The organism is Saccharothrix sp. CB00851 (assembly GCF_001905065.1).
Classification (GTDB): Bacteria; Actinomycetota; Actinomycetes; order Mycobacteriales; family Pseudonocardiaceae; genus Actinosynnema.
The window spans coordinates 57,334-113,464 of record NZ_LWLC01000004.1 but is presented as its reverse complement, the minus strand read 5'-3'; the positions used below and the strand labels follow the sequence as shown (position 1 = coordinate 113,464).

General features: G+C 72.2%; 58 protein-coding genes and 1 tRNA gene (1 of these 59 cut by a window edge). 25 read left to right on the top strand and 34 right to left on the bottom strand.

Annotation, left to right across the window (positions count from 1 at the left end; genetic code table 11):
- The first annotated feature begins 28 nt into the window (after positions 1-28).
- The 3 genes from A6A25_RS06850 (at position 29) to A6A25_RS06840 (ending at position 3,316) form a co-directional block, all read left to right on the top strand.
- Positions 29-1,078, top strand: coding sequence for a LacI family DNA-binding transcriptional regulator (locus tag A6A25_RS06850; RefSeq protein WP_073886932.1), 1,050 nt, complete (start codon positions 29-31; stop codon positions 1,076-1,078).
- 107 nt (positions 1,079-1,185) lie between these two features.
- Positions 1,186-2,289 carry a LacI family DNA-binding transcriptional regulator gene (locus A6A25_RS06845; protein ID WP_073886930.1) on the top strand — a complete coding sequence of 368 codons (1,104 nt, stop codon included), beginning with the start codon at positions 1,186-1,188 and terminating at the stop codon, positions 2,287-2,289.
- 151 nt (positions 2,290-2,440) lie between these two features.
- The gene (locus A6A25_RS06840; RefSeq protein ID WP_073886928.1) at positions 2,441-3,316 is read left to right on the top strand and encodes an aminoglycoside phosphotransferase family protein; all 876 of its coding nucleotides are present in this window, start codon (positions 2,441-2,443) and stop codon (positions 3,314-3,316) included.
- Positions 3,317-3,319: 3 nt separating this feature from the next.
- Here the strand turns inward: A6A25_RS06840 and A6A25_RS06835 are convergent, their stop codons facing one another.
- The gene (locus A6A25_RS06835) at positions 3,320-3,982 is read right to left on the bottom strand and encodes a hypothetical protein (protein ID WP_143192995.1); all 663 of its coding nucleotides are present in this window, start codon (positions 3,980-3,982) and stop codon (positions 3,320-3,322) included.
- Positions 3,983-4,122: 140 nt separating this feature from the next.
- Here A6A25_RS06835 and A6A25_RS06830 point away from each other — a divergent pair, with 140 nt between their 5' ends.
- The 3 genes from A6A25_RS06830 to A6A25_RS06820 are packed head-to-tail and all read left to right on the top strand — an operon-like array spanning position 4,123 to position 6,021.
- Positions 4,123-4,614, top strand: a complete 492-nt coding sequence (locus A6A25_RS06830; RefSeq protein WP_073886926.1) for a beta-class carbonic anhydrase — start codon at positions 4,123-4,125, stop codon at positions 4,612-4,614.
- 38 nt (positions 4,615-4,652) lie between these two features.
- The gene (locus A6A25_RS06825; protein ID WP_073886924.1) at positions 4,653-5,522 is read left to right on the top strand and encodes an A/G-specific adenine glycosylase; all 870 of its coding nucleotides are present in this window, start codon (positions 4,653-4,655) and stop codon (positions 5,520-5,522) included.
- 1 nt (position 5,523) lies between these two features.
- The gene (locus A6A25_RS06820; RefSeq protein ID WP_073886923.1) at positions 5,524-6,021 is read left to right on the top strand and encodes a 2'-5' RNA ligase family protein; all 498 of its coding nucleotides are present in this window, start codon (positions 5,524-5,526) and stop codon (positions 6,019-6,021) included.
- Here the strand turns inward: A6A25_RS06820 and A6A25_RS06815 are convergent.
- The gene (locus A6A25_RS06815; RefSeq protein WP_073886922.1) at positions 5,970-6,716 is read right to left on the bottom strand and encodes an alpha/beta fold hydrolase; all 747 of its coding nucleotides are present in this window, start codon (positions 6,714-6,716) and stop codon (positions 5,970-5,972) included. The two genes, A6A25_RS06820 and A6A25_RS06815, sit on opposite strands and share 52 nt — an antisense overlap.
- 17 nt (positions 6,717-6,733) lie before the next feature.
- Between A6A25_RS06815 and A6A25_RS06810 the strand changes: the two genes are divergently transcribed.
- From A6A25_RS06810 to A6A25_RS06795, 4 genes are read left to right on the top strand one after another with little or no spacing between them, the layout of a single operon-like run.
- A complete protein-coding gene (locus tag A6A25_RS06810; protein WP_073886921.1) occupies positions 6,734-8,209 on the top strand; it encodes a M1 family metallopeptidase in 1,476 nt (491 codons plus the stop codon).
- A gap of 39 nt (positions 8,210-8,248) precedes the next feature.
- The gene (locus A6A25_RS06805; protein ID WP_073886920.1) at positions 8,249-8,860 is read left to right on the top strand and encodes a CGNR zinc finger domain-containing protein; all 612 of its coding nucleotides are present in this window, start codon (positions 8,249-8,251) and stop codon (positions 8,858-8,860) included.
- Between the two features lie 10 nt (positions 8,861-8,870).
- Positions 8,871-9,179: an antibiotic biosynthesis monooxygenase family protein gene (locus A6A25_RS06800; RefSeq protein WP_073886919.1), complete on the top strand. Its 309-nt coding sequence runs from the start codon at positions 8,871-8,873 to the stop codon at positions 9,177-9,179.
- 10 nt (positions 9,180-9,189) lie between these two features.
- Positions 9,190-9,987, top strand: coding sequence for an SIR2 family NAD-dependent protein deacylase (locus A6A25_RS06795; protein WP_073886918.1), 798 nt, complete (start codon positions 9,190-9,192; stop codon positions 9,985-9,987).
- Here the strand turns inward: A6A25_RS06795 and A6A25_RS06790 are convergent.
- The gene (locus A6A25_RS06790; RefSeq protein WP_073886917.1) at positions 9,959-10,933 is read right to left on the bottom strand and encodes an endonuclease/exonuclease/phosphatase family protein; all 975 of its coding nucleotides are present in this window, start codon (positions 10,931-10,933) and stop codon (positions 9,959-9,961) included. The two genes, A6A25_RS06795 and A6A25_RS06790, sit on opposite strands and share 29 nt — an antisense overlap.
- Before the next feature lie 18 nt (positions 10,934-10,951).
- Here A6A25_RS06790 and pcp point away from each other — a divergent pair, with 18 nt between their 5' ends.
- Positions 10,952-11,584, top strand: a complete 633-nt coding sequence (gene pcp, locus A6A25_RS06785; protein ID WP_073886916.1) for a pyroglutamyl-peptidase I — start codon at positions 10,952-10,954, stop codon at positions 11,582-11,584.
- A 65-nt stretch (positions 11,585-11,649) separates the two neighbouring features.
- On the opposite strand, the gene A6A25_RS06780 is transcribed toward pcp, so the two are convergent.
- Positions 11,650-14,208 carry an ATP-dependent Clp protease ATP-binding subunit gene (locus A6A25_RS06780; RefSeq protein WP_073886915.1) on the bottom strand — a complete coding sequence of 853 codons (2,559 nt, stop codon included), beginning with the start codon at positions 14,206-14,208 and terminating at the stop codon, positions 11,650-11,652.
- 350 nt (positions 14,209-14,558) lie between these two features.
- Here A6A25_RS06780 and A6A25_RS06775 point away from each other — a divergent pair, with 350 nt between their 5' ends.
- Positions 14,559-15,359: a (2Fe-2S)-binding protein gene (locus tag A6A25_RS06775; protein WP_083668052.1), complete on the top strand. Its 801-nt coding sequence runs from the start codon at positions 14,559-14,561 to the stop codon at positions 15,357-15,359.
- A gap of 120 nt (positions 15,360-15,479) precedes the next feature.
- On the opposite strand, the gene A6A25_RS06770 is transcribed toward A6A25_RS06775, so the two are convergent.
- The 5 genes from A6A25_RS06770 to lysS form a co-directional block, all read right to left on the bottom strand.
- Entirely contained in the window at positions 15,480-16,286 is an 807-nt protein-coding gene (locus tag A6A25_RS06770; RefSeq protein ID WP_073886914.1) for an ABC transporter ATP-binding protein, read from the bottom strand.
- On the bottom strand, positions 16,283-17,308 hold the full coding sequence (locus A6A25_RS06765; protein ID WP_241828532.1) for a FecCD family ABC transporter permease: 1,026 nt from the start codon (positions 17,306-17,308) through the stop codon (positions 16,283-16,285). Before A6A25_RS06765 ends, A6A25_RS06770 begins: the two co-directional genes overlap by 4 nt.
- Positions 17,309-17,328: 20 nt before the next feature.
- Positions 17,329-18,336, bottom strand: a complete 1,008-nt coding sequence (locus A6A25_RS06760) for a FecCD family ABC transporter permease (protein ID WP_073886912.1) — start codon at positions 18,334-18,336, stop codon at positions 17,329-17,331.
- Between the two features lie 246 nt (positions 18,337-18,582).
- Positions 18,583-18,930, bottom strand: a complete 348-nt coding sequence (locus tag A6A25_RS06755) for a histone-like nucleoid-structuring protein Lsr2 (protein WP_073886911.1) — start codon at positions 18,928-18,930, stop codon at positions 18,583-18,585.
- A 114-nt stretch (positions 18,931-19,044) separates the two neighbouring features.
- Positions 19,045-20,556, bottom strand: a complete 1,512-nt coding sequence (gene lysS / locus A6A25_RS06750) for a lysine--tRNA ligase (RefSeq protein ID WP_073886910.1) — start codon at positions 20,554-20,556, stop codon at positions 19,045-19,047.
- A 62-nt stretch (positions 20,557-20,618) separates the two neighbouring features.
- Between lysS and A6A25_RS06745 the strand changes: the two genes are divergently transcribed.
- Positions 20,619-21,374, top strand: coding sequence for a class I SAM-dependent methyltransferase (locus A6A25_RS06745; RefSeq protein WP_241828531.1), 756 nt, complete (start codon positions 20,619-20,621; stop codon positions 21,372-21,374).
- 63 nt (positions 21,375-21,437) lie between these two features.
- Here the strand turns inward: A6A25_RS06745 and A6A25_RS06740 are convergent, their stop codons facing one another.
- The 5 genes from A6A25_RS06740 to A6A25_RS06720 form a co-directional block, all read right to left on the bottom strand.
- A complete protein-coding gene (locus A6A25_RS06740; RefSeq protein ID WP_073886908.1) occupies positions 21,438-22,223 on the bottom strand; it encodes a type III pantothenate kinase in 786 nt (261 codons plus the stop codon).
- A gap of 11 nt (positions 22,224-22,234) precedes the next feature.
- A complete protein-coding gene (gene panD, locus A6A25_RS06735) occupies positions 22,235-22,717 on the bottom strand; it encodes an aspartate 1-decarboxylase (protein WP_073886907.1) in 483 nt (160 codons plus the stop codon).
- A gap of 10 nt (positions 22,718-22,727) precedes the next feature.
- Positions 22,728-23,618 carry a pantoate--beta-alanine ligase gene (gene panC, locus A6A25_RS06730; protein ID WP_073886906.1) on the bottom strand — a complete coding sequence of 297 codons (891 nt, stop codon included), beginning with the start codon at positions 23,616-23,618 and terminating at the stop codon, positions 22,728-22,730.
- Positions 23,615-24,505, bottom strand: a complete 891-nt coding sequence (locus A6A25_RS06725; protein WP_073886905.1) for a Rossmann-like and DUF2520 domain-containing protein — start codon at positions 24,503-24,505, stop codon at positions 23,615-23,617. Before A6A25_RS06725 ends, panC begins: the two co-directional genes overlap by 4 nt.
- Positions 24,506-24,596: 91 nt before the next feature.
- The gene (locus A6A25_RS06720; RefSeq protein ID WP_073886904.1) at positions 24,597-25,769 is read right to left on the bottom strand and encodes a PrsW family intramembrane metalloprotease; all 1,173 of its coding nucleotides are present in this window, start codon (positions 25,767-25,769) and stop codon (positions 24,597-24,599) included.
- 30 nt (positions 25,770-25,799) lie between these two features.
- Here A6A25_RS06720 and A6A25_RS06715 point away from each other — a divergent pair, with 30 nt between their 5' ends.
- The 5 genes from A6A25_RS06715 to A6A25_RS06695 all read left to right on the top strand — a co-directional run bounded on the left by A6A25_RS06715 (position 25,800) and on the right by A6A25_RS06695 (position 30,159).
- Positions 25,800-26,816, top strand: coding sequence for an SAM-dependent methyltransferase (locus A6A25_RS06715; RefSeq protein WP_073886903.1), 1,017 nt, complete (start codon positions 25,800-25,802; stop codon positions 26,814-26,816).
- A 158-nt stretch (positions 26,817-26,974) separates the two neighbouring features.
- On the top strand, positions 26,975-27,382 hold the full coding sequence (locus A6A25_RS06710; RefSeq protein ID WP_073886902.1) for a YciI family protein: 408 nt from the start codon (positions 26,975-26,977) through the stop codon (positions 27,380-27,382).
- Positions 27,383-27,390: 8 nt separating this feature from the next.
- Positions 27,391-28,536: an RNA polymerase sigma factor gene (locus A6A25_RS06705; RefSeq protein ID WP_198932596.1), complete on the top strand. Its 1,146-nt coding sequence runs from the start codon at positions 27,391-27,393 to the stop codon at positions 28,534-28,536.
- A 69-nt stretch (positions 28,537-28,605) separates the two neighbouring features.
- Positions 28,606-29,058, top strand: a complete 453-nt coding sequence (locus A6A25_RS06700) for a DUF1203 domain-containing protein (RefSeq protein ID WP_073886899.1) — start codon at positions 28,606-28,608, stop codon at positions 29,056-29,058.
- A gap of 36 nt (positions 29,059-29,094) precedes the next feature.
- Entirely contained in the window at positions 29,095-30,159 is a 1,065-nt protein-coding gene (locus A6A25_RS06695; RefSeq protein WP_073886898.1) for an NADH-quinone oxidoreductase subunit D, read from the top strand.
- A gap of 6 nt (positions 30,160-30,165) precedes the next feature.
- Here A6A25_RS06695 and A6A25_RS06690 read toward each other — a convergent pair whose 3' ends face one another.
- From A6A25_RS06690 to ftsH, 8 genes are read right to left on the bottom strand one after another with little or no spacing between them, the layout of a single operon-like run.
- On the bottom strand, positions 30,166-31,881 hold the full coding sequence (locus A6A25_RS06690; protein WP_143192994.1) for a DUF6779 domain-containing protein: 1,716 nt from the start codon (positions 31,879-31,881) through the stop codon (positions 30,166-30,168).
- A gap of 50 nt (positions 31,882-31,931) precedes the next feature.
- Positions 31,932-32,384 (bottom strand): DUF3180 domain-containing protein, encoded by a 453-nt coding sequence (locus A6A25_RS06685; RefSeq protein ID WP_073886896.1) that lies wholly within the window; start codon positions 32,382-32,384, stop codon positions 31,932-31,934.
- A 17-nt stretch (positions 32,385-32,401) separates the two neighbouring features.
- Positions 32,402-33,058, bottom strand: a complete 657-nt coding sequence (locus A6A25_RS06680) for a maleylpyruvate isomerase family mycothiol-dependent enzyme (protein WP_073886895.1) — start codon at positions 33,056-33,058, stop codon at positions 32,402-32,404.
- Between the two features lie 53 nt (positions 33,059-33,111).
- The gene (gene folK, locus A6A25_RS06675) at positions 33,112-33,594 is read right to left on the bottom strand and encodes a 2-amino-4-hydroxy-6-hydroxymethyldihydropteridine diphosphokinase (RefSeq protein ID WP_073886894.1); all 483 of its coding nucleotides are present in this window, start codon (positions 33,592-33,594) and stop codon (positions 33,112-33,114) included.
- Positions 33,587-33,949: a dihydroneopterin aldolase gene (folB, locus tag A6A25_RS06670; RefSeq protein WP_073887042.1), complete on the bottom strand. Its 363-nt coding sequence runs from the start codon at positions 33,947-33,949 to the stop codon at positions 33,587-33,589. The genes folK and folB overlap by 8 nt, the downstream gene beginning before the upstream one ends.
- Before the next feature lie 25 nt (positions 33,950-33,974).
- On the bottom strand, positions 33,975-34,763 hold the full coding sequence (gene folP, locus A6A25_RS06665; RefSeq protein ID WP_073887040.1) for a dihydropteroate synthase: 789 nt from the start codon (positions 34,761-34,763) through the stop codon (positions 33,975-33,977).
- A gap of 29 nt (positions 34,764-34,792) precedes the next feature.
- A complete protein-coding gene (folE, locus tag A6A25_RS06660; protein ID WP_073887038.1) occupies positions 34,793-35,422 on the bottom strand; it encodes a GTP cyclohydrolase I FolE in 630 nt (209 codons plus the stop codon).
- A gap of 11 nt (positions 35,423-35,433) precedes the next feature.
- Entirely contained in the window at positions 35,434-37,725 is a 2,292-nt protein-coding gene (ftsH, locus tag A6A25_RS06655) for an ATP-dependent zinc metalloprotease FtsH (RefSeq protein ID WP_073886893.1), read from the bottom strand.
- Positions 37,726-38,143: 418 nt separating this feature from the next.
- Between ftsH and A6A25_RS06650 the strand changes: the two genes are divergently transcribed.
- A complete protein-coding gene (locus A6A25_RS06650) occupies positions 38,144-39,844 on the top strand; it encodes a substrate-binding and VWA domain-containing protein (protein ID WP_073886892.1) in 1,701 nt (566 codons plus the stop codon).
- 139 nt (positions 39,845-39,983) lie between these two features.
- Here A6A25_RS06650 and hpt read toward each other — a convergent pair whose 3' ends face one another.
- The 4 genes from hpt to dacB form a co-directional block, all read right to left on the bottom strand.
- Positions 39,984-40,535, bottom strand: coding sequence for a hypoxanthine phosphoribosyltransferase (hpt, locus tag A6A25_RS06645; protein ID WP_073886891.1), 552 nt, complete (start codon positions 40,533-40,535; stop codon positions 39,984-39,986).
- Positions 40,536-40,552: 17 nt separating this feature from the next.
- A complete protein-coding gene (tilS, locus tag A6A25_RS06640) occupies positions 40,553-41,494 on the bottom strand; it encodes a tRNA lysidine(34) synthetase TilS (protein ID WP_073886890.1) in 942 nt (313 codons plus the stop codon).
- Positions 41,491-42,504 carry a zinc-dependent metalloprotease gene (locus tag A6A25_RS06635; protein ID WP_073886889.1) on the bottom strand — a complete coding sequence of 338 codons (1,014 nt, stop codon included), beginning with the start codon at positions 42,502-42,504 and terminating at the stop codon, positions 41,491-41,493. Before A6A25_RS06635 ends, tilS begins: the two co-directional genes overlap by 4 nt.
- 157 nt (positions 42,505-42,661) lie before the next feature.
- Positions 42,662-43,993: a D-alanyl-D-alanine carboxypeptidase/D-alanyl-D-alanine endopeptidase gene (gene dacB / locus A6A25_RS06630; protein WP_241828530.1), complete on the bottom strand. Its 1,332-nt coding sequence runs from the start codon at positions 43,991-43,993 to the stop codon at positions 42,662-42,664.
- A 399-nt stretch (positions 43,994-44,392) separates the two neighbouring features.
- Between dacB and A6A25_RS06625 the strand changes: the two genes are divergently transcribed.
- Positions 44,393-44,896: an inorganic diphosphatase gene (locus A6A25_RS06625; protein ID WP_073886887.1), complete on the top strand. Its 504-nt coding sequence runs from the start codon at positions 44,393-44,395 to the stop codon at positions 44,894-44,896.
- A 66-nt stretch (positions 44,897-44,962) separates the two neighbouring features.
- Here the strand turns inward: A6A25_RS06625 and A6A25_RS06620 are convergent, their stop codons facing one another.
- Positions 44,963-46,636, bottom strand: a complete 1,674-nt coding sequence (locus A6A25_RS06620; protein WP_073886886.1) for an MDR family MFS transporter — start codon at positions 46,634-46,636, stop codon at positions 44,963-44,965.
- Positions 46,636-47,151 carry a MarR family winged helix-turn-helix transcriptional regulator gene (locus tag A6A25_RS06615; protein ID WP_073886885.1) on the bottom strand — a complete coding sequence of 172 codons (516 nt, stop codon included), beginning with the start codon at positions 47,149-47,151 and terminating at the stop codon, positions 46,636-46,638. The genes A6A25_RS06620 and A6A25_RS06615 overlap by 1 nt, the downstream gene beginning before the upstream one ends.
- A gap of 421 nt (positions 47,152-47,572) precedes the next feature.
- Between A6A25_RS06615 and A6A25_RS06605 the strand changes: the two genes are divergently transcribed.
- Together A6A25_RS06605 and A6A25_RS06600 are read left to right on the top strand one after the other, a co-directional pair.
- On the top strand, positions 47,573-48,268 hold the full coding sequence (locus tag A6A25_RS06605; protein ID WP_241828529.1) for an excalibur calcium-binding domain-containing protein: 696 nt from the start codon (positions 47,573-47,575) through the stop codon (positions 48,266-48,268).
- 10 nt (positions 48,269-48,278) lie between these two features.
- Positions 48,279-49,229 (top strand): TIGR03617 family F420-dependent LLM class oxidoreductase, encoded by a 951-nt coding sequence (locus A6A25_RS06600; RefSeq protein WP_143192992.1) that lies wholly within the window; start codon positions 48,279-48,281, stop codon positions 49,227-49,229.
- On the opposite strand, the gene A6A25_RS43850 is transcribed toward A6A25_RS06600, so the two are convergent.
- Complete coding sequence (locus A6A25_RS43850; RefSeq protein WP_158073687.1) at positions 49,216-49,389, bottom strand: hypothetical protein; 174 nt, start codon at positions 49,387-49,389, stop codon at positions 49,216-49,218. The genes A6A25_RS06600 and A6A25_RS43850 overlap by 14 nt on opposite strands.
- Positions 49,390-49,566: 177 nt before the next feature.
- Between A6A25_RS43850 and A6A25_RS06590 the strand changes: the two genes are divergently transcribed.
- Both A6A25_RS06590 and A6A25_RS06585 read left to right on the top strand, forming a co-directional pair.
- The gene (locus A6A25_RS06590) at positions 49,567-49,857 is read left to right on the top strand and encodes a hypothetical protein (RefSeq protein ID WP_073886882.1); all 291 of its coding nucleotides are present in this window, start codon (positions 49,567-49,569) and stop codon (positions 49,855-49,857) included.
- On the top strand, positions 49,854-50,132 hold the full coding sequence (locus A6A25_RS06585) for a type II toxin-antitoxin system RelE family toxin (protein ID WP_073886881.1): 279 nt from the start codon (positions 49,854-49,856) through the stop codon (positions 50,130-50,132). Before A6A25_RS06590 ends, A6A25_RS06585 begins: the two co-directional genes overlap by 4 nt.
- Positions 50,133-50,202: 70 nt before the next feature.
- Here A6A25_RS06585 and A6A25_RS06580 read toward each other — a convergent pair.
- Positions 50,203-50,276, bottom strand: a tRNA-Thr gene (locus A6A25_RS06580).
- A gap of 94 nt (positions 50,277-50,370) precedes the next feature.
- Here A6A25_RS06580 and A6A25_RS06575 point away from each other — a divergent pair.
- Entirely contained in the window at positions 50,371-51,975 is a 1,605-nt protein-coding gene (locus A6A25_RS06575) for a hypothetical protein (protein ID WP_241828528.1), read from the top strand.
- Between the two features lie 4 nt (positions 51,976-51,979).
- Here A6A25_RS06575 and A6A25_RS06570 read toward each other — a convergent pair whose 3' ends face one another.
- The 4 genes from A6A25_RS06570 to topA form a co-directional block, all read right to left on the bottom strand.
- Complete coding sequence (locus A6A25_RS06570; protein WP_073886880.1) at positions 51,980-53,179, bottom strand: DNA polymerase III subunit delta'; 1,200 nt, start codon at positions 53,177-53,179, stop codon at positions 51,980-51,982.
- A 20-nt stretch (positions 53,180-53,199) separates the two neighbouring features.
- The gene (locus A6A25_RS06565) at positions 53,200-55,227 is read right to left on the bottom strand and encodes a bifunctional MFS transporter/dTMP kinase (protein WP_073886879.1); all 2,028 of its coding nucleotides are present in this window, start codon (positions 55,225-55,227) and stop codon (positions 53,200-53,202) included.
- An 84-nt stretch (positions 55,228-55,311) separates the two neighbouring features.
- Positions 55,312-55,746: a hypothetical protein gene (locus A6A25_RS06560; RefSeq protein ID WP_073886878.1), complete on the bottom strand. Its 435-nt coding sequence runs from the start codon at positions 55,744-55,746 to the stop codon at positions 55,312-55,314.
- Positions 55,747-55,759: 13 nt separating this feature from the next.
- A protein-coding gene (gene topA / locus A6A25_RS06555; RefSeq protein WP_073886877.1) for a type I DNA topoisomerase crosses the window boundary here: on the bottom strand, positions 55,760-56,131 show its final stretch. 2,391 nt of this gene lie beyond the right edge of the window; the window shows 372 of its 2,763 coding nt (coding positions 2,392-2,763); its start codon lies off the right edge, out of view; its stop codon occupies positions 55,760-55,762.

The following is a 56,131-nucleotide window of genomic DNA, read 5'->3' as shown; positions in this document are numbered from 1 at the left end:
GTCACCAGCGAGTCAGCGAGGAGGCAGGGTGTCCGGTCTGTCCGAGATCGCCAGGGCAGCCGGGGTGAGCATCTCCACGGTCAGCCGGGTGCTCAACCGCCGGGCGGGCGTGAACGACGAGACGCGCCAGCGCGTGCTCGCGGTGCTTGCGGAAATGCCTTACACCCCGCGGGGGTTGGGCGCGCTGCAGCGGACGGGCGTGATCGGGCTGCTCGTGCCGGAGCTGTCCAACCCCGTGTTCCCGGCGTTCGCCGAGGCGCTGGAGGTGCGCGCCGCGCGGCTGGGGTACTCGTCGCTGCTGTGCAACACGCGGGCCACCGGCGCGGGCGCGATGGGCGAGGAGGAGTACGTGCGGATGCTCCTCGCGCGCGGTGTCGAGGGCATGGTGTTCGTGTCACCGGAGATCACCAACGTCGAGGTGCCGCTCGGCCAGGCGCCGCGGCCGTCGTACTACGCGAAGCTGCTGGCCGACGGCGTGCACATGGTGTTCGTCAACGGGGCGACGCCGTCGCTGGACGTGCCGGACGTGACCGTGGACGAGCAGCACGCCGGGTATGCCGCGACCAGGCACCTGGTGGAGCTGGGGCACCGGCGGATCGGGTTCGTGTCGGGTCCGGCGCGGTCGCTGCCGTCGCGGCTCAAGCGGGCCGGCTGGGCGGCGGCGCTGGAGGAGGACGGGCTGCCCGCGACGTCCGACTTCGTGGCGCACGCGCCGTTCGGGCCGGAGGGCGGGGCGGAGGCGGTGTCGACGTTGCTGGACACCGTGCGGCCGACGGCGGTGATCTGCTCGTCCGACCACATGGCGATCGGCGTGCTGCGGGAGGCGCACCGGCGCGGGTTGGTCGTGCCGCGCGACCTGTCCGTGGTGGGGTTCGACGACATCCCGCTGGCGTCGTACTGCTCGCCGTCGTTGACGACCTTGGCGCAGCCGATCGAGGAGATGGCGGCGGCGGCCGTGGACGAGTTGGTGCACCGGCTCGACCCGGATCGGCGACGGCGTCCGGCGGGCAATTACACGCGCGTTTTCCGGCCTCGGCTGGTGGTGCGCGAGTCGTCCGCCGAAGCCTCATTGGTTTAGACCACTGTACTGTGGGGTAACCCATTCCCAACTGCACTGATGGCAATTTTGAGGGACGCCGGTCACCCCCACTTCTGTAATTGGTTCTGAACCGTTACGGTCACTTCATGGCGCGGTCGATGCATGTGCGACGCCCCGCGACGCTCGCCTCACTGGCGGCGGAGCTGGGTGTTTCCCGGACAACGGTGTCCAACGCGTACAACCGTCCCGACCAGCTCTCGCCAGAGCTGCGACGCCGGGTGTTGGAGACAGCGAGACGACTCGGGTACCCGGGGCCCGACCCGGTGGCCCGTTCCCTGCGGACCAGGAAGGCCGGTGCGGTGGGCCTGCTGCTCACCGAGAACCTGTCCTACGCGTTCCGCGACCCGGCGGCGATCGGGTTCCTGGAGGGGTTGGCGCTCGCGTGCGAGGACGCCGGGACCGGGCTGCTGCTCGTGCCGGCGAACCCCGAGCGCGAGGACGTGGCGGCCGTGCACCGGGCAGGTGTGGACGGTTTCGTGGTGTATTCGGTGCCCGACGACGACCCGCACCTGGCGGCGGTGCTGGAGCGGCCCGTGCCGACCGTCGTGTGCGACCAGCCCGACCTCGGCAACGTCGACCGCGTCGGCATCGACGACCAGGCGGCCATGCACGCGCTGGCGCAGCACCTGATCTCGTTGGGGCACCGGCGGGTCGGCGTGGTGTGCATGCGGCTGGCCCGGGACCGCAACGACGACTTCGTGACGCCGGACCGGCAGCAGGCCGCGCACTTCCACGTGCAGCGGGCCCGGTTGGCTGGGCTGGCGCAGGCGTTCGCGTCGGTCGGCGTGGACTGGGCCACCGTGCCGGTGGCGGAGCGGTTCGACCACACCATGGCCTCGGGCGCGTCGGCGGCGGCGCAGGTGCTGGAGCGCGACCCGCAGATCACCGCGTTGATCTGCACGTCGGACATACTGGCCCTCGGCGCGATGGCCGAACTGCAGCGCCGTGGCCTGCGCGTTCCGGCGGACATCACGGTCACCGGCTTCGACGGCATCCGCGAGGCGGAGCAGGCGGGCCTGACGACGGTCCGCCAGCCGGTCCTGGAGAAGGGCCGCGCGGCGGGCAAGCTGCTCCTCGACTCGGCCGAACGCACCCGCCCCAGGGCCGTCACCCTGTCCACCGAACTGGTCCAGGGCACCACCGCCGCCCCACCGCGCGGCACGACGGAGGAACGCTGGTTCGGCCCGTGACCCCCGACCCGGCCTGACTGCCACCGGCCGGCCACCACCCCACTCGCGAACGCTCCGCAGGGGTCCCCGCCTCAGGGGACCCCTGCTTGTATTTTGCCGGCGATCACCGACAATCCGGGCTTGGTCGCTCCGGACGGACACCGGAGTTCACATGCTGACCGTTCCGCCCGCGTTCGCCGAAGCCACGGTCCGCCGGGAAGGCGAACCGGGCAGGCGGCGGGTCGAGGCGCTGCCCGCGTTGGCCGCCGAGTTCCTCGAACGCTGGTCCTGCACGCCGACCGGGGCGGTGCTGCACGGGTTCGTCGGCGTGGTCGTCCCGGCGGTCCGGGCGGATGGGGCCGAGGTGGTGCTGAAGCTCGCGTTCCCGCTGTCGCACACCGAGGCGGAGCCGGTCGCCCTGGCGGCCTGGAACGGCAACGGGGCGGTTCGGCTGCTCGCCCGCGACGACGGCCGGTCCGCCATGCTGCTGGAGCGGTTGCGGCCCTTGGCGGAGCCCGAACCCGCGCCGTTCACGGCGGTCGGCCGGCTCGTCCGACGGCTGGCCATCCCGGCGCCTCCGGGCGTGCCGGGCCTGGCGGACAAGGCGCTCGGCTGGGCGGCGGACCTGGCCGCGAACGGTGCGCCGCCGCTGACCGCGCGGGTGGTCGACGCGGCTGTGGCCAACGCCCGCGACCTGGCCACCGACCAGCCTGCCGTGCTGCTGCACGGCGACCTGCACTTCGGCAACATCCTGCGTGGCGACGACGGGCCGCGCGCCATCGACCCGACCGCGCTGGTGGGCGATCCGGCCTCCGAACTGCTGCCGTTGCTGCGCGGCGACTGGGCCGCCGTCGCGGCCGAACCGGACGTGCGCCGGGCGGTGGCGCGGCGGATCGCGGAGTTCGCCGAGGCGGCGGAGGTGGAGCGGGAGCGCGTCCGCCGGTGGGCGCAGGCCAGGGCGGCGGAGTCCGCGTTGTGGTCACGCCGGCTGCACGAGCCGGCCGCCGTCACCGCGGTGGTCGATGCCCTGGCGGAGCTCCTGGCGTAGACCTCACGTGACGCGGAAGACCACCGGGTGGCTCGCCTTGCCCGCCACCAGTGCGGTGAGCAGGTAGTCGCCCGCGCCCAGCCGGGACTGCGCCCGGCAGCCCGGTTCGGACGTGGTGCCCGGCCACTGCAGGCCGTAGGTGAACCGCTCGCCCGGCTGCATCACGCGCACCTCCGACCCCTCGGTGACGAAGCAGTCGTTGCTGGACCACAGCCTGGTCACGCCGTCCGCGCTCGTCACGACCAGCTCGCGCACGTGCCGCCCGATCTCCTTCGCGCACGGCAGCGGGCCGGTGTTCGCCACGGCGATGGTGAAGCGGACGGGCCGGCCGGCCGGGGTCTCCGGCTTGTCCACCTCGGCCGCCACGGCCACCTGCGCGTCCTCGCACGGCGGTGGCGGGCCCGGCGGGAGGGTCGGGGAAGGCACCACCGGGGGGACCGGGGACGGGGGTGGGGTGGTCGAGGACGACGAGGCGACCACGGGCGTCGCGGCCGGCTCGGGCGGCTTGGACGACGGCTGCGCGGCCACCAGCGCCGGGTCGCCCCGGCCCACCAGCACGCCGACCAGCCACACCACGAGCACGAGCGCGACCACCGACCCGGCGAGGGCCAGCGCGCGGCGCCGCCAGTACACCGACCGCGGGAGCTGGTCTGTGTGCTCGGTCACGCCGACGAAGGTATCCAAGTCGGCTGGAATTCCCGGGTAGGCATCGGTCCCCCGATGAGGTGAACGTGAGGTTCGCCCGATTCGCTTGCCCGCCATGCGGGAGGCAGGTTCCAATCCCGGGGAACAACGGGAGGTGCGCGATGACCGCGATCGACGAGCTGCTCCGCCGCAACGCCGAACTGGGCAACATCGTTCCCGGCGACCGTTCGTCGCCGAAGCCCTCGATGCAAGTGGCCATCCTGACCTGCATGGACTCCCGTATCCGGGTGTTCGAGATCTTCGGCCTCAAGCAGGGTGAGGCGCACGTCCTGCGCAACGCGGGCGGTGTCGTCACCGACGACATGATCCGTTCCCTGGCCCTGAGCCAGCGCAAGCTCGGCACCCGCGAGGTGCTGCTGGTGCACCACACCAACTGCGGCCTGCAACTGGTCACCGAGGACGACTTCAAGGACGAGCTGGAGCGCGACTCGGGCCTGCGCCCCACGTGGTCGGTGGAGGCGTTCCGCGAGGTGAAGGACAGCGTGCGCGGCTCGATGAACCGGGTCCGGCAGAGCCCCTTCCTGCTGCACCGCGACACCGTTCGCGGCTTCGTCTACGACGTGCACACGGGCGAGCTGACCGAAGTCGTGTGACCGGTCGGCGGACCGGTCGTGGAAGACTGTGCGGCGCTATGAGCCTGGACGCCGACCTCCTCCTCGACTGGTTCGCCGACACCGCCCGCGACCTGCCCTGGCGACGGCCGGAGTGCACGGTCTGGGGCGTGCTGGTCAGCGAGATCATGTTGCAGCAGACCCCCGTGGCGCGGGTCGAGCCGATCTGGCGCGAGTGGCTGGCCCGCTGGCCGACCCCGTCGGCGATGGCGAAGGCGACGCAGGGCGAGGTGCTGCGCGCCTGGGGCAAGCTCGGCTACCCGCGCCGCGCGCTGCGGCTGCACGCCGCCGCGCAGGCCATCGCCGAGCACCACGACGACGCCGTCCCGAGCGACGTGGACACCCTGCTGGCCCTGCCGGGCATCGGCGCGTACACGGCACGGGCGGTCGCGGCGTTCGCGTACGGGCAGCGGTGCCCGGTGGTCGACACGAACGTGCGCCGGGTCGTCGCACGGGCCGTGCACGGCGCGGGTGACGCGGGCCCACCGTCCACCACCAAGGACCTCAACGACGTCGAGGCCCTGCTGCCGGACGAGCGGGCCGCCGTCTACTCGGCCGCGCTGATGGAGCTGGGCGCGCTCGTCTGCACGGCCCGCACCCCGAAGTGCGCCGACTGCCCGGTGTTCGACGCGTGCGCGTGGCAGCTCAACGGCCGTCCCGCTTACGACGGCCCGGCCAAGGCGGTGCAGAAGTTCGCGGGCACCGACCGGCAGGTGCGCGGCCTGCTGCTGGACGTGCTGCGCGGCACCAGCGAGCCCGTGGCGAAGGCGCGGCTGGACGTGGTGTGGTCGGACGCGGGCCAGCGGGACCGGTGCCTGCACTCGCTGCTCGACGACGGCCTGGTCGAGCAGACGGCCGCGGGCCTGTTCGCGCTGCCCGGGGAGCACTGACGTGCACGCCCTGGTCGTGTTCTTCGACGCCGAGGCGGAGAACGCCGTGCGGGCGCTTCGGCGGCGCATCGGCGCGCGGTTCGAGCTGCCACCGCACCTGACCTACGCGGCGGCGGGCACGATCGGGCCGAAGGTGCGCGCCGAGCTGCGCGAGGACCTGTCCCGGCTGTGGCTGCCCGACGTCTGGCTGCACACCCTCAGCGCCACCGGGAACACCCTGCAGCTGGGCGCGGTCGTGGACGCCGAGCTGCTGGCGGTGCACTCGGCCGTGCACGACGTGCTCGCGGGCCGGGTGAAGCACCCCAACGCCCACTACCTGCCGGGCAACTGGGTGCCGCACTGCACCCTGCTCGACGGCGAGGACGCCGACGTGCGCACCGCGTTCGCCGAGCTGCACCCGATCACGCCGATCCGCGCCAAGACCCGCGAGATGGCGATCGTGGACACTCAGACCGGGTCGATCGACCCGCTCAGGAACGCCTCCACCGCGCCCCGGTAGACCTCCGGCGCCTGGTCGTGCACGACGTGCCCGGACTCCGGCACCACCAGGTGCGTCGCACCGGTCCGCCGCGCCACCTCGGCCATCTGCCCGGCGCGCAGCCCGCCCAGCCCTGCCTCGACCACCAGCATCGGGCACCGGATCTCGTCCACGTAGTGCCAGTAGTCCCGCTCGCCCCACTCGGAGGCGATTTCGTAGAGGTCGGGCAGGTGGGCGACGAGGTGCCAGCCGTCCTCGCGCTCCTCGAACAGCTCCTCCACCCGCGGCACGTCCACGACCGTCCGCACGTGCGCCAGGGACTCGAACGCGGGCGGCCACGCGTCGAAGTACCACTTCCACTCCTCGACCGTGCGACCGCGGTTGTCCGGCACCACGTCCTCCGCGACGACCGCGCGCACCAGGTCGGGCCTGGTCGCGGCGAGCGCCCACGCGTGCAGCCCGCCCATCGAGTGCCCGATCACCACGGCGGGCGCGAGGTCGTACTGCTCGATCACCTCGACCGCGTCGGCGACGAAGTCCTCCGTCCGGAACGGTCCCCGCACCGGGTTGCGGCCGTGGCCGCGCGCGTCCGGCGCCACCACCCGCCCGTACCGCTTGAGCCACTGCGCCACCGTCCACCACGTGCTCGCCCGGCTCATCAGGCCGTGGAGCAGCAGGATGCCCTGCCCCGATCCCCCGAACTCCGCAACGCTCATGCGTGCATCATGTCGGCATGGCCATCAGCTCCAAGGCGCGCCCGTACCTGATCGTCATCGTCCTGGTGCTGGTGGTGGCCGGGGTCGTGGTGGCCAGGTTGCCGCGGGACCAGCCGACCGCGGCGCCGGCCACGACCGCCGTGACCACTCCCCCGGTGGTGAACGCCGAGGGTGGCGCCGGCGCGGGCGACGCGTACTACCCGCAGGACGGCAACACCGGCTACGACGTCACCGCCTACGACGTGTCGGTCACCTACGACCCCGCGACGAAGCGGCTGGACGGCGTCGCGCGGATCACCGCCAAGGCGACCGCCGACCTGTCCCGGTTCAACCTCGACCTGTACGCGCTCAAGGTCACCGGCGTGGACGTGGGCGAGCGGCCCGCCGCGACCTACCACCAGGAAGGCGACCACGAACTGGTCATCACGCCCGGGTCACCCCTGGTGAACGGCGAGGAGTTCACCACCACCGTCCGGTACGGCGGCGAGCCGACCCTGTTCGAGGACCGCGCGCTCGGCCGCAGCGGCTGGCAGGTCTCGACGTCCGGCGGTGCGTTCGCGGCGGGCGAGCCGCACTCGGCGACCACCTGGTTCCCGGCCAACGACACCCCGCGCGACAAGGCGTCGTTCGCGTTGACCGCCCGCGTGCCGGAGGGCTGGTCGGTGATCTCCAACGGCGTCGAGCGGGGCTCGCAGACGACCGACGGCTGGACGTCGTTCCGCTGGGTCGCCGAGCAGCCGATGGCCACCTACCTGACCACGATCGCGATCGACCGGTGGACCGTGGAGCGGTCCACGCTGCCCGACGGCACGCCCGTGGTGGACGCCTACGCGCCGGGCGCGGAGAACACCCGGCAGCACCAGCGGCGGCTGCCGGAGGTGCTCGCGTTCCTGGCCGAGAAGTTCGGCCCTTACCCGTTCGAGGCGGCGGGCGGGATCTTCCTGGCCGACAACATCGGCTTCTCGCTGGAGACCCAGACCCGGCCGATCTACGCGTCGTGGGCGGACCTCGACACCGTCGTGCACGAGAACGCGCACCAGTGGTTCGGCAACTCGGTGAGCCTGGAGAACTGGGCCGACATCTGCCTGAACGAGTGCTTCGCCTCCTACGCCCAGTGGCTGTGGGCCGAGGCCAAGGAGGGCGTCGACCTGGACGAGCGGTACCGCGCCGAGGTGGAGCGGGTCGCCGACCGCGAGACGTACTGGAACCGCAAGCTCTACGACATGGGTCGGGGCAACGAGTTCCGCGGCGTCTACGACAAGGGCCAGCTCGCGCTGCACGCGTTGCGCCGCCAGGTCGGCGACCCGGCGTTCGACCGGGTGCTCAAGGACTGGACGGCGGCGAACCGGGACGGCAACGCGTCGTGGCCGGAGTTCGAGGCGCACGTGGAGCGGGTGTCGGGGCAGGACCTGGACGCGTTCTTCGGCGCGTGGTTCCGGGGCACCGAGGTGCCCGCCGACGAGTTCCTGCACCCCGGACCACTGCGCCGGTAACCGTCTCAGCCGGTTAGTGAAACTGGCTACAGTGGTTACATGGCGACGTGGACCAGGACGCTGACCCGCCCGGACGGGCAGAGCTTCCGCTTCGACCCCGGCAGCTTCGCACTCGAACTGCTGGTCAGCGGCGGTCCGGGCGAGCTGCGCGTGTTCGAGGTGCTGCACGCGCCGGACGACCTGGCGGCGTGGCTGGCCGACTCGCGCCTCGCCGCGACCGCGCCGTTCACCGCGGCCGACGTGCGGGTCACCGAAGCCGAGCTGGTCGCGGTGAAGGAGCTGCGCGACGCGTTCTGGCGGGTCGCCCGGTCGATGGTCCGCGGTGGCGAGCTGCCGTCCGCCGACCTGGACGTGCTCAACGCGGCCACCGCCGAGACGCCCCGCCCGGTCGTCGACCCGCACTCGCGCGCGTTGGCGTGGGCGAAGCCCATCACCGGTACGCAGGTGCTCGGCGCGGCGGCCCGGGACGCGGTCGAGCTGGTGGCCCGGGGCGGCGTGCGCGAGTGCTCGGCGGACAACTGCGGCCTGCTGTTCGTGGACACCTCGCGGTCCGGCAACCGCCGCTGGTGCTCGATGGAGCGCTGTGGGAACAGGCACAAGGTCCGCGCCCACCGAGCCCGCCACGAGACGGAAACCGCCGAGGCGCAGTAACGTCGTGGGCATGGCGGTTGTGAAGATCAACGCGATCCACGTGCCCGACGGTTCCGGCCCCGAGCTGGAGAAGCGGTTCGCCGCACGGCTCGGCGCGGTCGACTCCGAACCCGGCTTCCTCGGCTTCCAGCTCCTGCGGCCGGTCAAGGGCGACGACCGGTACTTCGTGGTGACGCAGTGGGAGACCGAAGAGGACTTCCAGAACTGGCTGGGCGGCAAGGCCAAGGAGGCGCACTCCGGCGAGCGCGCCAAGCCCGTCGGCACCGGGTCGGACCTGCTGGAGTTCGAGGTCGTGCTCAGCTCCGAAGCGAAGAAGTGACCTCGCGCGGGTGAACGAGGCGCTCGACCGCGCGGCGGACCTGGTCCAGGCCGCCGACGCGGTGCTGGTGTGCGCGGGTGCCGGGATGGGCGTCGACTCGGGCCTGCCCGACTTCCGCGGTGCCACCGGCTTCTGGCAGGCCTACCCGCCCTACGAGCGGCTGGGCCTGCGGTTCGAGGAACTGGCCGACCCGGTGCACTTCGTGGAGGACCCGGCGCTCGCGTGGGGCTTCTACGGTCACCGGCTCGACCTGTACCGGCGCACGGTGCCGCACGACGGGTTCCGCGTGCTGCGGGAGTGGGGCGCGCGGGTGTTCACGTCCAACGTGGACGGCCAGTTCCAGCGGGCCGGGTTCACCGACGTGGCCGAGGTGCACGGGTCGATCCACCACCTGCAGTGCGTGGAGCCCTGCACGGACGAGGTGTGGCCCGCCGACGACGTCGTGGTGGACGTGGACCCGGAGACGATGCGCGCGACCGGGCCGCTGCCGTCGTGCCGCAACTGCGGTGGGCTGGCGAGGCCGAACATCCTCATGTTCGGCGACTGGTCGTGGATCGGCGCACCGTCGCAGAAGGCGCTGGACGAGTTCGCCCAGTGGCGGCGCGGGCGGCGCGACCTGGTCGTGCTGGAGATCGGCGCCGGTCAGGCGGTGCCGACCGTGCGGCGGCAGGCGGAGCTGGCCAGTGCCGCCTCGGGCGCGCTGATCAGGATCAACCCGCGTGAGCCGGAGGTGCGGCACGGGCGCGGCGTGTCGCTGCCGCTGGGCGCGCTGGAGGCGATCACCGAGCTGGCACGACGAATCGGGTGACGACGGCCCGGTGGTCCGAGCCGGGCACGTCGAGAACCTCGAAGTCCTCCACCGGGCACCGGTCGTCCACCAGCACGTGGTCGATGGCCACCGGCGGCGGCCACAGCGCGCCGCCGGACGGCCAGGTCGGGTTCAGGCCCTCACCGACCTGGTCGGCGGCGTCCACGTAACCGCTGTTGAGCAGCCGGCGCAGGCCCGCGTGGTCCAGGGTGGCGTTGAAGTCGCCGGCGAGCACGCGCACCGGCCCGCCCAGCTCCCGTTCGGGCAGGCCCGCCATGTCCCGCAGCCAGTTGCCCGGCCCGGCGTCGACCACGGGCGGCAGCGGGTGCACCGACAGGACCTCCAGGTCCGCACCGGGCAGGTCGACCAGCGCGCCCGCCTGGCGCAGCGTGCTGGGCGGCGTGAGCGTGCGCGGGGACAGCGGGTAGCGGGACGCGAGGCCGGAGCCGGAGCCGCCCGGCTCGTCCAGGAAGTGCCGGTGCGGCAGCACCTCGTCCAGGCCCGCGCGTTCGAGGTCGAGCACCATCTCGGGGGTCAGCTCCTGCATCGCGAGCACGTCCACGTCGTGCGCCCGCACGGCCGCCACGACGGCTTCCGCCTCCGCCCGGCCGACCAGCAGGTTCGCCGCCATCACGGTCACCGCTCGGCCCACGCCCACCGGCCGTGAGTCGGGGAACGCCCTCGGCGCGACCGCCGCCACCAGCACCACGGCGACCAGCGACGTGACCGTGCCGACCGCCCACCGCCGCAGCAGCAGCGCCAGCCCGCCCAGCACCACACCCGCCGCCGTGAAGTAGGGCGTCAGCGCGGTCGTGGCGGCCAGGTACCGGGTGCCGTCGAGGCCCAGCAGCCGGGTGGCCGCGGCGAGCAGGAACGCGATAGCCGCCAATACCAGCAGGAACGTCGTCCCCTTGCGCCTGGTGCGGCGTTCCTCGATGTCGACCACGCGTTCTAGTCTGCCCGAGTGGAGGTTTTGCTGACGGGCTTCGAACCGTTCGACGGCGAGGACACCAACCCGTCGTGGGACGCGGTCGACGCGGTGCGACCGGACGGCTACCGGCTGACGAAGTTGCGCCTGCCGTGCGTGTTCGGCGACTCGCTCACCGCGCTGCGCGAGGCCCTCGCGGCCCGCCGCTACGACCTGGTGGTGTGCGTCGGCCAGGCGGGCGGACGGGCCGGCATCACGCCGGAGCGCGTCGCGGTGAACCTGGACGACGCCCGGATCCCGGACAACGCGGGCGGCCGGCCCATCGACGAGCCGGTGGTGCCGGGCGGCCCGGCCGCGTACTTCACCGGGCTACCGGTGAAGGCGTGCGTGGCGGCGCTGGAGGCCGAGGGGATCCCGGCGTCGGTGTCGCACACGGCGGGCACGTTCGTGTGCAACCACGTGTTCTACGGCCTCATGCACCTGGTCGCGACCGAGCACCCGGGCGTGCGCGGCGGGTTCGTGCACGTGCCGTTCTCGCCCGAGCAGGCCGAGGGCCGCGGCCTGCCCAGCCTGCCCGTCGCCACCACGGCCAGGGCGCTGGAGCTGATCGTGCGCACCGCGCTGACCACGTCCACCGATCTGCACACCACCGCCGGCACCCTGCACTGACCCTCTGATCAGCCGAAACGCCCCCCGGGGCGGACCCGAGGGGCGTTTCGGTCAGGCGTCGTGCGTCAGGCGGACTCGGAGTCCGAGTCGCCGCCCGAGTCGCCACCGGACGACGCGAGGTCGACCGGCGGGGCGTCGGGCACCCGCAGCGGCTTGGCCTCGCCGCGGAAGGTGAAGTGCGCCTTGTCGTCGGCCTCGGACTCGCCGTCCCAGCCCTCGACGTCGGTGATGATGATCTGGCCGGGCTGGATCTCCCCGAACAGGATCTTCTCCGACAGCTGGTCCTCGATCTCCCGCTGGATCGTGCGGCGCAGCGGCCGGGCACCCAGCACGGGGTCGAACCCGCGCTTGGCCAGCAGCTTCTTCGCCCGATCGGTGAGCTCGATCGCCATGTCCTTGTTCTTCAACTGCGTCTCGACGCGGGCGATCATCAGGTCCACCATCTTGATGATCTCGTCCTGCGTGAGCTGGTGGAAGACGATGATGTCGTCGATGCGGTTGAGGAACTCGGGCCGGAAGTGCTTCTTCAGCTCGTCGTTGACCTTGTTCTTCATGCGCTCGTAGTTGGACGCGGTGTCCTGACCCGAGGTGAAGCCGAGGCCGACGGCCTTGCTGATGTCCGACGTGCCCAGGTTGGACGTGAAGATGATGACGGTGTTCTTGAAGTCCACCGTCCGGCCCTGACCGTCGGTCAGGCGGCCGTCCTCCAGCACCTGGAGCAGCGTGTTGTAGACCTCCTGGTGGGCCTTCTCGATCTCGTCGAACAGCACCACCGAGAACGGCTTGCGGCGCACCTTCTCGGTGAGCTGGCCGCCCTCCTCGTAGCCGACGTAGCCGGGAGGGGCACCGAACAGGCGCGACGCCGTGTAGCGGTCGTGGAACTCGCCCATGTCGATCTGGATCAGGGCGTCGTCCTCGCCGAACAGGAAGTTCGCCAGCGCCTTGGACAGCTCGGTCTTACCCACACCGGACGGGCCGGCGAAGATGAACGAGCCCGACGGGCGCTTCGGGTCCTTCAGACCCGCCCGCGTGCGGCGGATCGCCTGGCTGACCGCCTTGACGGCGTCGACCTGGCCGATGATCCGCTTGTGCAGCTCGTCCTCCATGCGGAGCAGACGCGTGGTCTCCTCCTCGGTGAGCTTGAACACGGGGATGCCGGTCCAGTTCGCCAGCACCTCGGCGATCTGCTCGTCGTCCACCTCGGCGACGACGTCGAGGTCGCCGTCCTTCCACTGCTTCTCCCGCTCGGCCTTCTGGCCGAGCAGCGTCTTCTCCTGGTCGCGGAGCTTCGCGGCGCGCTCGAAGTCCTGCGCGTCGATCGCGGACTCCTTGTCCCGGCGCACGTCGGCGATCTTCTCGTCGAACTCGCGCAGGTCCGGCGGCGCGGTCATCCGGCGGATGCGCATCCGCGCGCCCGCCTCGTCGATCAGGTCGATCGCCTTGTCCGGCAGGAACCGGTCGTTGATGTACCGGTCGGCCAGCGTGGCGGCCGCGACCAGCGCCGAGTCGGTGATCGAGACGCGGTGGTGCGCCTCGTACCGGTCCCGCAGACCCTTCAGGATCTCGATCGTGTGCTCCAGGGACGGCTCGCCGACCTGGATCGGCTGGAACCGGCGCTCCAGGGCGGGGTCCTTCTCGACGTACTTGCGGTACTCGTCGAGCGTGGTCGCGCCGATGGTCTGCAGCTCGCCGCGGGCCAGCATGGGCTTGAGGATCGACGCGGCGTCGATCGCGCCCTCGGCCGCACCGGCGCCCACCAGGGTGTGGATCTCGTCGATGAACAGGATGATGTCGCCGCGGGTGCGGATCTCCTTGAGCACCTTCTTCAGGCGCTCTTCGAAGTCACCGCGGTAGCGCGAGCCCGCCACCAGCGAACCCAGGTCCAGGGTGTAGAGCTGCTTGTCCTTCAGCGTCTCGGGCACCTCGCCCTTGACCACCATCTGGGCCAAGCCCTCGACCACGGCGGTCTTGCCCACGCCGGGCTCGCCGATCAGGACCGGGTTGTTCTTGGTGCGGCGGGACAGCACCTGCATGACCCGCTCGATCTCCTTGGTGCGCCCGATCACCGGGTCGAGCTTGCCCTCCCGCGCGCTGGCGGTCAGGTTGCGCCCGAACTGGTCGAGGACCAGGGACGAGGACGGGGTGCCCTCACCGCGGCCACCGGACTCGGCGGGCTCCTTGCCGCCGGAGTAGCCGGACAGGAGCTGGAGAACCTGCTGGCGCACCCGGTTGAGGTCCGCGCCCAGCTTGACCAGCACCTGCGCGGCGACGCCTTCGCCCTCGCGGATCAGGCCGAGCAGGATGTGCTCCGTGCCGATGTAGTTGTGTCCGAGCTGCAGCGCTTCGCGCAGGGACAGCTCGAGCACCTTCTTGGCGCGCGGGGTGAAGGGGATGTGGCCGGATGGGGCCTGCTGACCCTGGCCGATGATCTCTTCGACCTGCTGGCGGACGCCCTCCAGCGCGATCCCCAACGACTCCAGCGCCTTGGCGGCGACACCTTCACCCTCGTGGATCAACCCCAGGAGGATGTGCTCGGTGCCGATGTAGTTGTGGTTGAGCATCCGGGCCTCTTCTTGGGCCAGGACAACCACCCGCCTCGCGCGGTCGGTGAACCTTTCGAACATTCGCACTCCCTGACTGCTGCGCCGGCGGTCCTCGGGCTCACCACTGGCTGACCGTCTGGCTGACCGTGGAGAGCGCGGCACCGTGGGACCACTGTAGTCGTCAGTGCCGACACTCTCAGTTCCCGATCGCAGGCAGCCGTCTTCGGGGATCTCTGACATCGGTACCAACGCGTGATCTGCCAGCGGGATTCCACGGAACGGCGGTTGTCCGCTGAGCGCGAACATTCAACCGTTCGGCGACATCCGGGGTGACCGGTGTCACCGCCGCCGTGCGAGTTAGGTGAACCTCGGTAAGGTTAGGCAAGCCTCAACCACTCGAACCATCTCGAACCGACGAGGACCTTCTGGCCATGACCGTACCGGTGCGCACGACCGCCTGCGACGTGACGACGCCCGTCGCGCGCTCGTTGGGGCGGGTGTCGCTGTACGAGGGCTTCGAGGCGCGGTTCGGGCTGCCGGCCGCGCGCGGCGACTGGGTGCTGTGCTCGGAGTTCCTGGGCGAGCCGGAGCGGTTCGACGGGTGGCGCAAGGCGCTGGCGGAGTGGCTGCGCGAGCAGTACGGCGAGGCGCCCGACCGCACCACCGCCGGGTACGTCATGAGCTGGTACCTCAACGTCGTGGGCGTGCTGGGCGGGCTGCTGTTCCACACCGAGCGGCGGGTGCCGTCGCTGCGGCCCGCCGACGTGGCCGTGAAGGTGGCGGCGGAGGGCAGGCCGCACGTGGTCGGCGTGGCGTTGCTGGCCGACGACTTCGCGTGCCTGCCGGACGACCCGGAGGCCGGCCACCCGGCGGCGACCGTGGTGGCCGACGAGACGGCGTTGGCGGCGTTGCTGCGGGCCCGGTTCGCGGCGCACAGCGCGCAGTTCGTGGGCGCGTTCGGGCCGACCGTGCGGCTGGGGCGGCGGATGCTGTGGGCGGCGGCCACGGACGCGCTGGACAGCGCGGCGTGGACGGTCGGCCAGCTGTGCGGCGACGAGACGGCCGGTGTGATGGACTCGGCGCTGCTGCTGCCGGCCAAGCTCGACCCGTTCACCTCGGCGTCGACCCTGCGCGCGACCGAGACGGGCTGGACCCGCCGCCGCGAGAGCTGCTGCTTCCACTTCGTCCTGCCGAACGCCGAGGCCTGCACCACCTGCCCCCGCGTCTGCTGACGCGCCCCCGAGCGTTCAACTCGGGGTACCTGAACGTAGGACACGCGCGTTCCGAACGTAGGACACGCGCGAGAGTCCTACGTTCACGCCGCGTGTGTCCTACGTTCGGAACACCCGAGTTCAACGCTCGGGGGTGCGGTGGCGGTGGCCGATGGGGATGACCAGCGGGGTGGACGTGACCGGGTCGGGGACGACGCGGGCGTCCAGGCCGAAGACGGCCAGCAGGTTCTCCTCGGTCAGCACGTCCGAGGGCGGGCCGGCCACCACGATCCGGCCGTCCTTCATCGCGACCAGGCGGTCGGCGTAACGGGCGGCCAGGTTCAGGTCGTGCAGCACCATCACCACGGTCCGGCCGAAGTCGCGGTGCAGCCGCTGCACGAGGTCCAGCACGTCGACCTGGTGCGCCAGGTCCAGGTAGGTCGTCGGCTCGTCCAGCAGCAGCAGGTCCGTGCCCTGCGCCAGCGCCATCGAGATCCACGCCCGCTGCCGCTGCCCGCCGGACAGCTCGTCCACGGTCCGGTCGGCCAGCTCCGCCATCCCGGTCATCTCCAGCGCGGACGCCACCGCAGCCTCGTCCTCCGGCGACCACTGCCGGTACCACGCCTGGTGCGGGTGCCGCCCGCGCGCCACCAGCTCGGCCACGGTCAGCCCTTCGGGCGCCTGCGGCGATTGCGGCAGCATCGCCAGCACCTTCGCCACCTCACGGGTCGGCGTCCGGTTGATCCGCTTGCCGTCCAGCACCACGGCACCCGAACGCGCGGGCAGCAACCGACCCAGGGCGCGCAGCAACGTCGACTTGCCGCACCCGTTGGGCCCGATCACCGCCGTCACCGAACCAGACAGCACGTCCAGATCCAGCCCGGACACCACCAGCCGCTCCCCGTACCCGACGGACAGCGCCTGGGCCTGCAGCCGAACTGCGGTCATACCCGTGCCTCCCGGCGACTGCGGACGAGCAGGTACATCAGATAAGGAGCGCCGAGCACCGCGGTCACCACGCCCACCGGCAGCTCGAACCCACCGAACGCCAACCGCGCCACCAGGTCCGACACCACCACGAGCAGCCCGCCGACCACGGCCGACCCGAGCAGCGGCGGCGTGGCGGTCCCGGCCAGCCGCAGCGCGATCTGCGGTGACGCCAGCGCCACGAACGCCACCGGCCCGGCCGACGCGGTGGCCACGGCCGCCAGCACGACGGCCGGCAGCAGCACCACCGTCCGCGCACCGTTGAGCCGCACGCCCAGCCCGCGCACGGTGTCGTCGTCGAACCGCAGCGCACCCAGCAGCCGGGTGCCGACCAGGGCCGCCGGGATCAGCACCGCCAGCGCCAGCCCGACCGGCACGACGTGCTCCCACCCGCGCCCGTTGAGGCTGCCGGTGATCCACACCAGCACCCGCGCCGCGTCGGTCACGTCGCCGACGGTCAGCAGGTAGTGGGTGAAGTTGCCGGTCACCGCCGTGATGCCGACGCCGACGAGCACCAGCCGGAAACCCTCGATCCCCCGCCGCCACGCCAGCCCGTAGACCAGCAGCCCCGCCACCAGCCCACCGCCCAGCGCCGCCAACGGCACGCCGACCGCCGCCGTCGTCCCGCCGACCACGCCCAGCGACCCGCCGAACGTGATCACGGTGACCGCGCCGGCGCCCGCGCCCCACGTGACCCCGAGGATGTCGGGGCTGGCCAACGGGTTGCGCGCGATCGACTGGAACACCGCACCGGCCACGCCGAGCGCCGCCCCGACGAACACCCCGGTCAACGCCCGCGGCAGGCGCAGGTCGAGCACGATGAACCGCTGCCCGCGCTGCCCACCGCCCAGCAGCACGTCGAACACCTGCCCCAGCGGGATCGGGAAGTCACCGCGGGCCACGCTCACCGCACCGGCGAGCACCACCAGCCCCAGCCCGACCACCACCACGGCGAACGGCCGCCACCGCAGCGGACCGGACACGGGCCCGACGCGAAAGCCCTTCACAGCCGCACCAGCTTCCGCCGCCGCACCAGGGCGATGAAGAACGGCGCGCCGACCAGGGCCAGCACGACCCCGACCCCCAGCTCACCCGGCCTGGCCACCACCCGGCCGACGACGTCCGCGACCAGCAGCACGATCGCCCCGATCACCCCGGCGAACGGCAGCAGCCACCGGTGGTCCGGCCCGGTCAGCGCCCGCGCCGCGTGCGGCACGACCAGCCCGAGGAACCCGATCGGACCGCACACCGCCACCGCGCCGCCCACCAGCAACGTCGTCGCGACCACCCCGACGACCCGGGTCGCCACCACCCGCTGCCCGAGCGAGCGGGCCACGTCGTCACCGAGCGCCAGCGCGTTCAGCCCGGACGCGTTCGCGCCCGCCAGCACCAGCCCGAGCACCAGGAACGGCAGCACCTGCCACAACAGGTCGAGGTCGCGCCCGGCGATCGCGCCGACCTGCCAGAACCGGAACGCGTCGAGGCTCTGCCGGTCGAGCAGCACCAGCGCGGACACCAGGCCGTGCATGAGGGCACTGACCGCCGCGCCCGCCAGCGCCAGCGTGACCGGTGTGGGCCCGGTGCGCCCGGACCCCAGCAGGAACACCACGACGCTGGCCACCAGCGCGCCCGCGAACGCGAACCACACGTACCCGTAGAGGCTGCTCACACCCAACGTGAAGATCGACAGCACGACCGCGAACGCGGCGCCCTGGGTGACGCCGAGGATGCCCGGGTCGGCCAACGGGTTGCGGGTGTGGCCCTGCATCAGCGCGCCGCCGACGCCCAGCGCCACCCCCACCGCGATGCCGAGCACCGTGCGCGGCACCCGCAGCTCGCGGATCACGAGGTCGTTCTCCAGCCCGGTCGGCGCGGTCAGCGCGTGCCAGACGTCGGCGAGCGGGATGTCCTTCGCGCCGATGGCCACGCTGGCGAGCGCGACCAGGCCGAGGAGTCCGACGAGCAGGACCAGGCGGGTGCTGCGGAGGGCCAACGCTCCTGCTCCTCCCACGGCGACCCGACCTTCGGTGAGGTGAGCCTAACCGAACACGGTTCGAGCACCGCCCGGTGCCGCCGAACGGACGAGTCGAAGATCACCTGAGCGCCCGATGGCGCGATCCGCGCGACGGTCGCCGGAATGGATCTTCACAACACCGGACAAGACGGCGGAAAACGAGCGAAGGGGCACCGGAGGAATCCGGTGCCCCTTCGTCGATCGACGTAATTGCCGTGGCCTGCGCCACGTCCACAACTCGTGTCAGCCCTGCTGGTGGTAAGCCTCCAGCACCTCGGCCGGGATGCGGCCGCGATCGGACACCTTCATGCCCTGCTTGCGGGCCCACTCCCGAATCGCCTGGTTCTGCTCGCGATCCGCCGAAGCCGGCCGAGCCGCCTTCACACCGGCCGGACGACCCGGGCCGCGCTTGCGGCCACCCGCCTTGCGGGCGCTGGCGACGAAGTCGGCGAGAGCGTCGCGGAGCCTGGAGGCATTGTCCGCAGAAAGGTCGATCTCGTAGGACACACCGTCCAATCCGAAGCCGACCGTCTCCTCGGCCTTCCCACCGTCCAGGTCATCGACCAGGGTCACGGTGACCTTCTGCGCCATGCGTATCCTCCTGGACTCGAATGCGCGGTGTTCCCCGACCGCGACCTAAAGCATTGGCGAGTGCAGGTTAGCGCACAAGTGCGGGAATGCGCCGCCCGGAGTCCGAGAAGTTACTCATTCCGGGCGCACGAGGGGGAACAGGATCGTCTCCCGGATACCGAGACCGGTGAGCGCCATCAGCAGCCGGTCGATGCCCATTCCCACACCACCGGACGGTGGCATTCCGTACTCCAGTGATCGCAGAAAGTCTTCGTCGACCGGCATGGCCTCGACGTCACCGGTCGCGCCAAGGCGGGCCTGGGCTTCCAACCGCTCCCGCTCGACCACGGGGTCCACCAGTTCGGAGTATCCCGTGGCCAACTCGAAACCGCGCACGTAGAGGTCCCACTTTTCGGCGACGCCCGGCCGGCTGCGGTGCTGGCGGGTGAGCGGCGAGGTCTCCACCGGGAAATCACGCACAAACGTGGGCGCGTGCAAGGAGTCGCCGACCAGGTGCTCCCACAGCTCCTCGACCAGCTTGCCGTGACCGAGCTTCGGGTCGGTCTCCAGGCCGTGCTTGTCGGCGAGCTCGCGCAACCGCTCCGAAGAAGTTTCGGGCGTGACTTCTTCGCCCGCCGCTTCGGACAACGAGTCGTACATGCTCAACGTGGTCCACTCGCCGCCGAGGTCGTACTCCGAACCGTCGGCCAGCGTCACCACGTGCGAACCGGCCACCGCCATCGCGGCTTCCTGCACCAGCTCGCGGGTGAGCACCGCGTTCGTGTCGTAGGTGGCGTACGCCTCGTAGTACTCCAGCATGGAGAACTCGGGCGAATGCGAGGAGTCCATGCCCTCGTTGCGGAAGTTGCGGTTGATCTCGAAGACCTTCTCGATACCGCCGACCACGCACCGCTTCAGGTACAGCTCCGGCGCGATCCGCAGGAACAGGTCGATGTCGAGCGCGTTCGACCGGGTCACGAACGGCCGGGCGCTCGCACCGCCCTGCAACGTCTGCAACATCGGGGTCTCGACTTCGACGAAACCGCGCCGGTGGAACGACTCCCGCAACGACCGCACCACCGCGGCCCGGTTGCGCACCGTGTTGCGGGCCTGCTCGCGCAGGATCAGATCCACGTAGCGCTGGCGAATGCGGGTTTCCTCGGCGAGTTCCTTGTGCGCGACCGGCAACGGGCGCAACGCCTTCGCCGCCATCTGCCAGCGGTCCGCCATCACCGACAGTTCGCCGCGGCGCGACGTGATGACCTCGCCCTGCACGAATACGTGGTCGCCCAAGTCGACATCGGACTTCCATTCGGCGAGCGCCTGCTCGCCGACGCCGTTCAGGCTCAGCATCGCCTGCAGTTCGGTGCCGTCGCCCTCGCGCAGCGTCGCGAAGCACAACTTGCCGGTGTTGCGGATGAACATGACCCGGCCCGTCACACCGACCACATCACCGGTCGACGTGTCCGGTTCCAGGTCCTGATGCGCTTCGCGCACCTCGCGCAACGTGTGGGTGCGTGGTACTTCGACCGGATACGGATCGACACCGCGTTCCAGCAGTCGCGCCCGCTTCTCCCGGCGCACCCTCAGCTGCTCGGGGAGATCGTCGTCGCTGGTCGCGGAACCGGTCGCTGGCTGCTCACTCACAGGACGAAGAGTACGGAAAGACCGCTCGGGAAATCGAACCGGATCTCACTAGGCTCTGGGTGGTGACCGGAGACGACTTGCGGGCCCGGCGGGCGAACTCCTTCGGAGCGCGCGCCGCGGCGTACGCGGAACACCGACCGGACTACCCGGCCGAGGCCATCCGCTGGGTCCTGGAGCCACTGGGCGAAGGACCGCACCGGGTGCTCGACCTCGCCGCGGGGACGGGCCAGCTGACCGGCGGCCTGCTCGCCGAGGGCCACTACGTGACGGCGGTGGAACCGGACGAGGCGATGCTGTCGGAACTCGTGCGCCACCACGGCGCGGTGCGCGCGTTGCCCGGCACCGCGGAGCGGATCCCCCTGCCGGACGGCACGGTGGACGCTGTCGTGGTCGGCCAGGCGTTCCACTGGTTCGACCCGGCGCGCGCGCTGCCCGAGATCGCGCGCGTGCTGCGGCCGGGCGGTGTGCTGGCGGCGTTGTGGAACGACTACGACAACTCGGTGCCGTGGGTGGACGGGTTCGTCCGGGTGGCCCAGTCCAGCGTGAGCAAGCGGGACGACCTCGCGTTCGACCCGCTGACCGAGTACGAGCAGTTCACCGACCCGGTGAAGCGGCTCTTCCCGCACGCGCACCGGCGCACCGCCGAGTCGCTGGTCGCGATGGTCAACACGCACTCGCACGCGCTGGTGATCGAGGAGGAGGAACGGGCCGAGCTGAACGCGCGGATGCTCGCGTTCCTCAAGTCCCGCCCGGAAACCGCCGACGGCGAGTTCGACCTGCCGCTGACCGTGTTCGTGAAGCGCCTGCAGCGCACTTGACCGCGAGGTCGCGTCGGGGCGACCGAGCCCGCCGTCCGCGGAGCAGCGGCCATCCAACACCGCCTACTTCATATTGCGTTCGAAGACCAGCCTCAGCCCCAACAACGTCAGGTCCGGCACGTGCGCCTGGATGGTGGCCGACTCGGTCACCACCAGGGGCGCGAGGCCACCGGTCGCGATGACCGTGACCGGGCCGGGTTCGCTGAGCTGCAGCTCGTCCACGATCCGGCGCACCAGGCCGTCCACCTGGCCGACGAACCCGTAGACGATGCCGGACTGCAGGCACTCCACGGTGTTCTTGCCGATGACCGAACGAGGACGCACCAGCTCGACCTTGCGCAGCTGGGCGGCACGCGCGGCCAACGCGTCCACGGAGATCTCGATGCCCGGCGCCAGCGCACCGCCGAGGAACTCGCCCTTGGCCGAGATGACGTCGAGGTTCGTGGACGTGCCGAAGTCGACCACGACGCACGCCGTGCTGTGCAGGTGGTGCGCGGCCAGCGTGTTGATCACCCGGTCGGAGCCGACCTCCTTGGGGTTGTCCACCAGCAGCGGCACACCGGTCCGCACGCCCGGCTCCACCAGCACCTTGGGCACGCTGGAGTAGTACCGGCCGAGCATCACGCGCAGCTCGCGCAGCACCGCGGGCACGGTGGACAGCGCCGAGATGCCGGTGATCTTGTCCGCGTACTCGCCGAGCAGGCCGCGCATGGTCAGCGCCAGCTCGTCGGCGGTCATCCGGGCGTCGGTGCGCATCCGCCAGTCCCGGATCAGCGCGGCGGAGTCCCCCGTGCCGTCGTACAGGCCCAGCACGATGTTGGTGTTGCCGACGTCGATGGCGAGCAGCACTGCGCTTCCCCCTAGTCCTCGGCCTGGATCAACGCGTCCAGCGCCGCCGCGTCCTCGGTCTCCGCCGCCACCGGTTCCGGCAGCGCGGACGTGGACCCGTTCACCAGGCCCGAACCCTCGGGCGCGTGCGCCGGGTCCGCGCCGAGCTCGACCACCTTGTTGTCGGCGTCGACGAAGACCACCTTCGGTTCGTACACCCGCGCCTCAGCGTCGTCCATCTGCCCGTAGGCGATGAGGATCACCAGGTCGCCGGGCTTGACGAGGTGTGCCGCCGCGCCGTTGATGCCGATCACGCCGGTGCCGCGCTCGCCGGGGATGACGTAGGTCTCCAGGCGCGCGCCGTTGGTGACGTCCACGATCGCGACCTGCTCGCCCGCCAGCAGGTCGGCGGCCTCCATCAGGTCCTCGTCCACCGTGACCGAGCCGACGTAGTGCAGGTCGGCCTGGGTGACGGTGGCCCGGTGGATCTTCGACTTGAGCATGGTGCGGAACATGGCGGTCCCCTTACTCGTCACCGGTGCCGAGCAGCACGGCGGCGTTGTCGATCAGTCGGGTGGAGCCGACGCGGGCGGCCACCAGCAGGCGGGCGTCGCCGTTCTCCGGCGCCGGGCCGAGGTCGGGCGCGCGCAGCTCCAGGTAGTCGAGGTCGACGCCGGGCGCCGCGGCGAGCGTGTCGTGCGCGGCCTTCAGCACGGCGTCCGCGCCCTGGCCGCTGACGTACGCGCCGGCCACCAGGGCCGCCGACAGCGCGGTCGCGGCCGAGCGCTCCTCCTCGGACAGGTAGCGGTTGCGCGAGGACAGCGCCAGGCCGTCCGGTTCGCGCACGGTCGGCACGCCGACCACGTCCAGGCCGAAGTTCAGGTCGCGCGCCATCCGGTGGATCAGCGTGAGCTGCTGGTAGTCCTTCTCGCCGAACACCGCGTAGGTCGGCTGCACGATGTTGAACAGCTTGGCCACCACGGACAGCACGCCGGCGAAGTGGCCGGGCCGCGTCCGGCCCTCCAGCTCGTCGCCGAGCGGGCCCGGGTCGACGGTGATCGTGCTGCCGGGCAGGTACATGTCGTCCACGGACGGCGCGAAGACCAGGCCGACGCGCTCCTCGCGGCAGATGTCCACATCGGAGTCGAAGCTGCGCGGGTAGCGGTCGAAGTCCTCGTTCGGGCCGAACTGGGTCGGGTTCACGAAGATGGAGACGACGACCACGGTGTTCTGCATGACCTGCGCTTCGCGGATCAGCTTGCGGTGGCCCTCGTGCAGCGCGCCCATGGTCGGCACCAGGGCGATGTTGCGACCGGCCGCCTTCAACGCCTTGGTGACGCGACGCAGCCGGTCCGGGTCGCGGTGCACCGTCACGTCGTTCGGCGTGTAGTCGTCCTTGGTGAGCGGCTTGGTCATGCCTGTCCCTCTAGGGTGGTGCGGACTTCGGACGCGAGTTCGGGCTTGAGCAGCCCCGCCGCCCGGGCGCGCGCCGCGGTGCGGAGCGCCAGGATTCGGTACGCGGGCAGCGATTCGGTGTCGGCGAGCACCGCGAGGTGCTTGGCCACGGTGCCCGCGTCACCGCGCGCGACGGGGCCGGTGAGGGCGCGGTCGCCGTGCCGCAGGGCGTTGTCCAGCGCGGCGGACAGCAGCGGGCCGAGCATGCGCTCGGCGTCGTGGATGCCCGCGCCGCGCAGCAGGTCGGCGCAGTCGGCGACCAGGGTGATCAGGTGGTTCGCGCCGTGCGCGAGGGCGGCGTGGTAGAGCGGGCGGGCGGCCTCGGGCACGCGCACCGGTTCGGCGGACATCTCCACCACCAGCGCCTCGCCGACGTGCCAGGCGATCTCGTCGTCGTCGGCCGCCGTGACGCCGACGGAGCAGGCGTTCACCCGCTGCACGTCCTCGACCCGGCCGGTGAACGTCATCACGGGGTGCAGCGCCAGGCACAGCGCGCCGAGCTCGGCGGCGGGCCGCAGCACCGCCACGCCCTGCGCGCCGCTGGTGTGCACGACGATCTGCCCGGCGCGCAGCGATCCGGTGGCGACGAGGCCGCGGACCAGGCCCGGCAGCTCGTCGTCCGGCACGGCCAGCAGCACCAGGTCGGCGGAGGCGGCGACCTCCGGCGGAGACAGCACGGGCACGTCCGGCAGCAGCTCTTCGGCGCGGCGCAGCGAGTCACGGGATACGGCGGAGACGGCGCTCACGACGTGTCCCGCCCGGGACAGCGCGGCACCCAGCACCGAACCCACCCGGCCGGCCGAGATCACTCCCACGGCCAACCGCGCGGGGCGGGGGGTCGCGTCCATGCGACGTACTCCTTCACCGCGGCGTTCCAGTCCCGATGCTCGGGTACCGGACGACGGCCGCGAGCGTAATCCGGTGTGGTGCCCTGGGCCGTCAACTGCGACGAACGCCACCCGCGGCCTTCAGCGCACCCGGCGCGTCGACGGCCGCCTGACGTGCGGCGATGAGCGCGGTGAGCAGCTGGGCGTGACGTTCTTCCGCGTCGTGGCCCGCCGTGCCGCCCGCCATGCGGTGCCGCAGGAACGCCAGTTCCGTGGCGGCGGCCTGGTAGCCCGCGACCGCCTTGGCCGCCTCGTCGCCGACCTTGCGCTTGACCGTGCGCCGCCACCGGCTGCGGCCCTGCAGGCTGGCCAGCAGGGTGACCTCGCTGGAGGCGATCCACTTGTTGGCGGCCATGGCGGGCAGCTGGCCCGCGACGATCCGCTGCTCGCGGCGGCGCTGCCAGACGACCATGACCACCATGCCGGCGAAGATCGGCACCATGATCAGGAAGTACAGGTTGATGAACGTGGAGCCGGTGCCGACCGTGGTGGAGAAGTTCCACAGCGAGTGCAGGCCGGCCGCGCCGAGGTAGCCCAGGACCGGTGCGACGACCCTGAGCCGGCGGCTCGTGGTCACCGCGGCGATGCCGATCCCGATGCCGGTCATCGACGTGAACAGCGGGTGCGCGAACGGCGAGAGCACCCCGCGCAGGATGAACAGCGCGATCACGCCGCTGCTCAGGTCGCCGAAGCCGCTGTCGGAGAAGACCCGGGCGAAGTACCAGATGTTCTCGGTGAACGCGAAGCCGGCGGCCGTCACGCCCGCGTACACCACGCCGTCCACCACGCCGTCGAACTCGTGGCGGCGGCGCAGGAACAGCACCAGGATGAACGCCGCCTTCGCGGCCTCCTCGGTGATCGGCGCGCCGACCACGGCGGCGAACGTGCTGCCGTCACCGCCGTCGATGAGCTGGCCGAGCACGTGCGCGGTCTGGTTGAACACCAGCGAGGTGATCGTCGCGCCGCACGCGCCCCAGAAGAACGCCAGCAGGAGGATCTTGGCGGGCTCCGGCTCCCAGCGGTCGACCCACAGGTAGGCGCCGATCACCGCGAGCACGGGCAGCAGCGCGGCCACCGCGCCGACGAGGATCGGCAGCAGACCGGTCTGGGAGGTGCCGAGGCCCAGCAGGACCAGCCCGCAGGCGCCCAACGCGATCAGCCCCAGGACCGGGAGCAGGACGGTCCAGCGCTGCTGGTCGACTCGCGGGCGGGCGGGAGTGGTCACGGGGAGAAACCTTAAAGGGACACTTGACCGATGGTGGACTCGGAAGCCCTGTGGCGGGAGGCGTTGTACGGGCCGTCGGGGTTCTTCACGCGTGGCGAGGTGCCCGCGGACCACTTCCGCACTGCTCCGTTGGTGGGTCCTGAGCTGGCCGAAGCGCTGCTCGTGCTGCTCGATCGGGTGGATTTCGCCCTCGGTCGGCCGGAGCGGCTGGATTTCGTGGACGTCGGGGCGGGTGGCGGCGAACTGGCCGGTGCGGTGCGGTCCCTGGCGTCGGGCGGGCTCGCGGCGCGGCTGGTGGTGACGGCGGTGGACGTGGGGCCGGCGCGGTCGGTGCCGGGGGTGCGGTGGCGGTCGACGCTGCCGTCGTCGGTGTGCGGGTTGTTGGTGGCGCACGAGTGGCTGGACGCGGTGCCGTGTCCGTTGGTCACGGGGCCGTCGTCCCACCCTTGGTTGGATCGGTGGTGGCCGGTGCGGGAGGAGGGTGAACGGGCGGAGATCGGCGAGCCGCGGGATGCGGCGTGGGCGGAGGCCGTGTCGCGGGTGGTGCGCGGGGCGGCGTTGGCGGTGGACTACGGGCACGTGCGGGCCGACCGGGTGGTGGGGCGGTACGCGGAGGGCACGTTCGCCGCGTACCGGGGTGGGCGCCGGGTGGAGCCGGTGTTCGACGGCAGCTGCGACCTGACGGCGCACGTGGCGCTGGACGCGTGCGCCGAGGCGGCCGGCGGCGAGTGGGTGCTGGTCTCGCAGCGGGACGCCTTGGCCGCCCTGGGCCTGGACGGCACACCGCCCCCACCGCGCCTGACCACGGCAGGCCCGGCGGACGCGGGCGCGCGGGCGGACACCGGCGCAGGGGCGCGGGAGCGGGCCGGTGCGGGCAGCGGAGCGGGGGCGGGAGCTGGGTTGGCGTGGTTGGTGGCGGCCGAGCGGGCGTCCCGCATCGCCGAGTTGCGGGCTTCGGGCGGCCTGGGGTCGTTCGGGTGGCTGCTGCACGGAGTCGGCGTGCCCGTGTCGGCGCTGCTCCCGCCGCTTCCCCCGTGGCGGCCCTGAGCCCGCTCCCGCCACGACACCCCTACAGCGACCAAAGCGCCCGCCCACGAAAATCCGCGCGAAAAAGTTCGCCCGGCGATGTCGAGAACCGCCGACCGGCTGCGTCCCCGGTGCGAACGAGCCCAGAATGGGGCGCGACAGCACCGAGGAGAACCACGATGGCCAAGTACCTGCTGCTCAAGCACTACCGCGGCGCCCCGGAAGCGGTCAACGACGTGCCGATGGACCAGTGGACGCCCGAGGAGATCACGGCCCACGTGCAGTACATGCGCGACTTCGCGGACCGGCTGGTCGAGACCGGCGAGTTCGTGGACGAGCGCGCGCTCGCACCCCAGGGGACGTTCGTCCGGTACGACGGCGAGGGCCGCCCGCCGGTCACCGACGGCCCGTTCGCCGAGACGAAGGACCTCATCGCCGGCTGGATGATCATCGACGTCGACAGCTACGAGCGCGCCGTCGAGCTGGCCGGTGAGCTGTCGGCGGCACCCGGCGCGGGCGGGAAGCCGATCCACGAGTGGCTGGAGCTGCGCCCGTTGCTGACCGCGCAGCTCACCGTCACCGAGTGACCTCCCCGCTGGACGAGGCCCTGCTCCGCAGCCTCACGCCGAACGTGCTCGGGATCCTCGTCCGCCGCGGAGCGGACTTCGCGGCGGCCGAGGACGCCGTGCAGGACGCGCTGGTCGAGGCGGTCCGCGTCTGGCCGGCCGACCCGCCGCGCGACCCCAAGGGCTGGCTGACCACGGTGGCGTGGCGCCGGTTCCTCGACGCGACCCGGTCCGACGCCGCCCGCCGCCGGCGCGAGGACCTGCTGGACGAGGAGCCGCCGCCCGGACCCGCGCAATCGGCCGACGACACGCTCCAGCTCTACTTCCTGTGCGCCCACCCGTCACTGACGCCGTCGTCCGCGGTCGCGCTCACGCTGCGCGCCGTGGGCGGCCTCACCACCCGCCAGATCGCCCAGGCCTACCTGGTGCCCGAGGCGACCATGGCGCAGCGCATCAGCCGGGCCAAGCGCACCGTCTCCGGGGTGAGGCTGGACCAGCCCGGCGACGTCGCCACCGTGCTGCGCGTGCTCTACCTGGTCTTCAACGAGGGCTACTCCGGCGACGTCGACCTCGCCGCCGAGGCCATCCGGCTCACCCGGCAGCTCGCGGCCGCGATCGACCACCCGGAGGTGGCCGGGCTGCTCGCCCTCATGCTGCTCCACCACGCCCGACGCGCCGGCCGCACCAAACCCGATGGCAGCCTGGTCCCGCTCGCCGAGCAGGACCGCGGCCGGTGGGACACCGCGGCGATCGCCGAGGGCGTCGAGATCCTGCAGGCGGCCCTGGCCCGCGACCGGCTGGGCGAGTTCCAGGCCCAGGCGGCGATCGCCGCGCTGCACGCCGACGCGCCCACCGCCGAGGAGACCGACTGGGTGCAGATCGTCGAGTGGTACGACGAGCTCATCCGCCTGACCGACAACCCGGTCGTCCGGCTCAACCGCGCGGTGGCCGTCGGGGAGGCGGACGGACCGCGGGCCGGGCTCGCCGCGCTCGCCGGGCTGGACGACTCGCTGCCCCGCCACACCGCGGTGGCGGCCCACCTCCACGAACGCGACGGCGACCTGGCCACCGCGGCACGCCTGTACGTCGAAGCGGCCGACCAGGCACCCAACCTCGCCGAACGCGCCCACCTGACCCGCCAGGCCGCCCGGCTCAACGCCATCCTGCGGCGCTGAGCACCCGTCGCGACCCCGACGACCGAAGACCGCCGGCGGCACCACCCGTCCCGGACCAAGGTCGAGCGCATGAGAATCCACGCGCTGCCCGACGACGTGCTCGCCCGTGCCCGCGAGCTCGCCGGCACGGACGAGCACCACGAACTGCACGACGAGTCACCCGGCGCACCGCTGCGCTGCTGCCTGCGCAAAGCCGGGCCAGGCGAGCCGGTGATCCTGTTCCGCCACACGCCCACCGCGGGCACCGGACCGTACGAGGAGCTGGGACCGGTGTTCGCGCACGCCGAGCCGTGCGACGGGCCGGCGACCACCGCGGAGTTCCCGGAAGCGTTCCGCCACGCCCCGCGGATCCTGCGCGCCTACACCGCCGACGGCCGCATCCACGGCGGCGAGATCGCCACGCCGGACACCCTCACCGACCGGGTCGACGCCCTGCTCGACGACCCGGACGTCGCCGAGGTCCAGGTCCGCAGCGTCTCCCACGGCTGCTTCCTGTTCGCGATCACCCGCGACCGGGCCTGACCCGGCACGACGGCGCGGCCGTGCGACGATGGCCGGGTGGAGATCACCGTTGGCGTGGGCGCCGGTGCCCGCCACCTGGGCGTGGACCGGGTGGTCGACCTCGGTCCCCTGCACCCGTCGGCGCACGGCGCGTACCGGCTCCGGCTGACCGTCCGCGACGACGAGGTCATCACCGCCGCCGCACCCCTGGTCGGGCACCTGCACCGGGGCGCGGAGAAGCTGTTCGAGGTCCGCGACTACCGGCAGGTCCTCACCCTGGCCAACCGGCACGACTGGCTGGCCGCCTTCTGCAACGAGCTGGCCGTCGCGCTGGCCGTGGAACGCATGACCGGCATGGACGTCCCGCCCCGCGCCCAGGTGCTGCGCGTCCTGCTGTGCGAGCTGAACCGGATCATGGCGCACCTGGTGTTCCTGGCGCCGCTCACCGGCGCCCGCAACCGCGATGCCGTGCAGGCCGTGCTGGAAGAGGCGTCCGGCGGCCGGATCCACTTCATGTTCAACCGGATCGGCGGCCTGCGCGAGGACGTCCCCGCGGGCTGGACCGACCGGGTGCGCGAAGTGTTGTCCACTGTGGACCCCGGTGGAGCGCCGGAGGGGTTGGCGGGCCTCGGGGTCCTCGGCCGTGACGCCGCGCTCGCGTTCGGCGTCACCGGACCGATCGGCCGGGCGTCCGGTGTGGACTTCGACCTGCGCCGCGACGACCCGCTGCCCGGCTACCGGAACCTGGACGTGCGGCCCGTCGTGCGCGCGGAAGGCGACGCGCTGGCCCGCGTCCGCTGCCTGGTGGACGAGGTCCACCAGTCCGTCGCGCTCGCCCACCGATGCCTGGACGACCTGCCGACCGGCCCGGTGAACCTGCGGCTGCCCAAGGCGATCAAGGCGCCCGAGGGCTCGGTCTACACGTGGGTGGAGGCGCCGCTGGGCACGTCCGGCGTGCACCTCGCGTCACGCGGCGAGAAGACGCCGTGGCGGCTGAAGCTGCGCACACCGTCGTTCAACAACGTCCAGGCCCTGTCCGCGTTGCTGCCCGGCACGAAGGTGGCCGACCTGCCCGCGGTGCTCGGGTCGTTCGCCGTGGTCGTCGGCGACATCGACAAGTAGGCAGCACTAATCCTCGCGGCGACGGCGGCGGCGCGGTGAGTCGCCGCCCCCGAACGCGGCGAGCAGCTCGCTGACCGACTTGCCGTCCGCGTGGGCACCGGCAGGCTCCGGCTCGGGCGCGCTGCGCCTGCCGGACGGCTTCGGGGTGTCCTCCCACGAGTCCCAGTGCTCTTCGGCCCGACGACGGCCAACCGTCTCGGCCGCCCGACGACGACCCTCCGGGGTCACGGCCGCCGACGCGGAATCCGCCGAACGACCGCCGACCGCCTCCGGCTCGTCCACGGGGCGGTGCCCGCCGGTCAGCTCGGCGGCACGGCGCGACCGGCGCGCCTCGTCCTCGGCCGCGACCCGACGCGCGGGTTCCGCCACCGGCACGTGCTCACCGGTCAGCTCGGTCCGCGTCACCGGACGACGTGCCTCGACCGGATCAGGTCGACCCACCGGCCGGTGTTCACCGGTCAGGTCGGCACGGGCCGCGGGCCGACGCGCCTCCACCGGGCGGTGCTCACCGGTCAACTCCGCCCGCGTCACCGGACGACGTGCCTCGACCGGATCGGGACGACCCACGGGCCGGTGCTCGCCCGTCAGCTCGGCCCGCGCACCGGTCCGCCGCCCGGGGTCGCCCGCCGGACCCACCGGGCGGTGCTCACCGGTCAGCTCGGCCCGGGCGGTCGACGGTCGGCGGACGTCCGCGGGCACGGAGCGCTGCTCGCCGGTCGACTCGGACCGCGGCACGGCCCGCTGCTCGCCCGTCCGCCGCACCGCGCCGCCCGCACCCTCGGGCCGCCGCGCGGGACCTTCCGCCACCGCGTCCCGGCTGATCATCTCGGTCCGCTCGGCCACCCGGCTGCGCCGCTGCACGGTGTGCTCGGTCTTCGACGGCTCGGCCGGCCGCGCCGGTGCCGCCGGCGGCGACAACCGCGCCGCCAGGTCCCGGTTCACCCGTTCCGTCGGCTCGGGCTTCGCGGGCTCCCGCCGCACCACCGGCGGCGTCGGGCGGGGCTGCGCCGTCGCACGGGCGGGCTCCCGGCGCACCGGCTGGGCCTGTTCGCGCCGCGCGGGCTCGGGGCGCGTCGGTTCGGGACGCCGAACCTGGTCCTTGCGCGAGGTGTCGACGTTGACCCGCTCGATCAGCTCGGTCCGATCGGCCTGCGGCTTGTCCGCGGCCTTCGGCGCCACCGGCACGGCGGGCCCGGCGTTGATGATCCGCTTGTCGCCCACCGCCATCAGCCGCGACTGGTCGGACAGGGCGCGCATCCGGGTCGACTCGGCGCGCAGCGCCACCCGCTCGACCAGCACCTCGCCGCCGAGCAGGGCCTCCAGGTTCTCCCGCAGGGCGCGCAGCTCGCCGCGCAGCGCCTCCAGGTCGTCCCTGGCCTCCTCCCGCACCCGCTTGCGGGTCTCGGCCTCGACCTCCAGCTCGTACTCGCGACGTGCGGCGATCTCGCGTTCCAGCTCGAGTTCGTAGACCGACTGCAGGTCGGCCACCTCGTCCTCGCGCTCGGCGATCTGCTTGCGGTAGCGGGCCGCGAGGAACGCGCCGACGAGCGCGGCCCACAGCGCCGCTACCACCGCCAGCCGCAGCCAGCGGGCGTTGTCGCTCAGCACCAGCACCGCCGCGGCACCCAGTGCGAGCGCCAATGCCGCTACCAGCAGTAGTCGCCCGAAGCCACGACCGTGATGTTGCTGCTCGTCATCTTCCGACGCGCCTCGCCCGGTCATGGCGTCTACCGTACCGGTCAGTTACCCGATCGAGACCTCCGCGTCGGTATCTATTGATCGAGATGCGGGTCGTCGGGTGTCTTGCAGCACCGTTCCAGCCACAACGCGGCACCGATGAGCACGGCCGCGCAGGCGATCCCGACGAACCCGCTGACCGTGTCGTTGTCGGCCGCCTCGAACTCGCCACGAGCCGGCAGCACGTACACGAGCACGCCCGCCCACGCGCCCGCCATGATCGCGCCGAGCAGCGACGACGCCTTGGCGAACGCCACCGCCCGGGCCGCGGTCAGCGGCTCGACGGGCCGCGCGCCGGGCTTGCGCAGGATGCGGGCACGCAGCGAGGACGCCAGGTACAGGTTGACCGCCGCGATCACCAGCAGGGTGAAACCGGCGAACGCGGGCAGCGGCGGCAGCGTGTCGTAGGCGAGCCTGATCAGCAGGTGCGCGAGCAGTCCCGCGACGAGTCCGGCGGCGAGCAGGTCACGTGGCTTGGTGAACCTCACGCCACCATCGTCCCCGACTACTCGGCCAGCGCGGTCTCGCGCCTGCCGAACAGCGACAGCACGGGCAGCCACGGTCCGGGGTCGGTGTCCCAGTCCAGCCCGCGCACCTGGTCTTCGTTGCGCCGCCCGCCCAGCACGCGCAGCAGCTCGAACGACGACGTCCGCAGCGTGCCCGCCGGGTCGCCTTCGCCGAGGACCCGGTCGCCGTGCTCCAGCGTGATCCGCAACGCGGGCAGGTGCCCCGCCCGCAGCCGCTTGTCCAGCTCCTGCAACGGCCGCGTCAGCGCCGCCCGCACCGCCACGTTGTCCCGCTCGCCCGGCCGGCCGAGCGCGGTGCGGATGTCGTGCTCGTGCGAGACGATCTCGGCGATGAGCACCGCGCCCAGCGGCGAGTCGAACAGCCCTTCGGCGACCTGGAAGTTCCGCTCCCACTCGACCAGCAGGTCGCCCAGGCTCCGGCCGCGCCGGTCGCTCACGTGCCGCTCGCCCCACGAGCCGTCCTCGACGCCGTCGAACCGCTGCTCGGTGCAGTCGCCGAGCCCGCCCGCCAGGTGCGCGACCACGTCCCGGACCGTCCACCCGGGGCAGGCTTCGACCGGCGCGTCGGGGTCGCCGCCGGTGGCCAGGCTGATGATCCGCCGCCGTGCGGCGTCGTAAGTGACCGCGTTGCTCATCGCGCCACCTCCGCGGCCACGCTAACCCCGCGCCACGACCACCGCAGGGTTCGTCACGTCAGCCGGAGATCATCCCGTCGGGTGACCCCGCTGACGTCCAGCCCGGCGAGCAGGTCGCGCACCGGACCGTGGCCGGGCACGACCGCGTCCGGCTCCACGTCCAGCCACGGCACCAGCACGGACGCGCGGTCGTGCGCGCCGGGGTGCGGCAGCAGCAGTTCCGGGTCGGTCGACCGCACACCGTCCACCGTGACGACGTCCACGTCCAGCGTGCGCGGCCCCCAGCGCCGTTCCCGGACCCGCCCCGCCGCCCGCTCCAACGCCTGCCCGCGCCGCAGCCAGCCCCACTCGTCCACGTCACCGGAGACGACGAGCACCGCGTTGAGGAAGTCGTCCTGGTCGGTCACGCCCCACGGCGCCGTCTCGTACACCGGTGACGCGGCCACCAGCACGTCGGCGAACCCGGTCACCGCGAGCCGCAGGTAGCCCAGCCGGTCACCCAGGTTCGAGCCCAGCGACAGCACCGCCCTAGTCACGGGTGCGCCGGATCGTCACCGCGACGTCCTCGAACGCCAGCGGGATCGGGGCCGACGGCTTGTGCACCGTCACCTCGGTCGCCCGCACCCGCAGGTCGGTCATCACCTCGTCGGCGACCTTGCCCGCCACCGTCTCGATCAGGTCGTACGGCCCACCGGCCACGATCGCCGCGGCGCGCTCGGCCAGCTCGCCGTAGTGCAGCGTGTCCCGCAGGTCGTCCGTGGCCGCCGCGCGCGACAGGTCCAGCCACGCGGTGATGTCGACCAGGAAGTCCTGGCCGTCGCGCTTCTCGTGCTCGAACACGCCGTGGAACCCGCGCACCCGCAGGCCCTTCAACGAGATCCGGTCAGTCACCGCCACCTCCGCCGGGACGCTCACGTCAGTGGGCACCGCCACGCCTCCACGCCCGCGCCACCGCGACCGCGTCCAACGACCGGTCGACGTCGTGCACCCGCACGCCCCACGCGCCGACGAACGCCGCCAGCGCCGACACCGCCGCGGTCGCGTCCTCCCGGCCGTCCGGGGGCCGGTCGCCGAGCAGGGTGCCGAGGAACCGCTTGCGCGACGCGCCGACCAGCACCGGGAACCCCAGCTCCAGCAACGAGCCGAGCCCGTGCAGCAGCTGCCAGTTGTGGGTGGCGTTCTTCGCGAACCCCAGGCCCGGGTCGAGGATGATGTCGTCCGACGCCACCCCGGCGGCCATGGCGGCGTCCACCTGGCGGCACAGCTCGTCGCGCACGTCGCGCACCACGTCGTCGTAGACGGCCAGCTCGTCCATCCGCCTGCTGTGCCCGCGCCAGTGCATCAGCACGTACGGCACGCCCGCCGACGCCACCAGCGGCGCCATCCCCGGATCGGCCAGGCCGCCGGACACGTCGTTGACGATCGACGCGCCCGCGTCCAGCGCCGCCCGCGCCACCTCGGCCCGCGTGGTGTCCACGCTGACCGGCACGCCTTCGGCGACCAGCGCCCGGATCACCGGCGCGACCCGCGCGGCCTCCACGTCCGGCGACACCCGGTCCGCGCCGGGCCGCGTCGACTCGCCGCCGACGTCCACCAGGTCCGCGCCGCGCCGGAACATCGCCACGCCGTGCGCCACCGCGTCGTCGAGGTCGAGGTACCGGCCGCCGTCGGAGAACGAGTCCGGTGTGACGTTGAGCACGCCCATCACCACGCAGTGCCCCGGCCTGGGCACGCTCACCGCAAACGTCCCTTGATCAGCTCGATCGCCTCCGACCGCGACGACGCCGAGTCGCGCAGCAGCCCGCGCACCGCCGACGTCGTGGTGCGCGAACCGGGCTTGCGCACGCCGCGCATGGCCATGCACAGGTGCTCGGCCTCGACCACCACGATCACGCCGCGCGGTTCGAGCCGCCGCATCAGCGCGTCCGCGACCTGCGACGTCAGCCGCTCCTGCACCTGGGGCCGCTTGGCGTACAGGTCGACCAGCCGGGCCAGCTTCGACAGCCCGGTCACCCGGCCGTGCTCGTTCGGGATGTAGCCGACGTGCGCGACGCCGTGGAACGGCAGCAGGTGGTGCTCGCAGAACGAGAACATCGGGATGTCGGTGACCAGCACCAACTCCTCGTGGCTCTCGTCGAACGTGCGGGCCAGCACGCTGTCCGGGTCGGTGTGCAGCCCGGCGAACAGCTCCCGGTACGCCCGCGCCACCCGGGCGGGCGTGTCGCGCAGCCCTTCGCGCTCCGGGTCCTCACCGCACGCGAGCAGCAGCTCACGCACCGCCGCCTCGGCCCGCCTCTGGTCGAAGGGTCGGCGCGCGAGACCGGCCCCCCCGTTCACGGAGAGGCCGGTCTGGTCGAGCGCGATGTCGTGCTCGGTCACGTGCGGTTGTCCGGGTCCGTGTCGAAGGACCGCTTCCCCGCTTCCGCGTCCGTCGGCTCCGGCTGCCACTGGGGTGGCTGCGGGGCGCCGCCGGGCACCGTCGCGGGCGTCCACCCGGGCGGGGCGCCGTAGTTCGGCGGACCGGACGACGGGTGCTGCGGCTGCGGCTGGTAGGGCTGCGGCTGCTGCTGCGGGTAGGCCTGCGGGTACGGCTGGGCCTGGGGGTACGGCTGGGCCTGGGGGTACGGCTGCGCCGGCGACTGCTGGGGCTGCGCACCGTTGCCGCTGTGCGGCGTCGGCACCCCGTCCTGGACCGGCGCGTCGGAGTCCAGCGTGTCCTCGATCGCGGGCGGCCACGGCTCGCCGCGCTCCTTGGCCAGTTCCGCCGGGGTCTTGACCGGCGGCTTGTCCGACGGGGTGCGGTTGCCGAACTCGTTGAACTTGGTGATCCGCGGGCGCTTCTCGACCGCGGCGAAGATCCGCTCCAGGTCCTTCTGGTGCAGGGTCTCCTTCTCGATCAGCTCCAGCGTCAGCGCGTCGAGCACGTCGCGGTAGGTGTTGAGCACCTCGTACGCCTCGGTGTGCGCGGCCTCGATCAGCTCGCGGACTTCCTCGTCGATCTCGTGCGCGACTTCCAGCGAGTAGTCGGCCTGGCGGCCCATGTTGCGGCCGAGGAACGGCTCGCCCTGCTCCTGGCCGTACTTGACCGCGCCGAGCCGGGCGGACATGCCGTACTCGGTGACCATCGCGCGGGCGATCTTGGTCGCCTGCTCGATGTCGTTGGACGCGCCCGTGGTCGGCTCGTGGAAGACGAGTTCCTCGGCGGAGCGGCCACCCAGCGCGAACACCAGCCGGGCGATCATCTCCGACCTGGTCATCAGGTCCTTGTCCTCCTCGGGCACGGACAGGGTGTGACCACCCGTCCGGCCGCGGGCCAGGATCGTGACCTTGTAGACCGGGTCGATGTCCGGCATCGCCCACGCGGCCAGGGCGTGCCCGGCCTCGTGGTAGGCGGTGATCTTCTTCTCCTTCTCGGAGATGATCCGGCTCTTGCGGGCCGGACCGCCGATCACCCGGTCGACGGATTCCTCCAGCGCGGCGCCGGTGATGACCGTGCCGTTCTGGCGCGCGGTGAGCAGCGCGGCCTCGTTGACCACGTTGGCCAGGTCGGCGCCGGAGAAGCCCACGGTGCGCTTGGCCAGGCCGTCGAGGTCGGTTTCGGGGGCCAACGGCTTGCCCTTGGCGTGCACGCGCAGGATCTGCTTGCGGCCCTTCAGGTCCGGTGCGGACACCGGGATCTGCCGGTCGAAGCGGCCGGGGCGCAGCAGCGCCGGGTCCAGGATGTCGGGCCGGTTGGTCGCCGCGATCAGGATGATCCCGCCGCGCGAGTCGAAGCCGTCCATCTCGACCAGCAGCTGGTTGAGCGTCTGCTCGCGCTCGTCGTGACCGCCGCCCATGCCGGCGCCGCGGTGGCGGCCGACCGCGTCGATCTCGTCCACGAAGATGATGCACGGCGCGTTCTGCTTGGCCTGCTCGAACAGGTCGCGCACGCGCGAGGCGCCGACACCGACGAACATCTCCACGAAGTCCGAGCCGGAGATCGAGTAGAACGGCACGCCCGCCTCGCCCGCCACGGCGCGCGCGAGCAGCGTCTTGCCGGTGCCGGGAGGGCCGTACAGCAGCACGCCCTTGGGGATCTTCGCGCCCAGGGCCTGGTAGCGGCCCGGGTTCTGCAGGAAGTCCTTGATCTCGTAGAGCTCTTCGACGGCCTCTTCGGCACCCGCGACGTCGGCGAACGTCGTCTTGGGCATGTCCTTGGACAGCTGCTTGGCCTTGGACTTGCCGAAGTTCAGGACGCGGTTGCCGCCGCCCTGCGCGTTGTTCATCATCCACATCAGCAGGAGCAGCAGCAGGCCCAGCGGGACCAGGTACAGCAGCATCTGCATCAGGAACGAGTCCTGCGTGACCTTGGTCTCCACGACCGGCTTGTTGTTCGCCTGGTCGAGGATGGTGAAGACCTCGTCCGTGGAGCTCGCCGGGAACTGGGCGCGCACGCGGTTGCTGCCCTCGACGGTCACCCCGTCGTTGAGGGTGAGCTTGAGGAGCTGCTCCTTGTCCTCGATCGTGGCTTCCTTGACCTGGCCGTCCCGGATCTGTTGCAGTGCCTGGGACGTCTTGATCGGGGTGTAGCCCCGGTTGTCGTCGAAGAGCACGTTGAAGGCGTAAAAGAGCAGCAACACCGCCAAGATCCACAGCAGCGGGTTGCGAAGCAGGCGCTTGCGGTCCATGCACTTACGGCCGGCGGGCGGCCTCGACCCTCCCTGACTTGTCGACGGGCGCAGACGGGCACACCCGTCCGACCAGACTACCGCCCATGGCTCGGGCGGAGCGCTCCGCGTGCGGGCCCTGTCGCGTCTTGCCGGACCAACGGGCGGGGACGGCTCCGGGTTCCCGTGGTGACCGCGAACACGCGTCGCAGGTCAAGGAGGTTCAGCCGGTCGGATGATTCGATCATGAACCGGCGGGGAACCACCCGCGTATCCATTACGAGGGGTTATCCGTTACTAGCAGGTAGCGACAAGATGAGCACCACTCGAGTGATGTAGAACACGAGAGTTTGTCAGGTCGATGCGCCGTGTCATTCTCGGCAACCACCGAGTGTCCTCGCCCACCCGAAAGGGTGAACACCGACCGAAGGTACGAAGCATGTCAGCTCGCAACCCGGACGGCCCTGGTCGCTTCCGCCGCGTCCTCCTGCCCGTCGGCGCCCTGATCGGCGTCATCGCCGCGGCGGGCGTGACCGTGGTGGCACTGCGAGCCACCAGCGGCCCCGAGTGCCGGGGCACCCTGCCGCTCAAGATCGCGGTGACCCCGGCGATCGAGGAGGTCGTTCGCGGCGCGGCCGACGACTACCAGGCCACCCAGCCGATGGCGGACGAGAAGTGCGTGCAGGTGCAGGTCGAGGCCCGTGGCGCGGCCGACGTGGCCAACGAGCTGCCGACCGCCCAGATCAACCCGCCCGCGCTCTGGGTGCCGGACTCGTCCATGTGGGCCGCCGAGACCCAGCGGCAGGCCGGTGAGGAAGGCGCCGAGGCGCCCCGGCTGGACATCCTCGACCCGCTCGCGAGCTCACCGCTGGTGATCGCGGGCTCGGAGCAGTCCCTGAGCGCGCTCGGCTGGCCGATCACGCCCGTGACCTGGGCGAAGGTCGTGGACCCGAAGGTGCCCGTGACGTTGAGCGACCCGACCATGTCCACCGAGGGCCTGGCCACGCTCGCGGTCATCCGGGCGCAGCTCGGCAACCCCGACGGCACGCCCAAGCCGGAGCTGATCGGCGCGCTGCTGCGGGTCGGCCGCAACGCGCTGCCGTCCGTGCGCGACGCGTTCGGCAAGGTCGTGCAGGGCGAGGAGAACGCGCCCGTGTTCACCGCCTCGGAGCAGTCCGTGCTGTCCGCCAACCGGGTGGCGGGGTCGCGCCGGGTCGTCGCCTCCTACCCCAAGGAGGGCACGGTCTCGTTCGACTACCCGCTGGTGCGGGTCAACCGGGCGGGCGAGCAGACGGGCATCGCCCAGGCCGCGGCGGACTTCGAGAAGGCGTTGCGCACCGGCCGGACCGCCCAGCGGTTCGCCGAGGCGGGCTTCCGCACGCCGGACGGCAAGGCGCCCGGCGGCTGGACGAACGAGAAGGACGGCGTGCGCGGCGACGACGTGGCCGTGCTGAAGACGCCGGACCCGGACCAGGTCTCCGAGCTGCTGCGCACGTGGGGCGCGGTCAGCCTGGACACCCGGCTGCTCGCGGTGCTGGACGTGTCCGGCTCGATGGCCGAGAGGATGAGCAACGGCCAGACCCGGGTCGAGGCGGCCCGCGAGGCGGCGCTGACCGCGTTGGGCATGCTGCCCGACACCTCGGAGATCGGCCTCTGGGCGTTCTCGACCAACAAGAAGCCGCCGAACGACTGGATCGAGCTGGTGCCGGTCGGCCCGCTGGGCGAGCCGATCGCGGGCGCGCCGCGACGGGTGCAGCTGCAGAAGGGCGCCGGCAACCTGCCCGCGCTGGTCGGCGGCGGTACGGCGTTGCACGAGACCGCGCTGGCCGCGTTCCGGCACGTGCAGCAGACCTACGACCCGTCGAAGATCAACTCGGTCACGCTGATCACCGACGGCAGCAACGACGACATCTCCAGCATCGACCTGCCCGCCCTGGTGGCCACGTTGAAGCAGGAGGCCGACCCGGCGCGGCCGGTGCCGATGATCATGGTGGGGCTGGGCGCCGACGCGGACATGAACGCGCTGCGGCAGATCGCCGAGGCCACCGGCGGCAAGGCCTACCAGGCGATGGAGCCCGAGGACATCCGCGGCGTCCTGCTGGACGGCATCTCCCAACGCCGCTGCCGGCCGAATTGCTGAACCGGACCCGACCACCCCGCGAGGCCGCGTCGGCCTGTCGCGCCGTCCCCGCCGATCACGCTTTTCGATCGGTGGGGAAGACGGCGCGATGGGCCGACTTCCGGGCGGCCGAGCCCGCCGTCTGCGGAGCAGCGGCCATTTACACCGAGTAGACCTTGGGGTCGAGCGTGCCGATGTAGGGCAGGTCGCGGTAGCGCTCGGCGTAGTCCAGGCCGTAGCCGACCACGAACTCGTTCGGGATCTCGAAGCCGACGTACTTCACCGGCACCTCGACCTTCACCGCGTCCGGCTTGCGCAGCAGCGTGCACACCTCCAGCGACCGCGGCTTGCGCGAGGCCAGGTTCTTGAGCAGCCACGACAGCGTGAGGCCCGAGTCGATGATGTCCTCGACGATGATCACGTCGCGGTCCGCGATGTCCCGGTCGAGGTCCTTGAGGATGCGCACCACGCCGCTGGACGACGTGGACGAGCCGTAGGAGCTCACCGCCATGAACTCCAACTGGACCGGCACCGGCAACGCCCTGGCCAGGTCGGTCATGAACATCACCGCGCCCTTGAGCACGGTGATCAGCACCAGGTCGTTCCCGCCGTCGGCCGGGTAGTCAGCCGCGACCTTGTTGGCCAGCTCGGTGACCTTGTCGCTGATCTCCTGCTCGCTGATGAGCACGGAACTGATGTCGCCGTCGTACACGGACGGTTCCCCTTTTGTCATGACTGCACTGGTTCCACTCGCAGCCTGCCATGCGCACGCCGCGCCACAAAGCCGCCTGGCAGCCACACGCCACCCTGCCCGCGCCACTCGCTCACCAGCGCGTCCACCCGGCGCAGGTGCGAGTCGGACAACTCGGGCACCTCCTCCTCCAGCAGCCACCGCCGCAGCACCCGCCGGCGCAGGGCGGTCGGCAGCCGTTCGACCTCGGCCACGGAGCAGCGGTCGCCGCCGAACGCCTCGGCCAGCTCGTCCAGCGCGTCGCAGTCCTCGCGCAGGTGGGCGGCCGTGCGGGCGAGCGCGTCGGCCACCCCGCCCTGGAGCACCTCTTCGAGCAGCGGCAATACCTCACGGCGCAGGCGGACCCTGGTGTAGCGGGGGTCTTCGTTGTGCGGGTCGTCCCACGGCGTCAGGCCGAGTTCGGCACAGGCGGCCCTGGTCGTCGCCCGGGAGACGCGCAGCAGCGGACGGCCCCACGGCGGGTCGTGCGGGCGCATGCCGGCGATGCTGCGCGGCCCGGAGCCGCGGCCCAGGCCCAGCAGGACCGTCTCGGCCTGGTCGTCGCGGGTGTGGCCGAGCAGGACCAGGCCGCGTTCGGGTCTCAGCGCCGCGTACCTGGCCTTGCGGGCGGCGGCCTCAGGTCCACCCGATCCGGTGACCTCCACCCGGCGTACGTCGGCGGCCAGGCCCAGTTCGCGGCACGTGTCCGCGGCACGTTCGGCGACCTGCGCCGACCCCGGTTGCAGGCCGTGGTCCACGACGACCGCCCCCACCTCGACCAGCCCCGCCTCGACCAGCCCGGTCTCGGCGAGCCCGGCCGTGACGGCGGCCAGGGCGAGCGAGTCGGCGCCGCCGCTGACGGCCACCGCGACCCGCTCGGGCCGGTGTTCGTGGAGGAAGCGCTTGACGGCGGTGCGCACCTCGGCGAGCGGACCGTTCACGGTTGGACGCGGCGCAGCCAGCCCGCCGGGTCGGCGATCTCCGCCCGGGTCGGCAGGGTGTCGGGGCCGGTCCAGACGGTGTTGAAGCGGTCCATGCCGACCGCGTCGACCACGTGCCGGGTGAACGCGGCGCCTTCGGCGTACTGGCGGACCTTCGCCTCGACGCCCAGCAGGGTGCGCAGCACGCGGTCCAGCAGGCCACCGCCCTGGCGGCGGGCGGTGAAGCGTTCGCGGATCGTGCGGACCGAGGGCACGACATCCGGGCCGACGGCGTCCATCACGTGGTCCGCGTGGCCCTCCAGCAGGGTCGACAAGGCGATGAGCCGGTCGAGCACCTCGCGCTGGCCGGGGCTCTGCAGCAGCTCGACCAGGCCGCCCGACTCGCGCAGCCGCTTCGGCAGGTCGCGCAGGCGCGGTGCGGAACCCTCCTCCATGCTGCCGAGCAGCGTGGCGACCAGGCCCGCGAAGTGGTCGGCGAGCCACGGCACGGCGGTGAACTGCAGCCGGTGGGTGCCCTCGTGCAGGCAGACCCACATGCTGAAGTCCTCGCCGGAGACGTCGAGGGCGCGTTGGGCGCCGACGATGTTCGGCGCGACCAGCAGCAGCCGGCCGCCGTCGGAGAACGGGTCGTACTGGCCGAGCACCCGGCCGCTGAGGAACGCGATGACGACGCCCGCCTGCACGCCCGCCGTGCCCGCGAGGACGCCGCTGAACGCGCCGGACTGCTTGGGCAGCGCGCCGTCGGTGAGGGCGGACAGGCCCTGCACGGCGGCACGCACCCACGCGGGCCGGTCGACCACCTCACCCTGCCGCAGCGGCAGGCCGTGGCCGAGGCCGGTGAGCTCGCGGACGTGCACCTCGGCGTCCACGGCGAGCTCGCGCAGCCGGTGCACGGCGACGTCGGCCTCGGCTCTGGGCACGATCGGGCCGGGGCGGACGAGCCTGGTCGCCGTGGTGACGGCCAGGGCCCAATCGACCGGGGCACTGCGGTCCTGCGTCGCCGGGTTCACCCTCCTGACGCTACCTGCGCGACCCGCCCGAACGTAGAACTCGGGGTACCCGAACGTACGACTCACGCGACCTGAACGTACGACTCACGCGCGTGTCGTACGTTCGGAACGCGCGTGTCCTACGTTCAGGTACCCCGAGTTGAACGCTCAGGACGGCTCAGCAGCCGCAAGAGCGCAGGGCTGCCGCCAACTCGTCCAAGGCACCGCGCACCCTCGCGGTCTCCCCGGCGTTGAACGACATGAACGCGAACACCAGCAGCCGCCCGTCGGTGTCCAGGACGACTCCGGCCAGCGTGTTCACCGCGGTCAACGTGCCCGTCTTGGCCCGCACCCAGCCACGACCGCCCGCGCCCCACTGCTCGTAGCGCCCCGCCAGCGTGCCGCTGCCACCCGCCACCGGCAGGGCCGTCAGCAACGGCCGCAGCTTGGCCGTCCTCGGGTCGGACGCGTCCGGCTTGGCCGCCGCCGTGAGCACGTCCGCGAGCAGCTTCGCGGGCACCTTGTCGTTCGGCGACAGCCCGCTGCCGTCCACGATCGTGGCCGTCGACAGGTCGAACCCGTGCTCGGTCAGCACGTCCCGCACCGCCTGCGCCGCCCCCGCGAACGACGGCTCCAGCCCACGGGCCTTGGCCACCTCCCGCGCCATCGTCTCGGCCAGCACGTTGTCCGAGATCTGCATCAGGTTCTCGACCAGCCGGTCCACCGGCGCGGACTTCACCTCGCCGAGCACCTGCGCGCCCGGTGGCGCCACCCCCGCCGCCACCGCCGTCACGCCCAACCGCCGCGCCAACGCCTGGGCCGCCACCGCCGCCGGGGTCGACGTGCGCCTGACCTCGTCCTTCGTCGGGTCCTCACGCCCGCCGTCCAGCATCACCGGCTCGATCGGCGCGACGTACCCGCCCGGCACGTCGTCGGGGTGCCACCCGGGCGCCGTGCCCGGCCCGGCGTACCGGGACACGTCGTACTGCACCTGCGTGACCTGGCCGCCCGCCGCGCGCACCTGCGCGGCCAGGTCGTCGATCGTGGCCGCGCCGGGGTACACCGTGGTCTGCCCAGCGGGCAGGGACGACAACGTCGGGTCACCACCCCCGACCAGCACCACCGACCCCGGCTGCGCGCCCCGCACGACCTTGGTCGAGAACTGGGACGTGTGGTCGAGGGTGAGCAGCGCCGCCGCCGCGGTCAGGATCTTGATCGTGGACGCGGGCGTCTGCGGCGTCGTCTCGCCCTGGTTCCACAGCGCCGTGCCGGTGGCCGGGTCCACCACCACGCCCGTCAACGGCGCCAGCAGCCCGTTCGCCGCCGGACCGGCCAGCACGGACCGCACGCCCGCGGCCGTGGGCGGGGTGCCGTCCGCGCCGACGCCCTTCACCGACAACGACACCGGCGCGGGCGGGAGCGGCGCGGCCGTCGTCGGCGCGGGCGTGGTGTCGAACCAGCCCTGCTGCGTGCCGACCACCGCCGTGCCCGCCAGCGCGACGACCAACACCGCCGCCGCACCCAACACGAACGGGCGCTTCCGCCGCCCGGCCGGCGCCGGTGGATCTTCACGTTCCGTGATCGGTTCAGGGACCGGTTCAGGTTCCGACTTGATCTCGGTCGGCGGCGCCGCGGTGGCTGGCGCGACGGGCTTCGGCGGCACCCTCACGGGCGTGGCCCGCACCGGCGCGGGGATTCGCATTGTGGGCGGCTCAGGCCGCCTGACCTGCACCGTCGGCGGCTCGCGGTCGACCTCGTCGCCGTCGACGGTCGGCCACGATGGATCGTCGGGCACGCAGTCCTCCGCGGTCGAGTACGGGCAACGTCACACCCTCGGCAAGGGGTTGACGAGACGTCGTAGTCCACACTAGTGGCGTAACGAACGGCGAAGACGAGCGAGGACCGCGCAGTGGAGTTCGACGTCACCATCGAGATCCCCAAGGGGGTCCGCAACAAGTACGAGATGGACCACAAGACGGGGCGCATCCGGCTGGACCGGACCCTGTTCACGGCCACTCAGTACCCGGCGGACTACGGGTTCGTCGACGACACGCTCGGCGAGGACGGCGACCCGCTCGACGCCCTCGTGCTCGTCCAGGAGCCGACGTTCCCCGGCTGCCTGATCCGGGCGCGCGCGATCGGCATGTTCCGCATGACCGACGAGAAGGGCGGCGACGACAAGCTGCTCTGCGTCCCGGCGGAGGACCCGCGCTCGGAGCACCTGCGCGACATCCACCACCTCAACGAGTTCTACCGGCTGGAGATCCAGCACTTCTTCGAGGTCTACAAGGACCTGGAGCCGGGCAAGAGCGTCGAGGGCGCGACGTGGGTCGGCCGCACCGAGGCCGAGGCGGAGATCATCCGCTCGTACCAGCGGCTGAAGGACGCCGTGGCGCGCGGCGAGGACCACTGAGCTGATCCGCGAGAAGAGGCCCGCACCCCGTTCGGGGAGCGGGCCTTTTCTCGTCGGCGGACCGGGTCAGTGCATCGCGATCGGGGCGGGCTGCTCGCCCTCCGCGTTCTCGTCCCGCACCCGCTCCAGGCCGGACCGGTTGGACAGCGGCACCTCGCGCAGGAACCAGATCACCGCGAACCCGACCAGCGTCACCAGGCTGCCGACCAGGAAGACCAGGTCGATCGACTCGGAGAAGCCGTCCAGGAACGGCCGGGCCAGCACCGGGTCGAGCGTGGTCAGGAACTCGGTGTTGTCCAGGTCGAAGCCCGTGCCGCTCTGCAGGCCGACGGCGACCTCGCGGTTCTCGGGCCGGGCCAGCGCCGCCTGGAAGTCGGGCGTGGCCGCCGCCGTGCGCAGCGCGTTGCCGATCTTGTCGCCGACCGTGCTGAACAGGATCGACAGGAACACCGCGGTGCCGACCGTGCCGCCGATCTGGCGGAAGAACGTGGCCGACGAGGTCGCCACGCCCATGTCGCGCGGCTCGGCGTCGTTCTGGATGGCCACCAGCAGGGTCTGCATGCACAGGCCGAGACCGGCGCCCAGGAAGAACATCAGCACCAGCGGCTGGAAGATCGGCGTGTCCGTGCCGACCGTGCTGAACACGAACAGCGAGAGGGTCATCAGCGCGAACCCGACCACCGGGAACACCTTGTAGCGGCCGGTCGTCGCGGTGATCTTGCCGCTCAGGCCCGCCGCCATCATGATCCCGAACGTCAGCGGCAGCATCATCAGGCCCGACTCGGTGGCCGAGTAGCCCTTGACGATCTGCAGGTACAGCGGCAGCGACACCATGCCGCCGAACATCCCGATGCCCATGATGAAGTTGATCAGGTTGCCCAGCGAGAACGTCTGGCGCCGGAACAGCCGCAGCGGCAGCAGCGCCTCGTCGCCCATCCGCCGCTCGACGAACACGAACCCGACCAGGCCCAGCACGCCGATGACGTACATGGCGATCGCGGTGCCCGACGCCCAGCCCCACTCGCGGCCCTGCTCGGCCACGATCAGCAGCGGCACCAGGCCGACGGTCAGCAGGCCGGCGCCGACGAAGTCGATCCGGTGGTTCACCCGCTGGTGCGGGATGTTGAGCACCTTGGCCACCACGGCCAGCGCCACCAGCGCGATGGGCACGTTGATCAGGAACACCCAGCGCCAGCCGGCCGTGCCCAGGAACGACTCCATGCCCGCGAACAGGCCGCCGACGACGGGGCCCGCGACGCTGGAGATGCCGAACACCGCCATGAAGTAGCCCGCGTAACGGCTGCGCTCGCGCGGCGACGTCACGTCCGCCATGATCGCCATGGCCAGCGACATCAGACCACCGGCGCCCAGGCCCTGCACCGCGCGGAACGCGGCCAGCTCGTACATCGAGTTCGCGATGCCGCACAGCAGCGAGCCCACGAGGAACAGCGAGATCGCGGTCAGGTACATCGGCTTGCGGCCGTAGATGTCGGACAGCTTGCCGTACAGCGGGGTGGAGACCGTCGCGGTGATCAGGTACGCGGTGGTCGCCCACGCCTGCAGCGTCTGGCCGTGCAGCTCGTCGGCGATGGTCTTCATGGCGGTCGCCACGATCATCTGGTCGAGCGCGGCCAGGAACATCCCGAGCAGCAGGCCGGACAGGATCGTCAGGATCTGCCGGTGGGTGAGCAGGGCGGCGCCGGGTGGCGGCGCGTCGGCTCGGGTTGTCGTTTCCGACATCACTTCTCCCCTTCTGAGCGCGGCCCCAGTCCGCTCTCAGCGATGAAATCCGGTAGCGCCTTCTCGTAGTCCCCCACGAAGCGCTCGAAGTACTCGATGAACTGCGTCCACTCCCGCGTGGACCAGTCCGTGAACAGGCGGGCCAGCACGACGTTGCGCTGGGCGCGGCGTTCGGCGAGCAGGCGTTGCCCCGCCTCGGTCACCGCGAGCACGCTCGCCCGGCCGTCCTCCGGGTCGGCCCGGCGCTCCACCAGGCCGTCCTTGACCAGCGTCGCCACCTGGCGGCTGACCGTGGAGGGGTCGGAGAACACCGCCTCCGCCAGCGCACCGGCCCGCGACGGGCCCATCTGGTTGAGGTTGGCCAGCAGCACGAAGGACGCCTTGTCCAGGCCCGCTTTGCTCATGTGCGACGCGACGCAGGCGTGCATCTTGTTCATCCGCACCAGTGCCATGCCCAGCCGGTCGGCCATGGCGAGCTCCTCGGCCCGCACCTCGTCACCCACCGGGGTCGTCATCGCACACTCCGTTTGCTTGCATCAACCAACTAGTTGCTGTGTACAAGCATGCGCTCGAACGGGTTCGCTTGGCAAACGAGTTACCCGTGACCCCGGTCTCGTGGTTACCGGGACGCCCCCGCCGCGGAGGTCGTGGCCGAGCTGGAGTCCGGCACGCGGCCGGAGTTCCCGGTCGGCGTGACGATCACCGACGCGGACGGCGTGACGACCGGCTGAGATGACCGTCGTGTGGACCCTGCGCCCGAACCGGTGACCCAGCGTGCCCGGCCGGGTGTGCCACGTGACGTGGGTAACACCCGGTCGTCGCACCGACGATGACTCGGTCATGGCAGGTAGAACCGCAGGCCCCGCGAACTCGGGGCCCTTAGCGTCCTGGCGCAAGCTCCCCCGCAAGCGCCGCGTCTTCATCACCGTCGGTGTCGTGCTGCTGTTCTTGTTCATCGTCGGCGTCACGAACCAGACGCCCGAGGACGGCACACCCCGCGCGCTCAACGCGACGGCGACCACGACGGCGACCACGACCACCACCACAACGACGACCACCACCACAACGACCACACCTCCCGTGAAGGCCGCGGAAGTCGTCGATGGCCGCACGATCACCGTGTCCGGCGGCGGTCGGGTCCAGTTGGCCGGGCTCGCGCAGCCCGGCGAGTGCTGGGGCGCGGCGGCGGTCGACTTCCTGAAGACCACGCTGACGGGCCAGGACCTGCGCGTCGTCGGCGCGACCGTGCTGCTGCCCGACGGCGTCGACCTGGCCGTCCACCTGGCGAGCAAGGGCTTGGCCCGCGCCGAGCAGGCCGCCTCCGCCGCCCTCGCCTCGGCCCAGGACGCGGCGAAGGCCGCCGGTCTCGGCCTGTGGGGCGCACCGTGCGCCGGCGCCGACACCATCGCACCGCCGCCGCCTCCCCCACCCGCGCCGAAGCCGACCTACAACCCGCCTCCGCCGCAACCCGTGCAGCCGGCGCCGCAACCCGTGCAGCCGGCACCACCGGCGAGCGCCTACTACGCCAACTGCGCCGCGGCCCGTGCCGCGGGCGCGGCACCTCTCTACGCAGGCCAACCCGGCTACCGACCGGCCCTGGACCGCGACGAGGACGGCGTGGCCTGCGAGTAGGTTGCCCGCCGTGAAGGTGGACCGGCTGGAGGACGAGTACGACCCGCGGACCGTGCTGAACGCGGCACGGTCCGCCCGGGAGCAGGGGTGCGACGGCTTCTGGCTGGCCGAGACCCGGCACGACCCGTTCGTCGCGCTGGGCCAAGTGGCCGGGCAGGTGGACGGGCTGGAACTGGGCACGTCGATCGCGGTGGCGTTCGCGCGCAACCCGATGAGCACCGCGGTGCAGGCCAACGACCTGCAGCTGCTGACCGGAGGGCGGTTCCACCTCGGCCTCGGCTCGCAGGTGGAACCGCACGTCACCAAGCGGTTCGGCATGCCGTGGTCACGGCCCGCCGCGCGGATGCGCGAGTTCGTGCTGGCCTTGCGCGCCATCTGGCACACCTGGGCCACCGGCGAACGGCTGCGGTTCCGCGGCGAGTTCTACACGCACACGCTGATGACGCCGTTCTTCGACCCGGGCCCCAACCCGCACGGTCCGCCGAAGGTGTGGCTGGCGGGCGTCGGCGAGCTGATGACCGAGGTCGCGGGCGAGGTGGCGGATGGGTTCCTGTGCCACGCCTTCACCACCGAGCGGTACCTGCGCGAGGTGACGCTGCCCGCGCTGGCGCGTGGTCGGGCGAAGGCAGGGAAGACGCTGGAAGGGCTGGAGATCAGCGGGCCGTCGCTGGTGGCGTGCGACGAGGTGGGCGTGGCCGAGGCCAGGCGGCGGATCGCGTTCTACGGCTCCACGCCCGCCTACCGCAAGGTCCTGGACCTGCACGGCTGGGGCGACCTGCACGAGGAGCTGCACCGGCTGTCGCGGCGGCAGCGCTGGGACGACATGGCCGCCGCCGTCACCGACGAGGTGCTGACCGCCTTCACCGTCGTGGGCACACCCGCCGCCGCGAGGTCCGAGCTGACCCGCCGCTACGGCGACGTGATCACCAGGATCGCCGCACCGGTCGTCAGGACCGGATGAGGTACCGGCCGCTCGGCTCCTCGCGCAGCATCCAGTGCCGGAACAACTCGGCCCGCACCCGCGCCACGGCCCGCCGCCGCACCCAGCGCCGACGCCCGACGCGTGCCGCCAGCACGGCCAGCGGCAGGGCCAGCACCGTCAGCACGACCATCGTGACCATCGCCATCACCTCCACGGTGGCAACGACACCGTCGCCCACACCTGACGCCAATGGTGAAAAGGTCACCCCGATGGAGCAGCATCGCCGACTCGGGCCGTAGTCGGCAATGGCACGACAGGGATCGGACAGAGAAGAAGGACCAAGCCGAACCGCAACCCCGGGTGCCACACTGAGGCCATGAGCGAACAGCCCGTCACCGTGTCCGTCGAAGCGTCGCCGTCTTGGACGGAAGTCGTGAGACACGCCGAGCACGGCGAGACGGTGTCGGTCATCGCCCACGGGCGCCATGTGGCCGACGTGGTGCCATCGGGTGAGTTGGACCGCCTCCGGGAGACCGTCGACGTCCTGTCGGACACCGAGCTCGTGCGTGACCTGATCGAAGGGCTGAGCGACGCGCGGGCCGGTCGCGTCTTCTCCTCCGACGACATCGCGGCTGATCTGCGGGGACGGCGAGACGCCGGCGAATGACCGCGACAGCTCCCTACCACGTCACGTTCACACCGGCCGCGCGCCGACGCATGGACAAGCTGCCTCTCACCGCCGCTGTCGCGCTCTTCGAGCACTTGACCGGCCCGGTCGCCGAGAACCCCCACCGGCTCGGCAAGCCGCTCGAAACGCCGTACGACGGCGTGTGGAGCACTCGACGCGGCGAGTACCGCGCCCTCTACGTGACTGACGACGGCAACCGAACCATCACCGTCTTGGCCGTCGCTCACCGCCGCGACGCGTATCGACGGGCCTGACCACCGACCCGTGAAGACGAATCAGGCCCGGTGCGTGGACACGCACCGGGCCTGATTCGCATCTCACCTGAGCCGCCTATCGGAATCGAACCGATGACCTGCTCATTACGAGTGAGCCGCTCTGGCCGACTGAGCTAAGGCGGCGAGACGCGACAACTATAGCCGAACTCCCCGGCGTCACCGAACCGGGGGTGGGTCGTTAGAGCAACAGTGACGGTGCTCACGCGGCGTCGTCGCGATGACGCCGCTGTCCGGGAGGTTCGACCACATGCGCCTGATGGCCGTGCCCGCCGCCGCCGTGCTGGTCGCGCTCTGCGCCGCTCCCGCCCTCGCCCAGCCGACGACGACGCCGGTGCCCGGGCCGCGTGACCCGAACCAGCCGCCGGTGTCCGCCGGGCTGCCCCTCAAGGCGCACGCGATCGGCGACGCCGGCACCGGACTCGCCGTGGTCAGGCTCGCCCCCGACTCCACCCCGACCAGCACGATCCTGCCCGGCTTCGGCGAGCAGCTGCCCAAGCAGTCGGCGGCCGAGATCGGGGTCGGGCTGGCCTCCGCCCAGGCCAACACCGAGGCGTTCCTGGCCTACGAACGGTCGGTCGCACAGGCATCGCCGCTGGGCTTCGCGGTCCAGGGCCGGGCGCCGCAGACGCCGGGCACGCTGGTGCAGACCGCTTCACCCGACAACACCGAACCCGTCACCGGCGGCCTCACGCCGCCCGCCACCCCGCTGGACACCCTGCTCAAGGTCGGCCTGCTCAACGGCAGCGTGCACGCCCGCTGGGACGACGACCTCGGCCCGTGCGTGCAACCGCTCGCCGACGCCAAGACCTCCGTGGCCTCCCTCAGCGTCCTCAACGCGATCCCGACCCTGCCCAGCACGCCGGACCTCACCGGCCTGCTCACCGGGTCCAAGCTCGACGGCGCCGGCCAACAGCTCCTGATCGACAACGTCAAGCAGCTCACCGCACCGCTCAGCCAACTCGGCGGCCTGCTCTCCGGCACGCCCGACACCGGCGCGAACGGCTCGCTGCTCAGCCTCCCCGAAACGCTCAGCGCCCACTCCACCGTCGAGCTGGTCGACCTGCCCGGCAGCGCCAACAAGGCCGTGAAGTCGACCTCCACGCTCCAGGCGGCGAGCGTCCGCCTCCTCGCCGGCACGTCCGCCGAGATCCGCGTCGACGTGGTCAGCCGGCCGACCCTCACCGCGCTGTCCACCGGCGACCAGGCCACCTCGAAGATCACCTACACCGCCCCCGTGCTGCGGGTCAGCCAGGGCGGCAAGGAACTGGGCACGCTCGACGCGGCCAACCCGAAGCTGGACGTCCCGATCGGCGTCACGGCCGGTCAGAAGCTGCCGCTGGTCGGTGTGCTCGCCGAGGGCCTGCCCAAGCTCGACATCGGTGTGCTGCGCCTGCAGATCGCGCAGCTCAACCAGAAGGACATGGTCATCGACGGCCCCCTCCAGCAGGGCGGACCCACCATCAAGGGGTTCATGCTCGGGGCCACCGCGCGCCTGCTCGACCTCCAGCTGCTGCCGACCGATGCCCTCGGTCTGCCGAACCTGCCGTCGGCGCTGGCACAGGTGTCCCTGGGTGAGCAGATCGTGCGCGCGGCGGCCCCGAGCGGCGGCGTGGTGTGCGCTCCGACGCAGGCACCGCCGGGTGGCGGTGGCCAGGCGGCACCACCGAAGCAGGGGCAGCCGCTGGCCTACACGAACGCGGCCTACAAGGCGGTCCCGATCTTCTGGACCGGCACGGCCCTGCTGCTGGTCGGCGTCGTCGTGGTCGCCGCCCTGCCCGCGCACCGCCGTCCGACGACGAAGGCGACGCCGAAGACCTCGTGACCGCTCAGCCGCGCTGGAGCGTGGTCAGCATGGCCTCGATGGCGATGCGCGGCTTCACGTTCAGCTCCAGCGCGGTCCGGCAGTTCAGCACGGCCTCCAGCCGGCGCAACGTCGACTCCGGGGTCCACGACGAGGCCGCCGTCCGCACGTCCTCGGCCCGGTCGGGGTGGTTGAGCACGGCGGGCGCGCCGGTCGCGGTCACCAGCACGTCCCGGTAGAACGCGGCCAGGTCGACCAGCGCCTGGTCCAGCGAGTCGCGCTGGGTCCGCGTGGCCCGCGACTTCTGCCGCTTCTCCAGGTCCTTCAACGCGCCCTTCGCGCCCCGTGACGCGGCGGCCGTGCCCTTGCCCGTGCCGCCGGCGCCCATGGCGGTCTCCAACGCCTCGCGCTCGGCCTGGTCACGACCCTCGTTCGCGGTCTGCGCGTCACCCTCGGCGGCCGACACGAGCTGGTCGGCGCAGGTGAAGATGTCCGCCGGCCTGCGCAACGCGGTCGGGATCCGCAGCACGGCCTCGCGCCGGGCCCGCGACTGCTCGTCGGTGGCCAGCCGCCGCGCCCGGCCCACGTGCCCCCCGCACACCGACGCCGCCCACGACGCCACCTCCGGCGCCACGCCCTCGTCCTCCAGGGCCGACGCGATCGCCGCCGTGCGCGGCGTGGCCAGCGACACGACCCGGCACCGCGACCGGATGGTCACCGACACGTCGTCGGGGTGGTCCGACGGCGCGCACAGCAGGAACACGGTCCGCGGCGGAGGCTCCTCGACCGCCTTGAGCAGCGCGTTCGCCGCGCCCTCGGTGAGCCGGTCGGCGTCGGCGATGATCACCACCTGCCAGCGCCCGGACGTCGGCCGCCGGGCCGAGACCTGCACCAGCGACCGCATCTCGGCCACCGAGATCGACAGGCCCTCGGGTGAGACCACCCGCACGTCGGCGTGCGTGCCGGCCAGCGCCGTGTGGCACCCGGCGCACGAGCCGCAGCCCGGCCGGTCGTCCACGGCGGTGCACTGCAACGCGCCGGCGAACGCCCGTGCCGCCACCGAGCGGCCCGACCCGGGCGGGCCGGTGAACAGCCACGCGTGGGTCATCGCACCCGGCGCGGGCGACCCTCCCGCCACGATCGACGCGGCGGCCTCCGCCGCCGCCGACAGCACCGCGACCGCCTCGGGCTGGCCGACGACGTCGCCCCACACACCACGGTTCACCAGGCGACCGTACCGATCCGTCAGGGGGTCTCCGCCACCGGCTTGGCCGGCATCCTGGTCCGCTTGGCCAGCAGCGGCAGCACCGCGGTCCGCACCCGGTCGGCCACCTCGTCCTCGGTGCCGTCGGCGTCGACCACGACGTACCGCTCGGGGTCGGCCGAGGCCATGTCGGTCAGCAGCTTCTGCACCCGCCAGTGGTGCTCGACGGTGTCCAGCGTGCCGCCGGAGGCGCGCATCTGCGAGGGCATCCGGTCCAGCAGCACGGTCACGTCCGGCCGCAGCCGCCCGGTGGCCCAGTCGACCAGGCCCTCCACCTCGCGCGGTTCGACGCTGCCCGCCGCGCTGAAGTGCGCCAACGGGCTGTCCACGTACCGCTCCATGACGACCAGCGCGCCGTTGTCCAGCGCCGGCCGCACCTCGCGTTCCACCACGTCCGCCCGCACGGCGGCGGCCACCAGGGCGTGCGCCCGGACCCCGGCCAGGTCGGCGGTCGACAGCAGGTTGCGCAACCGCTGCTCGTCCAGGTCGGGGTCGGAGGCGAGCACGACCTCGCGGCCGGTCTCGCGCAACGCCTGGGCCAGCCTCCTGGCCTGCACGGACGTGTCGTGCCGGGTGTCGCCCTCGACCGCGATGAGCAGGCCGCCGGTGCGCCGTGCCCGCCCGCGCAGCGCCGCGAACAGGTCGGACAGGATCGGCTCGGACCGCCGGTTGTCCATCTGCTGGTAGGCGATCAGCCCGAGCAGCGCGGCGATCACGCCCGCGCCGAACAGCACCGGGCGGGTGCCGTCCACCAGCATGGGGTGGCCGAAGATCGTGACCGTGCGCTTCTGCACCAGCGTGACCAGCAGTGGCGCGGTGGCCGACGCGGCGAACAGCACCACCTTGAGCAGCGACTGGAGCAGTGCCACGGTCCGGCCGCGCATCGCGTCCTCGACCTGCGAGCCGACGATGGTCAGGCCGGTGAGGAACGCCATGCCCGCCGACGCGCCGACGCAGGCCACCGCGATCAGCGCCACCCACAGGTGCGGCGCGAACGCCACGAACAACAAGCTCAGGCCCGCGACCAGGATCGTCAGCCCGAACAGCCGGTCGTAGGGCAGCCTGCGGGCCATCCGCGGCGCGGTCGCCATGCCCAGCGCCAGGCCCGCGAACACGGCCACGAACAGCAGGCCGAACGTGGAGTCGCCGCCCAGCAGCGACTGCGAGTACGGGGTGGCCGTGCCGATCACCGCGCCGGCCGCCGCGAACGCGCCGATCATGCCGATGACCAGGCCGCGGACCAGCGGGGTGCGGGCCGCGTACTTCATGCCGTCGCGCAGCATGGCGAAGAAGCCGGGCGCCTCGCCGTTCTCCCGGGTGCGCTTGACCGCGGCGATCCGGCCGGACAGCTCCGGGATCCGGGTCGCCACGATGATGGCCGACGTCACGTACAGCGCGCCGTTGACCATGACCGCGATGGTCGCGATGCGGAACTCGAGGTTGCTGTTCTGCAGGCCGAGGTAGCCGGGGATGCCGGAGATGATCGAGTACAGGCCCGCGCCCGAGATCACCGAGATGCCGTAGGTCATCACCAGGCCGAGCTGGTTGGCCGTCTCCACCTGGTCCGGCCGGCGCAGCAGGTTCGGCACCGCCGAGTCCTTGGCCGGGATCCACAGCATCGCGCAGCAGCCGACCAGGAAGTTCGCGATGAACAGCCACCAGGCCGTGCCGACCAGCGCGATCGAGATGAACAGGCCGCCGCGCAGCAGGTCGCAGACCACCATGATCTTGCGGCGGTCGAACCGGTCGGCGAGCACGCCGCCGAGCGGCGCGAACAGGATGCCGGGCAGCAGCTGGGTCAGCACCACGAGGCTGAGCGAGAAGCTCTGCCACTGGTAGCTGTCCATCATCTTGGTGACCAGGCCCGTCAAGGCCAACAATGACAGCCAGTCACCAACGCTGCACAGATAGGTGACACCCCAGAGCCTGCGGAACGGCCGGATCGCCAACACGCTGCGAATCCGGTGGCTGGTCGAGGCCGCTGTGCCGCCGTCTTGGATGGTGCTCACCCCCGCCGATGCTGCAGGCAGTAAGGGTAGCCGGACCGATTCACCCGCCAGACCACATCCGCCGAACGGGTGACCGAAGCGAGATCATCGCAGGAGGTCGACCACGGCTTCGATGATCTCACGCACCACGTTGAACAGCAGCCCGCTGAGCGTGACGAGCACGACGAGGCACCCGATCAGCCCACCCTTGCTCTTCTTCGGCCCCGGCGGCGCGGACGGCTGCGGCGCGGGGGCCTGCTGACGGGCCGGTCCGGCGTGGGGCACGTGCGCGGCGGGCTCACCCGACACCTGCCGCACCGGCGGCCGTGCCTGCGCACGAACGGGCGCACGACGGGTCGGCGTCACCGCGACGTCGGGCGGCGGGAGCACCGGCGGCACCACGGCCGGCGCCGGTGTCCCGGGCGGCCGGTAGTGGTGCTCGCCGGTGACCAGGCCCGCGAGCGGGTCCGGGTACAGCGGAGGGGGCGGTGGCGGCTGCGTGCCGTCGTAGCCGAACCGGCCGGCACCTGAACCGTCCACCGCCCCATCTCCTCTAGCTCTTGGACTTCGCCGGAGCCTTCTTGCGCGCGGGCGCCTTCTTGGCCGCCGGTGCCTTCTTCTTCGTCGTCGGCCCCTTGGCCCGCTTCTCGGCCAGCAGCTCGGCCGCCCGCTCGTCGGACAGGCCCTCGACGCTGTCCGACTTGCGCAGCGAGGCGTTCGTCTCGCCGTCGGTCACGTACGGGCCGAACCGGCCCTCCTTGACCACCATCGGCTTGCCCGAGACCGGGTCCGCGCCCAGCTCCTTCAACGGCGGCGCGGCGGCGGCCCGGCCGCGCTTCTTCGGCTCGGCGTAGATCTTCAGCGCCTCGTCGAGGGTGACCGTGAACAGCTGGTCCTCGCTGGTCAGCGACCGCGAGTCGGTGCC

Excerpts from the sequence above, each read along its gene's own strand:
- A6A25_RS06680 (WP_073886895.1), bottom strand. The coding sequence starts at position 33,058 with ATGAGCAACGCGGTCACTTACGACGCCGCACGGCGGCGGATCATCAGC.
- A6A25_RS06755 (WP_073886911.1), bottom strand. The coding sequence starts at position 18,930 with ATGGCGCAGAAGGTCACCGTGACCCTGGTCGATGACCTGGACGGTGGG.
- folP (WP_073887040.1), bottom strand. The coding sequence starts at position 34,763 with ATGGGCGTGCTCAACGTCACACCGGACTCGTTCTCCGACGGCGGCCGG.
- ftsH (WP_073886893.1), bottom strand. The coding sequence starts at position 37,725 with ATGGACCGCAAGCGCCTGCTTCGCAACCCGCTGCTGTGGATCTTGGCG.
- A6A25_RS06815 (WP_073886922.1), bottom strand. The coding sequence starts at position 6,716 with ATGAGCGTTGCGGAGTTCGGGGGATCGGGGCAGGGCATCCTGCTGCTC.
- A6A25_RS06700 (WP_073886899.1), top strand. The coding sequence starts at position 28,606 with ATGAGAATCCACGCGCTGCCCGACGACGTGCTCGCCCGTGCCCGCGAG.
- A6A25_RS06590 (WP_073886882.1), top strand. The coding sequence starts at position 49,567 with ATGAGCGAACAGCCCGTCACCGTGTCCGTCGAAGCGTCGCCGTCTTGG.
- A6A25_RS06775 (WP_083668052.1), top strand. The coding sequence starts at position 14,559 with ATGACCGTACCGGTGCGCACGACCGCCTGCGACGTGACGACGCCCGTC.
- panC (WP_073886906.1), bottom strand. The coding sequence starts at position 23,618 with ATGACCAAGCCGCTCACCAAGGACGACTACACGCCGAACGACGTGACG.
- A6A25_RS06845 (WP_073886930.1), top strand. The coding sequence starts at position 1,186 with ATGGCGCGGTCGATGCATGTGCGACGCCCCGCGACGCTCGCCTCACTG.
- A6A25_RS06725 (WP_073886905.1), bottom strand. The coding sequence starts at position 24,505 with ATGGACGCGACCCCCCGCCCCGCGCGGTTGGCCGTGGGAGTGATCTCG.
- panD (WP_073886907.1), bottom strand. The coding sequence starts at position 22,717 with ATGTTCCGCACCATGCTCAAGTCGAAGATCCACCGGGCCACCGTCACC.
- A6A25_RS06810 (WP_073886921.1), top strand. The coding sequence starts at position 6,734 with ATGGCCATCAGCTCCAAGGCGCGCCCGTACCTGATCGTCATCGTCCTG.
- A6A25_RS06805 (WP_073886920.1), top strand. The coding sequence starts at position 8,249 with ATGGCGACGTGGACCAGGACGCTGACCCGCCCGGACGGGCAGAGCTTC.
- A6A25_RS06690 (WP_143192994.1), bottom strand. The coding sequence starts at position 31,881 with ATGACCGGGCGAGGCGCGTCGGAAGATGACGAGCAGCAACATCACGGT.
- A6A25_RS06780 (WP_073886915.1), bottom strand. The coding sequence starts at position 14,208 with ATGTTCGAAAGGTTCACCGACCGCGCGAGGCGGGTGGTTGTCCTGGCC.
- A6A25_RS06585 (WP_073886881.1), top strand. The coding sequence starts at position 49,854 with ATGACCGCGACAGCTCCCTACCACGTCACGTTCACACCGGCCGCGCGC.
- A6A25_RS06830 (WP_073886926.1), top strand. The coding sequence starts at position 4,123 with ATGACCGCGATCGACGAGCTGCTCCGCCGCAACGCCGAACTGGGCAAC.
- A6A25_RS06650 (WP_073886892.1), top strand. The coding sequence starts at position 38,144 with ATGTCAGCTCGCAACCCGGACGGCCCTGGTCGCTTCCGCCGCGTCCTC.
- A6A25_RS06620 (WP_073886886.1), bottom strand. The coding sequence starts at position 46,636 with ATGTCGGAAACGACAACCCGAGCCGACGCGCCGCCACCCGGCGCCGCC.
- A6A25_RS06770 (WP_073886914.1), bottom strand. The coding sequence starts at position 16,286 with ATGACCGCAGTTCGGCTGCAGGCCCAGGCGCTGTCCGTCGGGTACGGG.
- A6A25_RS06715 (WP_073886903.1), top strand. The coding sequence starts at position 25,800 with ATGGTGGACTCGGAAGCCCTGTGGCGGGAGGCGTTGTACGGGCCGTCG.
- A6A25_RS06615 (WP_073886885.1), bottom strand. The coding sequence starts at position 47,151 with ATGACGACCCCGGTGGGTGACGAGGTGCGGGCCGAGGAGCTCGCCATG.
- A6A25_RS43850 (WP_158073687.1), bottom strand. The coding sequence starts at position 49,389 with ATGGTCACGATGGTCGTGCTGACGGTGCTGGCCCTGCCGCTGGCCGTG.
- A6A25_RS06710 (WP_073886902.1), top strand. The coding sequence starts at position 26,975 with ATGGCCAAGTACCTGCTGCTCAAGCACTACCGCGGCGCCCCGGAAGCG.
- A6A25_RS06825 (WP_073886924.1), top strand. The coding sequence starts at position 4,653 with ATGAGCCTGGACGCCGACCTCCTCCTCGACTGGTTCGCCGACACCGCC.
- A6A25_RS06575 (WP_241828528.1), top strand. The coding sequence starts at position 50,371 with ATGACGCCGCTGTCCGGGAGGTTCGACCACATGCGCCTGATGGCCGTG.
- A6A25_RS06800 (WP_073886919.1), top strand. The coding sequence starts at position 8,871 with ATGGCGGTTGTGAAGATCAACGCGATCCACGTGCCCGACGGTTCCGGC.
- A6A25_RS06840 (WP_073886928.1), top strand. The coding sequence starts at position 2,441 with ATGCTGACCGTTCCGCCCGCGTTCGCCGAAGCCACGGTCCGCCGGGAA.